This window comes from Chitinophagaceae bacterium, assembly GCA_016713085.1.
Lineage (GTDB): Bacteria > Bacteroidota > Bacteroidia > Chitinophagales > Chitinophagaceae > Lacibacter.
In genome coordinates, this window is record JADJPV010000001.1 from 115344 (window position 1) to 173014 (window position 57671).

Annotated in this window: 53 protein-coding genes and 5 pseudogenes (2 of these 58 cut by a window edge); 19 read left to right on the forward strand and 39 right to left on the reverse strand. The window is 39.0% G+C overall.

Features of this window, described 5'->3' with window-relative positions; genetic code table 11:
• A protein-coding gene (locus IPK31_00570; protein ID MBK8086586.1) for a PKD domain-containing protein crosses the window boundary here: on the forward strand, positions 1-1391 show its 3' portion. Its footprint begins 3004 nt before the window's first position; 1391 of the gene's 4395 nt are visible here — the last part of the coding sequence; the start codon falls outside the window, past its left edge; the stop codon is at positions 1389-1391.
• A gap of 50 nt (positions 1392-1441) precedes the next feature.
• Here IPK31_00570 and IPK31_00575 read toward each other — a convergent pair whose 3' ends face one another.
• Positions 1442-2506 carry a branched-chain amino acid aminotransferase gene (locus IPK31_00575; GenBank protein MBK8086587.1) on the reverse strand — a complete coding sequence of 355 codons (1065 nt, stop codon included), beginning with the start codon at positions 2504-2506 and terminating at the stop codon, positions 1442-1444.
• A 12-nt stretch (positions 2507-2518) separates the two neighbouring features.
• Between IPK31_00575 and IPK31_00580 the strand changes: the two genes are divergently transcribed.
• The 5 genes and pseudogenes from IPK31_00580 to IPK31_00600 all read left to right on the forward strand — a co-directional run bounded on the left by IPK31_00580 (position 2519) and on the right by IPK31_00600 (position 5707).
• Entirely contained in the window at positions 2519-3067 is a 549-nt protein-coding gene (locus IPK31_00580) for a hypothetical protein (protein MBK8086588.1), read from the forward strand.
• Between the two features lie 7 nt (positions 3068-3074).
• Entirely contained in the window at positions 3075-3653 is a 579-nt protein-coding gene (gene rdgB, locus IPK31_00585; GenBank protein ID MBK8086589.1) for an RdgB/HAM1 family non-canonical purine NTP pyrophosphatase, read from the forward strand.
• Between the two features lie 78 nt (positions 3654-3731).
• The gene (locus IPK31_00590; protein ID MBK8086590.1) at positions 3732-4202 is read left to right on the forward strand and encodes an RNA polymerase sigma factor; all 471 of its coding nucleotides are present in this window, start codon (positions 3732-3734) and stop codon (positions 4200-4202) included.
• 4 nt (positions 4203-4206) lie between these two features.
• The gene (locus tag IPK31_00595) at positions 4207-5214 is read left to right on the forward strand and encodes a hypothetical protein (protein MBK8086591.1); all 1008 of its coding nucleotides are present in this window, start codon (positions 4207-4209) and stop codon (positions 5212-5214) included.
• A 60-nt stretch (positions 5215-5274) separates the two neighbouring features.
• Positions 5275-5707: pseudogene (locus tag IPK31_00600) on the forward strand (thioesterase family protein).
• Positions 5708-5709: 2 nt separating this feature from the next.
• Here IPK31_00600 and IPK31_00605 read toward each other — a convergent pair.
• From IPK31_00605 to IPK31_00625, 5 genes and pseudogenes are all read right to left on the reverse strand, one after another.
• Positions 5710-6606 carry a hypothetical protein gene (locus IPK31_00605; protein MBK8086592.1) on the reverse strand — a complete coding sequence of 299 codons (897 nt, stop codon included), beginning with the start codon at positions 6604-6606 and terminating at the stop codon, positions 5710-5712.
• Between the two features lie 75 nt (positions 6607-6681).
• Positions 6682-7506 (reverse strand): tetratricopeptide repeat protein, encoded by an 825-nt coding sequence (locus IPK31_00610; protein MBK8086593.1) that lies wholly within the window; start codon positions 7504-7506, stop codon positions 6682-6684.
• A 60-nt stretch (positions 7507-7566) separates the two neighbouring features.
• Positions 7567-8296, reverse strand: a pseudogene (locus tag IPK31_00615) (shikimate dehydrogenase).
• Complete coding sequence (locus tag IPK31_00620; GenBank protein MBK8086594.1) at positions 8293-9066, reverse strand: phosphosulfolactate synthase; 774 nt, start codon at positions 9064-9066, stop codon at positions 8293-8295. Before IPK31_00620 ends, IPK31_00615 begins: the two are co-directional and overlap by 4 nt.
• Positions 9067-9168: 102 nt before the next feature.
• Complete coding sequence (locus tag IPK31_00625) at positions 9169-10590, reverse strand: tetratricopeptide repeat protein (protein MBK8086595.1); 1422 nt, start codon at positions 10588-10590, stop codon at positions 9169-9171.
• Between the two features lie 218 nt (positions 10591-10808).
• Between IPK31_00625 and IPK31_00630 the strand changes: the two genes are divergently transcribed.
• Positions 10809-11090, forward strand: a complete 282-nt coding sequence (locus tag IPK31_00630; protein ID MBK8086596.1) for a hypothetical protein — start codon at positions 10809-10811, stop codon at positions 11088-11090.
• 37 nt (positions 11091-11127) lie between these two features.
• Here the strand turns inward: IPK31_00630 and IPK31_00635 are convergent, their stop codons facing one another.
• The 3 genes and pseudogenes from IPK31_00635 to yidC form a co-directional block, all read right to left on the reverse strand.
• The gene (locus IPK31_00635; protein MBK8086597.1) at positions 11128-11382 is read right to left on the reverse strand and encodes a hypothetical protein; all 255 of its coding nucleotides are present in this window, start codon (positions 11380-11382) and stop codon (positions 11128-11130) included.
• 22 nt (positions 11383-11404) lie between these two features.
• On the reverse strand, positions 11405-11797 hold the full coding sequence (locus IPK31_00640; protein MBK8086598.1) for a hypothetical protein: 393 nt from the start codon (positions 11795-11797) through the stop codon (positions 11405-11407).
• A 115-nt stretch (positions 11798-11912) separates the two neighbouring features.
• Positions 11913-13776: pseudogene (yidC, locus tag IPK31_00645) on the reverse strand (membrane protein insertase YidC).
• A gap of 254 nt (positions 13777-14030) precedes the next feature.
• Between yidC and IPK31_00650 the strand changes: the two are divergent.
• On the forward strand, positions 14031-15227 hold the full coding sequence (locus IPK31_00650) for a DUF4407 domain-containing protein (GenBank protein ID MBK8086599.1): 1197 nt from the start codon (positions 14031-14033) through the stop codon (positions 15225-15227).
• 133 nt (positions 15228-15360) lie between these two features.
• Here IPK31_00650 and IPK31_00655 read toward each other — a convergent pair whose 3' ends face one another.
• The 3 genes and pseudogenes from IPK31_00655 to IPK31_00665 form a co-directional block, all read right to left on the reverse strand.
• Positions 15361-15936 (reverse strand): hypothetical protein, encoded by a 576-nt coding sequence (locus IPK31_00655; GenBank protein MBK8086600.1) that lies wholly within the window; start codon positions 15934-15936, stop codon positions 15361-15363.
• A gap of 401 nt (positions 15937-16337) precedes the next feature.
• Positions 16338-17988: pseudogene (locus IPK31_00660) on the reverse strand (CTP synthase).
• Positions 17989-18157: 169 nt separating this feature from the next.
• Positions 18158-19270, reverse strand: a complete 1113-nt coding sequence (locus IPK31_00665) for a porin (GenBank protein ID MBK8086601.1) — start codon at positions 19268-19270, stop codon at positions 18158-18160.
• Between the two features lie 71 nt (positions 19271-19341).
• Between IPK31_00665 and IPK31_00670 the strand changes: the two genes are divergently transcribed.
• Both IPK31_00670 and IPK31_00675 read left to right on the forward strand, forming a co-directional pair.
• Positions 19342-19782: a hypothetical protein gene (locus IPK31_00670; protein MBK8086602.1), complete on the forward strand. Its 441-nt coding sequence runs from the start codon at positions 19342-19344 to the stop codon at positions 19780-19782.
• Positions 19783-19832: 50 nt separating this feature from the next.
• Positions 19833-20450 (forward strand): hypothetical protein, encoded by a 618-nt coding sequence (locus IPK31_00675; protein ID MBK8086603.1) that lies wholly within the window; start codon positions 19833-19835, stop codon positions 20448-20450.
• Positions 20451-20482: 32 nt separating this feature from the next.
• Here the strand turns inward: IPK31_00675 and proC are convergent, their stop codons facing one another.
• The 3 genes from proC to purL form a co-directional block, all read right to left on the reverse strand.
• Entirely contained in the window at positions 20483-21271 is a 789-nt protein-coding gene (gene proC, locus IPK31_00680) for a pyrroline-5-carboxylate reductase (GenBank protein ID MBK8086604.1), read from the reverse strand.
• 77 nt (positions 21272-21348) lie between these two features.
• A complete protein-coding gene (gene rfaD, locus IPK31_00685; GenBank protein MBK8086605.1) occupies positions 21349-22419 on the reverse strand; it encodes an ADP-glyceromanno-heptose 6-epimerase in 1071 nt (356 codons plus the stop codon).
• A gap of 54 nt (positions 22420-22473) precedes the next feature.
• Positions 22474-24708 carry a phosphoribosylformylglycinamidine synthase subunit PurL gene (purL, locus tag IPK31_00690; GenBank protein MBK8086606.1) on the reverse strand — a complete coding sequence of 745 codons (2235 nt, stop codon included), beginning with the start codon at positions 24706-24708 and terminating at the stop codon, positions 22474-22476.
• A gap of 174 nt (positions 24709-24882) precedes the next feature.
• Between purL and IPK31_00695 the strand changes: the two genes are divergently transcribed.
• Positions 24883-26133 (forward strand): hypothetical protein, encoded by a 1251-nt coding sequence (locus IPK31_00695; protein MBK8086607.1) that lies wholly within the window; start codon positions 24883-24885, stop codon positions 26131-26133.
• Positions 26134-26297: 164 nt separating this feature from the next.
• Positions 26298-28490 (forward strand): annotated as a pseudogene (locus IPK31_00700) (glutamine synthetase III).
• A gap of 107 nt (positions 28491-28597) precedes the next feature.
• Here the strand turns inward: IPK31_00700 and IPK31_00705 are convergent.
• The 5 genes from IPK31_00705 to efp form a co-directional block, all read right to left on the reverse strand.
• Positions 28598-28987 carry a hypothetical protein gene (locus IPK31_00705; GenBank protein ID MBK8086608.1) on the reverse strand — a complete coding sequence of 130 codons (390 nt, stop codon included), beginning with the start codon at positions 28985-28987 and terminating at the stop codon, positions 28598-28600.
• Positions 28988-29097: 110 nt separating this feature from the next.
• The gene (accC, locus tag IPK31_00710; GenBank protein MBK8086609.1) at positions 29098-30435 is read right to left on the reverse strand and encodes an acetyl-CoA carboxylase biotin carboxylase subunit; all 1338 of its coding nucleotides are present in this window, start codon (positions 30433-30435) and stop codon (positions 29098-29100) included.
• Positions 30436-30493: 58 nt separating this feature from the next.
• Complete coding sequence (locus IPK31_00715) at positions 30494-30886, reverse strand: four helix bundle protein (protein MBK8086610.1); 393 nt, start codon at positions 30884-30886, stop codon at positions 30494-30496.
• Positions 30887-30962: 76 nt separating this feature from the next.
• Positions 30963-31436, reverse strand: a complete 474-nt coding sequence (gene accB / locus IPK31_00720) for an acetyl-CoA carboxylase biotin carboxyl carrier protein (protein ID MBK8086611.1) — start codon at positions 31434-31436, stop codon at positions 30963-30965.
• Between the two features lie 183 nt (positions 31437-31619).
• The gene (efp, locus tag IPK31_00725) at positions 31620-32186 is read right to left on the reverse strand and encodes an elongation factor P (protein MBK8086612.1); all 567 of its coding nucleotides are present in this window, start codon (positions 32184-32186) and stop codon (positions 31620-31622) included.
• Positions 32187-32432: 246 nt separating this feature from the next.
• Between efp and IPK31_00730 the strand changes: the two genes are divergently transcribed.
• On the forward strand, positions 32433-32936 hold the full coding sequence (locus IPK31_00730) for a redoxin domain-containing protein (protein ID MBK8086613.1): 504 nt from the start codon (positions 32433-32435) through the stop codon (positions 32934-32936).
• Between the two features lie 59 nt (positions 32937-32995).
• Here IPK31_00730 and IPK31_00735 read toward each other — a convergent pair whose 3' ends face one another.
• The 4 genes from IPK31_00735 to IPK31_00750 form a co-directional block, all read right to left on the reverse strand.
• Positions 32996-33673 carry a TonB-dependent receptor plug domain-containing protein gene (locus IPK31_00735; GenBank protein MBK8086614.1) on the reverse strand — a complete coding sequence of 226 codons (678 nt, stop codon included), beginning with the start codon at positions 33671-33673 and terminating at the stop codon, positions 32996-32998.
• Entirely contained in the window at positions 33625-35046 is a 1422-nt protein-coding gene (locus tag IPK31_00740) for a M56 family metallopeptidase (protein MBK8086615.1), read from the reverse strand. Before IPK31_00740 ends, IPK31_00735 begins: the two co-directional genes overlap by 49 nt.
• Positions 35047-35098: 52 nt before the next feature.
• Entirely contained in the window at positions 35099-35458 is a 360-nt protein-coding gene (locus IPK31_00745; GenBank protein MBK8086616.1) for a BlaI/MecI/CopY family transcriptional regulator, read from the reverse strand.
• A 140-nt stretch (positions 35459-35598) separates the two neighbouring features.
• Entirely contained in the window at positions 35599-36114 is a 516-nt protein-coding gene (locus tag IPK31_00750) for an SRPBCC family protein (GenBank protein ID MBK8086617.1), read from the reverse strand.
• Between the two features lie 109 nt (positions 36115-36223).
• Here IPK31_00750 and mdh point away from each other — a divergent pair, with 109 nt between their 5' ends.
• A complete protein-coding gene (mdh, locus tag IPK31_00755; GenBank protein ID MBK8086618.1) occupies positions 36224-37153 on the forward strand; it encodes a malate dehydrogenase in 930 nt (309 codons plus the stop codon).
• 253 nt (positions 37154-37406) lie between these two features.
• Positions 37407-37988 (forward strand): hypothetical protein, encoded by a 582-nt coding sequence (locus IPK31_00760; GenBank protein ID MBK8086619.1) that lies wholly within the window; start codon positions 37407-37409, stop codon positions 37986-37988.
• A gap of 10 nt (positions 37989-37998) precedes the next feature.
• Here IPK31_00760 and IPK31_00765 read toward each other — a convergent pair whose 3' ends face one another.
• The 4 genes from IPK31_00765 to IPK31_00780 form a co-directional block, all read right to left on the reverse strand.
• On the reverse strand, positions 37999-38994 hold the full coding sequence (locus IPK31_00765) for a glycosyltransferase family 9 protein (GenBank protein ID MBK8086620.1): 996 nt from the start codon (positions 38992-38994) through the stop codon (positions 37999-38001).
• A gap of 81 nt (positions 38995-39075) precedes the next feature.
• Positions 39076-40338 (reverse strand): MFS transporter, encoded by a 1263-nt coding sequence (locus IPK31_00770; GenBank protein MBK8086621.1) that lies wholly within the window; start codon positions 40336-40338, stop codon positions 39076-39078.
• A gap of 5 nt (positions 40339-40343) precedes the next feature.
• Positions 40344-41048, reverse strand: a complete 705-nt coding sequence (locus tag IPK31_00775; GenBank protein MBK8086622.1) for a VTT domain-containing protein — start codon at positions 41046-41048, stop codon at positions 40344-40346.
• Between the two features lie 305 nt (positions 41049-41353).
• Positions 41354-42841, reverse strand: coding sequence for a dicarboxylate/amino acid:cation symporter (locus IPK31_00780; GenBank protein ID MBK8086623.1), 1488 nt, complete (start codon positions 42839-42841; stop codon positions 41354-41356).
• A gap of 186 nt (positions 42842-43027) precedes the next feature.
• Between IPK31_00780 and IPK31_00785 the strand changes: the two genes are divergently transcribed.
• Both IPK31_00785 and IPK31_00790 read left to right on the forward strand, forming a co-directional pair.
• Positions 43028-44560 (forward strand): amino acid permease, encoded by a 1533-nt coding sequence (locus tag IPK31_00785; protein MBK8086624.1) that lies wholly within the window; start codon positions 43028-43030, stop codon positions 44558-44560.
• Between the two features lie 197 nt (positions 44561-44757).
• Positions 44758-45480, forward strand: coding sequence for a YebC/PmpR family DNA-binding transcriptional regulator (locus tag IPK31_00790; GenBank protein ID MBK8086625.1), 723 nt, complete (start codon positions 44758-44760; stop codon positions 45478-45480).
• Positions 45481-45879: 399 nt separating this feature from the next.
• On the opposite strand, the gene IPK31_00795 is transcribed toward IPK31_00790, so the two are convergent.
• From IPK31_00795 to IPK31_00830, 8 genes are all read right to left on the reverse strand, one after another.
• Positions 45880-46518 (reverse strand): hypothetical protein, encoded by a 639-nt coding sequence (locus IPK31_00795; GenBank protein ID MBK8086626.1) that lies wholly within the window; start codon positions 46516-46518, stop codon positions 45880-45882.
• The gene (locus IPK31_00800) at positions 46515-46793 is read right to left on the reverse strand and encodes a hypothetical protein (GenBank protein ID MBK8086627.1); all 279 of its coding nucleotides are present in this window, start codon (positions 46791-46793) and stop codon (positions 46515-46517) included. Before IPK31_00800 ends, IPK31_00795 begins: the two co-directional genes overlap by 4 nt.
• A gap of 9 nt (positions 46794-46802) precedes the next feature.
• Positions 46803-47903, reverse strand: coding sequence for a hypothetical protein (locus IPK31_00805; GenBank protein ID MBK8086628.1), 1101 nt, complete (start codon positions 47901-47903; stop codon positions 46803-46805).
• Positions 47904-47907: 4 nt separating this feature from the next.
• Positions 47908-49215, reverse strand: a complete 1308-nt coding sequence (locus IPK31_00810; protein ID MBK8086629.1) for an OmpA family protein — start codon at positions 49213-49215, stop codon at positions 47908-47910.
• 57 nt (positions 49216-49272) lie between these two features.
• On the reverse strand, positions 49273-49848 hold the full coding sequence (locus IPK31_00815; protein MBK8086630.1) for a hypothetical protein: 576 nt from the start codon (positions 49846-49848) through the stop codon (positions 49273-49275).
• A 149-nt stretch (positions 49849-49997) separates the two neighbouring features.
• The gene (locus IPK31_00820) at positions 49998-50639 is read right to left on the reverse strand and encodes a response regulator transcription factor (GenBank protein MBK8086631.1); all 642 of its coding nucleotides are present in this window, start codon (positions 50637-50639) and stop codon (positions 49998-50000) included.
• A 44-nt stretch (positions 50640-50683) separates the two neighbouring features.
• Positions 50684-51961, reverse strand: coding sequence for a hypothetical protein (locus tag IPK31_00825; protein MBK8086632.1), 1278 nt, complete (start codon positions 51959-51961; stop codon positions 50684-50686).
• A complete protein-coding gene (locus IPK31_00830; protein ID MBK8086633.1) occupies positions 51913-52902 on the reverse strand; it encodes a tetratricopeptide repeat protein in 990 nt (329 codons plus the stop codon). Before IPK31_00830 ends, IPK31_00825 begins: the two co-directional genes overlap by 49 nt.
• A 35-nt stretch (positions 52903-52937) precedes the next feature.
• On the opposite strand from IPK31_00830, the gene IPK31_00835 reads away from it, so the two are divergent.
• Positions 52938-53360: a thiol-disulfide oxidoreductase DCC family protein gene (locus tag IPK31_00835; protein ID MBK8086634.1), complete on the forward strand. Its 423-nt coding sequence runs from the start codon at positions 52938-52940 to the stop codon at positions 53358-53360.
• 99 nt (positions 53361-53459) lie between these two features.
• Entirely contained in the window at positions 53460-54329 is an 870-nt protein-coding gene (locus IPK31_00840) for a hypothetical protein (protein ID MBK8086635.1), read from the forward strand.
• On the opposite strand, the gene IPK31_00845 is transcribed toward IPK31_00840, so the two are convergent.
• The 3 genes from IPK31_00845 to IPK31_00855 all read right to left on the reverse strand — a co-directional run.
• Complete coding sequence (locus IPK31_00845; GenBank protein ID MBK8086636.1) at positions 54330-55127, reverse strand: PhzF family phenazine biosynthesis protein; 798 nt, start codon at positions 55125-55127, stop codon at positions 54330-54332.
• Between the two features lie 123 nt (positions 55128-55250).
• Positions 55251-55859, reverse strand: coding sequence for a trimeric intracellular cation channel family protein (locus IPK31_00850; GenBank protein ID MBK8086637.1), 609 nt, complete (start codon positions 55857-55859; stop codon positions 55251-55253).
• Between the two features lie 3 nt (positions 55860-55862).
• Positions 55863-57671 carry the 3' portion of a transketolase gene (locus IPK31_00855; GenBank protein MBK8086638.1) on the reverse strand. The gene runs 579 nt beyond the window's last position, so 1809 of the gene's 2388 nt are visible here — the last part of the coding sequence; its start codon lies off the right edge, out of view; it ends in the stop codon at positions 55863-55865.

A 57671-nucleotide genomic window follows, 5' to 3' on the forward strand; every position in this document is an offset into this window, starting at 1 on the left:
ACTTTGGTGATGGCACTATATCGAATTCAATTACAGCTCCATCGCATACTTATACCGCACCGGGTTTATACAATGTAAAACTAACTATTACAACATTTCATGGATGCATCGACAGCGTTACTAAAACTGCACTGATAAAAGTAGTTCCGTCGCCGCAGATCAATATTATTGGAGACACAAGTTTCTGTATGCCTGCAAGTGTACTGCTGCAGGGACAATTGTTAAACCCCGATACTTCTGTTGTGAGCTGGCGGTGGGACATTGACGGACAGATTTTCAATGCACAAAACCCGCCTCCAATTATCAGGTCAGTTGCTGATACCATCTTCACTCAACTTGTTGCGACCAATGGAACAGGCTGTACCGATACGGCGTATAAAACAATTGTGGTGCATCCATTGCCAACAGTGAATGCAGGAAACGATACAACCATCTGCTTAGGAACTTTTGCAACATTAAATCCAACCGGTGCCGCAACTTATGTATGGAGCCCACCAACCTATCTTAACTGTACCAATTGTACCAACCCGCAGGCAAGTGTGCAAGACGATATTCAGTACACAGTTACAGGCACATCGCAATATGGTTGTGTAAATACAGACAGTGTACTTGTAAAAGTAAAAAAGCCATTTACAATTCTTGTTGGCCCGAGTGACACAATTTGTATTGGCCAAAGCACTGTATTACATGTAAGCGGTGCAGAAAATTACAGATGGTCACCTGCAGGTTCATTGAACGATTCAACCAGTGCAAATCCTGTTGCCTCCCCGACAGTTACAACAACCTATACAGTTAACGGATACGACAGTTTAAACTGTTTCCAAACAACAGCAACAGTTACTGTTGTGGTATATCCTTACCCAGTTGTAAATGCAGGAAGAGACACAACTATTCGTGGTGGAAATCCAGTAAGGTTATTGCCGCAATTATCTGCTGATGTAACCAGTGTACTCTGGTCGCCAATAACAAATTTATCATGCACTACCTGTATTAATCCAATTGCAACTCCAATTAAAACTACTACCTACCGCATCATTGCCAGCAACCCCGGAGTTTGCAGCAGCTTTGATGATGTAAAAATAACAGTGCTCTGCGACCGCAACAGCATCTTCATTCCCAATGCATTTACACCAAACGGCGATAATGTGAATGATCGTTTTTATGTAATGGGCTATGGAATTCAAAATGTAAAATCAATGCGTGTGTATAACCGTTGGGGAAATTTGATTTTTGAAAAAACATATGTAGATGCCAACGATCCATTAAAGGGTTGGGATGGAACTATGAACGGCCAACCGGCACCTCCGGGCCTGTTTACATACACAACAGAAATTATTTGCGGTGATGGAGGGATTTTCCCTGTATCAGGAACGGTGATACTAATCAGGTAAAATAAAAAAGCGGTTCTGTAGAACCGCTTTTTTATTTTCTGATAACTCAATTAGATTTTATACATCCACTCATGCACATCAGCTTCTTTTCCTTCCCTGATGGCAGTGAGTCTGCGTTTTACTTCTGGTGAAATTGTCCATTTGTCTGTATCAAATAACATGGACAATTCTTTGTAACGTAATTCTTTGATCATAGAAATAGTTGCAGCAGTGCCTGTACCAAACACTTCTTTTAATTCACCGCTTTTATACGCTTCAACCACTTCATCAATACTGATATGCCTTTCCTCAACTTTCAATCCCATTTCCTGTAAAATTACCATTACACTGTTGCGTGTTACGCCGGCAAGAATGGTTCCTTCACCAAGATCAGGAGTAATGGCTGTGTTGCCAATAATTACAAATCCATTCATCATACCAAACTCCTGCAGGTATTTATGTTCAATCGCATCTGTCCACAATACCTGGTCGTATCCTTTTTTCTTTGCTTCATTTGTTGGGTACATAGATGACCCGTAGTTGCCCGCTGCTTTTGCATAACCAACACCGCCGGGTACTGCACGAACATAATGTTCTTCTACATAAATCTTCATTGGTACAGCATAGTATGGGCCAGTTGGACAAAGGATGATCATAAACTTATACTTATCGCTTGGTTTTACACCAATTACATCATCATTTGCAAACATGAAAGGGCGGATGTACAAAGAATGATCATGCTTAACAGGAATCCACTCTTTATCAAGTGCAATCAGCTGACGCATACCTTCAATAAAAATTTCTGCAGGAACCTGGGGCATCTGCATGCGTTCTGCAGAAATATTAAAGCGTTTGAAATTATCATACGGACGAAAGATAAATGCATTACCATTTTCATGGCGGAATGCTTTGATTCCTTCAAAAATGCTCTGGCCATAATGGATGGCAGCATTGGCAGGAGAAATGCTTATAGGTGCATAGGGTTTAATCTCAACATTTTTCCATTCACCATCTTCATAATCAGCAACCAGCATGTGATCAGTAAAGTTTTTTCCAAAAGGAACATTACCCAGATCAAGGCTGCCCAGTTTACTCGTTTCAGATTTTGTAACTAAAATATCCATAGCGGCGATCATAACTCGTTATTTTTGACAAAGAAACGAAAAAACAATCTAAGCTCAGCTCCATTGATCAATCGTATGGGATTTGAAACTATTCAACTTACCGGTCAGCAAATCGAAGAATTGTATTCTTCTCACCTCGTTATAACCGAAAAAACGGAGAACCCAAAGCCTGAAAAAACAGCAAAACCGGCGGGAACAGGAATTACAGGTAAGAATAAAAAGCAATTTGTGTGGGTGGTTAACGAGGCTGCCTATCCTTTTTTAAGCGATGAAGATTTCCAGTTTTTGAGCGAAGTGATAAGCGCTTGCAAAATGAATATGGATGATATTGCCCTGGTGAATATTGCCCAAAACAATCTGGACTTTGAACAGACAATTGCTGAGCTTCAGCCAAAAATCCTGATCGTTTCATTTTTGGATCGAAATTGGATTCTGGGAAATAAAGAAGCCTATACACTGCAGCAGGAAGAGACTTATCAGCTTTACATTACAGAAGAACTACAGGTTATCAGGAACGATAAAGTAAAAAAATCAAAACTCTGGCTGGCTTTAAAGCAAATGCTGGGCCTTTAATAGAACTATGAAAGAACTAATATTCGCAAGCGGCAATAAACATAAAGCTGAAGAAATTGAAGCAGCACTGCCGCCAAATTTTCTCATCATTATCATGAAAGAGGCAGGAATTACAGAAGATATTCCCGAGCCTTATCCTACATTGGAAGAAAATTCAAAGCATAAAGCAGAGTTTCTTTTCAACCGGCTGAAAAAGGATTGTTTTTCGGAAGATACCGGGCTGGAAGTGGAATCTTTGAACGGAGAACCAGGCGTTAAGAGTGCCCGCTATGCAGGTGAAGACAGGAGTTTTGAAAAGAACATTGAAAAGCTGCTGATCAACCTGCAAGGAAATACAAACAGAAAAGCCAGATTCAGAACAGTATTTACATTGATTCTGAATGGTGAACAATACCAGTTTGAAGGTTTATGTCCCGGTGTAATTACAGAAAAAAGCTCCGGAAGCGGTGGTTTTGGATATGACCCTGTATTTTTACCCGAAGGTGGGTTTAAAACTTTTGGCGAAATGAGCATGGAAGAAAAAAGCCAGTTCAGCCACAGGAAAAAAGCCCTCGACAAAATGATCCGGTTCCTTGAAAGCAGGTAAAACGATTTGTTGATGTAAAGCAACCAAATGACTACAGAAACCGACTTAATTAAGGGATGCATTGAAGGTGACAGGCGTATGCAGAAAGAATTGTACGACCGGTTCTCACCCAAAATGTATGCTGTTTGCCTCCGCTACATGGGAAATGCTGATGATGCCCAGGATATTCTACAGGAAGGATTTATTAAAATTTATAAAAATCTCGAACGGTTCAGAGGTGATGGTTCTTTTGAGGGATGGGTTCGGCGCATTTTTGTGAATACAGCTATTGAACAGATCCGAAAAAAGAAAATGGATGTTTCGCTTACTGAAAAAGAAGAAACCATCGAATACAAATCGGTTTCTGCTGTTGATACGATTAATGAAAAGGATTTGCTGAAAATAGTCAGTGGCTTATCGCCCGGTTATCGAAGTGTTTTTAATATGTATGTGGTGGAAGGATTCAGTCATAAAGAAATTGGCGAACTGCTTGGCATCAGCGAAGGAACCAGTAAATCGCAATTAGCCAGGGCCAGAATGATTTTACAGGACAGAATAAAGCGTATTTAAATTAATGAACGATAATCATCTTCAACAACTGCTTCTGCAAACAGAAGTTGCCCCGCCCCTACAGGCATGGGAGATGATTGCTGTTGCTTTAGATGAACTGGAAGAAGACAAACCTTTGCAGCAAAAAATTCTTTTAGCCGAAACAGAAGTACCTGCTTTTAACTGGAACATCATTGAACAGAAGTTAGATGATGTATATTATACAGAGCAGTTAGAATCAGCTACAGCTGAAGTTCCTCTTACTGCCTGGGAAAATATTACTACAAAGCTTGATGAAGAAGCTGATCAGCGAATAGCCGACAAACTCATTGCTGCAACAGAAACTCCACCTGCAACAGTTTGGAATGCCATTGAACAAAAGCTGAATGAAGAACAAACGGAGAAAATCATTCCTTTTACAAAAAAACTATCTCCTGCTTACCGTTTTGCAGCTGCAGCAATTATCACTGGAATACTGGCTTGGGGAGCATACAGGTTGTTGAATTCAAATGAACCTGTTGCTGAAATTGCAGCAGTGAGCCAGCCTGTTCTTACAGAAGAAAAAAAGATAGTTCCTCCTGCTGAAATAAAAACAGAAGAACCGGTTGAAACAATTATTCCTGTCAGCTCATCAAGGGCAACTGTTAAGAAAAGAATTAAAGAAGCTCTTACTGTAAATAACACACTTGCTTATTTAGAACCCGTGAATCATGATGCAGGCACTTCAATATCAGGTGATGCTCATCATAAAAATATCAGACCTGTTGCTGAAATCAACAGTTTTTCTGAAGGGCAATATCTCATTGTACTAAATGAAGAAGGAAACCTGATCAGGGTTTCAAAAAAACTCAGCAACCTGCAATGTGCAATAGATGGTTCAGGAAATCCGGTTGATGCTGCCGCAGCCCTGCAAAGCAAAAACTGTGATGAGCAGATCAAAATATGGCAGCAGAAAATTGCTGCGTCCACTGCAATTTCTCCTTCTGCAGGCTATATTGATCTTGCCGAACTTCTCATGGCAACTGAGAAATAAAACATCTTCCCCTCTTTCTTATTTCCCTTTGTAAATTGAGTGCATTCAATTCAATGTATTATGTCACGTATTAAAATTGAGCTGCCCGATTCTTTTTCTTTTACTGCTGTTATCCCAATCCGCATAACTGATATTAATTACGGAAATCATGTTGGGAACGATGCGGTGTTATCGATTATTCATGAAGCAAGAATGCAGTTTCTTTCAAAACATGGTTACACTGAATTAAATCTTGAAGATGTGGGATTAATTATGACAAATGTGGGAATTGAATTCAAAAAGGAAATGTTTTATGGTGATACAATTGAAATAAAAATTGCTGCGACCGATTTCACAGCTGTTGGATTTGATTTGTATTACCTGCTTGAAAAACAAAAGATACTAACAGGCTAACTGTTGCCATTGCCAAAACAGGCATGCTTTGTTATGATTATGCCCGTAAAAAATTACGGCTGTACCTGCAACAGTAAAAGAAAAACTGATGAGTAAGTAATGCTAATTAAAATCGGGCAGAATACTCCAGTATACAAACACAACCCTTCTTCTTTCATCATCTTCCCGGTAATCTTTTATTTTAGGATTGGGGAAGTCTTCACCCCTGCCCTGTGGCAGGTAATCTACTTTAAGGTTTTTGTATGTTTCAATGCCGGAAGTTTTTTGAGCTACAATTCTCTGCAGCACTTCTGTTACAGATTTTGATCTCAGTCTTGATAATTCCTTATTCAGTTGCGGACCGGATGCAGTTTCAACACCTATGCTTAAACGTAAAGTACTGTCTAATGGCGTTCCCTGGGCTATCTGCTGCCCATCTGCATAACCAAGTACAATGAAGGTACCATTCAGCTTCTTATTGGGAAACTGGGCTGCAAATGCCAGCATATCGTCAGCTACTTTTTTAAATGGATCGGAAGCAGATGGGTTAGCAACCATATCAATGATGAACTCTCCGGGACCAAATACACTGGCCGTATTTAACTGAGTAAATGTATTGGTTGAAAGCAGGTTATCAATGAGCGAAAGATTATCAAGATTTGTTTTCACTTCTTCTGTCATTCGCTGTACTCTTTGTGTAAGTGTATCAACAGAACGGTGCCGAATCCTTCTCGACAAAATGATGGAATCTTCCTGTATATGTTTCAGCAGGACCAGTTTTACTGAATCGCTGTAACGTTGTATAAATGTGTTCGACTGCTCGTCCAGCTGTTTATTTTCATACTTCACATTTCTTGCACTGTCAATTTTCTCAACAGTACGTAAAGCTTCTTTGCCGGAAAGAATATTCCGTTTCATTTCACTTTTCAAATCCTTAATCTTATTTGCTGTTGCACAGGAAAAAAGAAACAGGATGGAAATAACCAATGGAAAATGAACGATTGAAAACTGACTCTTCATGTTAATCTGTTTATGGCTTTTGTTGATGAACGGCATTGATTATATGACTTTCGATTTATAACAATCTTACCGTGATTACATATTCTTTATTTCATTTAACAGGCTTATTGCATATTCGCTCCCCAGCAGAACCAGCTCATTGTACTTTTTCACTGCATCGGGTTTATTCTTTTGCTTCACATAGCATAAACCAAGATAATAGACAGTTGTTTCAAATTTCGGCTTCAACTGATCAGCTCTTGTGAGCTGTTCAATTGCTTCAGTATAACGGCCAAGAGAGAAAAAAGTAAAGCCAATCTCTGAATAAGAGATGTAATTCTGCTTTTCAAATGAAATTGCTTTCTGTAAATAAGGTATTGCTTTATCAAACGAACCAAGATCATTGTAACACCAGCCGATCCAGTAATACACTTTTACAGCTGATGAATCATACTCAATCGATTTCAGATAATCGGCTAAAGCAGCATTGGTATTTTCCTTTGCATCTTTATATAAATCTGCTCTTGCAATATATACACGTGCAAAAGATGGATTAAGAATAATTACTTTATTATAATCGTCCATTGCTTCATTGGCTAATCCTGCTTGTGATTTTGCAAATCCATCTTCATAAATAATCCGGTAATCATTGGGCAATAATTGCCTGCACTTTGCCAGAACCGGAAGGGCCAGTTTGGATTGCTGTGTTTCATTATAACACCAGCCAAGTTCATACATTGCTTCAGCAAATGAAGGCTTCAGGTCAATGGCATTTTTGAGCAGATCAATCGCTTCATTGCATTTATTATCCTTTTTCAACAGTAATGCTTTTCTGTACAGTTCATCGGCCCGGTCGGTTTGTGCAAAAACGGGGACGGTATAACAGAAAACAAGTAGAAATATGATCAGTTTAGCCTGCATGTGATTTTGAGTTCCGGAAGTGAAAATAAGTCAAACCGAACCTATTTTTCAGCTAAAAAATTAACTGTTCCAGATTTTCCAGCTTTCTTCAGCCTGTATTTGAAGCATCTCCGATCCGTTGATGATTACAGCTCCGTATAATTCAGCCTGTTGAAGAAAAGCCGTTTTAGCAGGGTTATAAATCAGATCGTAACACAGATACTGACTGTTGAGATTTTTATACGGTAATGACGGCTTCTGGCTGATATTTGGTTGCATGCCAAGAGGGGTAGTATTTACAATAACCTGGTACTGCTGAATTAACTCATCTAACTAAGTCATAAGTGAGACGTCCTTCCTTTGCTTGCCTGGAAACAAAAGTATATTCAATACCTAATTTGCCGAAAACCCATGCCACAGCTTTTGATGCTCCGCCGGTACCAAGAATCAATGCTTTTCGATGATGAGGTTTCAGCAACGGCAGGATCGTTTGTTCGAACCCGGTAACATCTGTATTAAAACCGTATAAATGCCCATCCTGAACCCTGATGCAGTTACAGGCACCGATTTCCTTTACAGCGGCTGATACTTCGTTCAAAAATGGCAGAACAGCTTCTTTGTAAGGTATGGTAACGTTCATACAATTCAGATCAGGAACAGTTTTTAATAATGCAGGGAATTCATCAATTGACTTGATAGGATAAAGCTCATAGTTGCAGTCTGCTATGCCTTCATCAATAAATTTTTGGCTGAAATAATTTTTGGAAAAAGAATGGGATAACGGGTATCCTATCAAACCAAATTGCCTCATTGTTTCGTTTGTTTATCAAGGAACAGGTGAAAGGTATCTCCTCTCAATCCAATACGCATTGATTCAAGCGGAATTACTTCATTCGGTGCAATATTTCCAAGATTCACATTATGATCGATCAATTCAATAAAATACAATTGCTGTGCTTTTTGAGGCGCTTCCCATAAAATTTTTTCTGCCGGTATCTGTGTAAGAATTTCCTGCACCAGGCCTTCTCTTACTTCTCCAGTACCACGGTAAATACCAACATTGCCGGCTTCTCTTGCTTCTGCAATTACATAGCTTGAACCGGCTTCCAGTTCAGCTTTCATCAATTCAATCCATTTATATGGAGGGATGATATGTGCTGCGTCTTTACTTCCCACTTCGCTTAATACTGTAAAATGTTTTACCAGCTTTTCTATATAGCCGCATTTTTCAGCATGGGGAATTTCAATAGAGCCATCGCTTACTTCTACATGCTTCACACCATAATCTTTACAGATGCGGATATAATCTTCAAACTGGTTACGAATGAGAAAAGCTTCAAATAAAGTACCTCCAAAATAAACCGGAACATTATGCTGTGCATATACTTCCAGTTTTTCCCTGAGTACAGGTGTAACGAACGATGTTCCAAAACCAAGCTTTACAATATCAACATGCGGGCCGGCAACACTTATGAAATTTTTCACCTCCTCAACACTAAGACCTTTGTCCATTACCATTGTTAAACCATAACTGCGGGGCTGCTTTGTTCTTTCGGGGATTTGTGTAAGAGTAAAGTTCATTTTATATTTATTTTAAACAGTCGCAAAAATAGGAAAGCAGGGGCAACCCGCAAGTATGATTTATATCACTTTACTCATGGCGGTTACAGGCTGACTGTTCAGTTAAATTGAGCGGGAACGTTTATAGCGTGCAATTAAATCAACAACCTGCGGATGCTGCAATATTTTTGGCTGAAGCTCGATCAGTTTTTTGATCTGCTTTGGTGCTGCAGCCATGGCCTGTTCAAGTTGATTGATGGCCTGTTTTGTTTTACCTGTCGCAAAGAATATGGCAGCTCTGTAAAACATGAATACGGGCTTGCCGTTGGTTGCTTCATAAGCTTCACAGGCATATTCATCTGCATTGTCAAGCAAATCTGCTTTGAGCATGCATTCAAGCATAGCACTCCAGCCTTTTACATTTTTTGGGCGTGACTTGATGACATTGGCATAATGTTCAATGGCTGGTTTATACTGCCCCAATTCCACCAATGCCATTCCCATTGCCAGGTTATAATCGGGCTGCAAACGGTTTATCTTCAGCGCCTGCTGCAATTGCTTTACCGCACTTTCATATTGATGCTCGTTAATGTAGGTACAGGCTATTTTATAAAACAATTTCCCATCCTGGGGGTTCATATGCGATGCTTTTCTGTAATGGAACCTCGCCTGCGCATATTGACCCATCCTGTCGTAACAATAGCCTATGGCTTCGTGAATCACCTCCTCTGGCCTGCTCAGCTCAAGTACCTTCTCCAGCATTTCAATTGCATCCTTATACTTCCGTAAGCGGATATAAGCATCCCCTATGTTTCTGTAAGCATAATCGAACTTTTCATCGATGGCGATGCAATACATGTACGCATCAATTGATTTTTCATACAGCTTCAGCCCCTGGTAAGCTGCGCCGAGATTAAACCATGCCAACTCACTGTAAGGATAATCGTTGATAATATTCAGGTGCAGACGGATGGATTCCTCATTCCGGCCTGTAAAATCGGTCCAGAAGCAGATTTTATATAAAGCCTCTTCGTTCGTAGGATCTTCTTCCAGAATCAGTTTCAGGCAATCAAACACTTTTTCAAATTCCTCGTAATCATCGTACACATCGGCCAGTTCAAACAGCAGCTCCAGCCGCTCATCGCCTGAAAAAAGCTCAAGTGCTTCCTGCAAGAGTTCAACCGCTTTTTCCTGCTGATCGAGGGCCAGATAGGCATCTGTTTTAAGAATAAAGAGGTTAATATCGTTACTGTCGAGCAACTCAGCCTGCTCCAGAATTTCCAAAGCTGGCTTATATTGACGGGTGGCGAGGAGAATATCAGCCTTTTTAATGAGTAAAGCTGATGAATAGGGGTAAATCTCAATTCCAAGCTCTGCGGCCTGCATAGCCTGAACCATATCTTCCTTATCATCAAAATAATCGATAAGTTTTTCAAAGGCTTCTTCTTCGAGGAATGACTGCGAACGTCCGTTTTTTAAGTTTTCAAACAAACGAAGTAATTCTCTGATTTCTTCTCTGTCTTGACGGAAAGGATTTTGCTTCATTTAATTGTGGGTTATCCTAAGTTAACCCGTTTTAAAGAAAAAATACAATAGCTGTGTAACATTTAGTTATCAACAGACGTTAATATATATGTAAAAATATGACGGACGGCTGGTCATTATCACAATTATATTCCTAAATTTGTCACAACATGCAGACCAAGACTTCAAATAATTTCAAAGTTTTGAGAAACAGTTTACTCTTAGTAAGTTGTTTTGCAATGTTCTATTCCGCCTCTTCTGCTACATTTTCTTCAGGCGGAGATAAGAAAAAGGATAGTAAATCAGTTATCACTAAGCTGAATCTCAAAAACAACCCGCTGAGTTTTAATAACGGCTACCGTTTCAGAAGCGGATTAAGTTTTTCAAACAGCAGTTCAAACAAACTTGTACTAAGTGGCAATACAGTACGTTATCAAAAAGGAAATAATATTTACGTTTTACCGGTGAAACAGAAAGTTGTCTTCAGTAAATTTAAAACTCCACAGAAAGAAATTAAATAAAATGAAAACCCTCCAAATGGAGGGTTTCTTATTTTGATTAGTTTTTTGCTCTTGACTTCTTTACTTCTTCATAAGTCATTTCCCTGTAACCGCTTTTCGGTACATCGTATAAAGCAGCTGCAACAGGATCGAAGCTGATCTGATCGGCTATATAAGTTACTTTCATTTTACCCAATTCTGATTCATACTCTAATGGGAAACCGGGAAGGTTCTTAAACTGTATACCGTAATCCTTGTTCTGAAATGAGAGTTCCGCAGTGTAATACACTTTAAAGGTTGAACCATCTTTCATTTTTGCAATCGCCAGTTTACAATTATATCCAAGGATCTTCTTTTGTATCAGGCAACAATTCAAACTGAATACCCATATACTTGCTGTTACGATCCTCATAATTCTCTTTCGTCATCTTAATGAGAATTTTCTGATCACCATATTCATTCATCACCACCGCATTTCCCGCTCTTGAATCATGCAGGGTAACTGTTTTACCTAATATGCTCGTAAGCTCAGTACGGGTGTTTACTCCTTTGAACCAGATCTTTTGAGTAGCTCCATCCAGCAGATCAGCAGCTTTTGCTTCATTGTTTCCCGTATTCACTGCAATATTGTAAGACACTACTCCTTCGTTGTAAGCCTGCTGTGCATTCAACTGACTTATTGAAATGGTAAGTGCTGTCATTAATCCTATCGTTCTGATCGTTTTCATTTTTTTGTAGTTATTCTATACAGGCTAAAGATATAAAAATAGTGTGCCAAGTTGCATATTGAATTCACAAAAAAACCCGACGCTTCGGTCGGGGTTGATATAGATTTTGTTAAGATTACTTTTTGCCTGGTCCTTTCTTCTGCATATCCTGCAGTTTCTGGTTGCTTTGCTGCACCTGTTCCAGCTTTTCCTGCCATTTCGATTTGGTGACAGGCTTCTTTTTATTCTCCTGCATTTTTGCATGAATCTTTGCATCATCAATGATGAACTTCTGAATTACCAGCTGCAAAAGAAGTGTTACTACGTTTGAAACAGTGTAATACCAGGTTAAGGCTGATGGAAGGCTGTTAAAGATAAACAGCATCATTACCGGGAAGAAATAGATCATGTACTTCATCACAGGATTATCCTGCGTTGGAGTCATCTGCATATTATACGCAGAAATTAAGAAACTGGTGATAGTTGCAGTGATGGTAAACAAACTCACATGATCGCCAAAAAAGGGGAATCTTGAAAGGAAGATGTGCAATTGAATCATAGGCCGACAGATCCTTTGCCCATAAAAAGCTTTCACCACGTAATTCAATATTGGCGTTAAAGAAACTGTACAATGCAAAGAAGATGGGAATCTGCAATACTGCCGGGATACAACCACCTAACGGATTAACACCTGCCTGCTTAAACAGTTTCATCTGATCCATGCTCATTGCCTGCTGATCGCCGCCATGTTTTTTCTTCAGCTCTTCTATTTCAGGTTTCAGCACTTTCATTTTTGCACCGCTGAGATAACTTGAATAAGTAAGCGGGGAAATAATAAGACGGATAAAGAATGTAAGCAGGAGAATTACAATACCGATGCTGGCAACATACTTATGAATAAAATCAAACACAGGCATTACCACATAACGGTTGATATATTTTACAAAAGCAAAAATGCCATAGCCGAGTTGCACATGACTTTCAAGCTTGTTGCCATTTGCTTTCAGAATATGAAAATCATTTGGGCCAAAGTATAATTGCAGAGGAATTTTAGCTTCAGAAACTCCTGCATTATTAAAGCGGAGAACACTTTTCACATCCATTACTTTCTGCAATGAATCTTCTTCTTCAGCAGGTACCGTCCAGTTTGATTCAACAAAAGAAAAACTTGTTCCTGCAATTAAAGTGGTATTGAAGAATTGTTGCTTCATACCCAGCCATTTCGTTTTATCACCTAATTTTTTGCTGTCGCCTTTACCTGCAGCACCTGCAGCTGTAAAATCATAACTGCCATCTTCCAGGTAAGCAATATTGCTTTGCCCCTTCTCGTATTTTAAATCTTTCTCCTGTTGATGAGTAGTGATATCCCAGTTGATATTCAAAATCCCCTGGGTTAATAATTTATCTGCGCCGATCATTTTAATGTTCCAGCCAATCAAGTAATCATTATTCTTAATGTTGAACTCATGCACAACCGACCGACCGGATGAATCAGCTATTGTGAAATTAATCGTTTGCCCATCAGCAGTTTTTACAACCTGACCTGCTGTAAAATTCAATTGTGAAGTAAGTGCCGATTGATTGCCGGTCATAATGGAATAAATCAGTTTGTGATCCTTCCCACCCAGCACAACCTGTTTTCCGTCATAGCGCTTGTAATTTTTCAGCTCAATTGATTTAGGATAGCCACCTTTGCTGGTAAAGCTTACTTTCATTACCTCGTTTTCAACAACAGTCATTTGCTCAGCACCTGTTGCTGCACTCTGGAAACCTCCGGCTGCCTATGCCTGATTTGCTGCTTCTCTTTTTACAGCTTCCTCTTTCAGTGCGGTTGTATCAACTAATTTCTTCTTGGCTGCTTCCACTTTTGCAATTGAATCAGCAGTTCTTTGTTTCTCTTTTTCCAAATCCCCCGCCTGGCGCTGGGTAAAATAGATATAACCAAACAGCAGAGCCATCATCGCCACAAAACCAATAATCGTATTCCGGTCGAAGTTCATGTTTTAAAAATTGAGCGGCAAAGGTAGGTATTCGCAGCAAACAGTGGCTAGCCGATGGTCATTCGTATTGCACATTTAATTTACTGCTCACTACAGACTTACGGCTATTGGCTATCGGCTCCTTACTACCGGCTTAAGACTTATTTACCAATTCCTTTACAATAATTACTTTTACAGCTTCGTTTTCATTTCGCTGTTTTAACCACGTTCGCTGTTCCGGCCTTAACCAAGCCAAATTTTTAAACCATTTACACATGAATCAACAGGCTACGCCCATGTATGCCAGGGAAGCGTATACTCCTTCGCAAACAGACGAACTGCTTTGGTGGCTGGCAACAGCCGAAAAAGAACTGATTAAAGACTGCGTGGTTGACAGGAACCGTTACCGCATTGTCGGCATGACGGTTTTAGCCACCTGGTTATTTGCCACCCTTGCATGGACCTATTTCTTTTCAACCGTTATTGACAATGTGTTTCTGTTTGTGGGCAGTGGGATTTTTATGGGCTTTGTGATCTTAACCATCGACAGGGCTTTGATCAAAGGTATCAACCAATTCAACAAACGAAAATTCACCCCTCTCCTGTTTCGTGGATTGCTGGCATTAACCATCGGTACGTTTATGGCGCAACCTGCTATTCTTTACATGTTTGATAAGGAAATAAAAATGCAGGTATCGCTGGATAATGAAAAACGAAAACTTACCAAGCGAACAGAGCTGGATATTCTTTATAAAAACCGGAAGGACGAATTGCTGAAAGAAAAAGCAACCATTCAAAAAGATCTTGCGGCAAAGTATGCAGATGTTTCAACTGCACGTGAAAAATTTATTGCTGAAACTGATGGTAGCGGCGGAAGCGGTAAAGTTGGCATCAAAGACATTGCACTGGCAAAACGAAATGAATACCAGAAACTGGATGAAGAATACAAAGGATTACAAAATCAGAACAAAGATCGCATCACAGCAATTGATGAAGAACTGGGGCAAATGGAAAATACCATTAAAAAACAGGAAGCTGATTTCCTCAACTATCTCAACAATGGTTTCTTAACAAGGATTGAAGCATTGAACAACCTGCTGAAAGATAATGGCGCTTTACAGTTCCGTTATTATCTCATCTTAATTATCCTGATGCTGATTGAACTGATGCCGGTAATTGCAAAAACAATTTTACCGGTTGGTGTGTACGATGAAAAAGTAAAGCAGCGTGAATCGCTTGAAAAGATCATGGCTGAAGAAAGTGCCGACTATGAAAAAGAAATGAAACGGCTTTACAACAAATTAGCGATGCAGCAGGATACTGAAACGATGGAAGAATTTTTCAGGATGCAGAAAGATGAACAGAAAGCCAAGCTTACTCATTTTGGAAAAGAATGGAAACGCAATGATGAAAATGTACAGGGCTTCTGGGAAAAGATCAAGCAGCAGATGATTGGGAGACCTGAGAATTAAATACAGTTTGCAGTTGATAGTTTGTAGTTTCCCGACAATACGAGTTGTTGAATTTTATCAACCAACTTTCACTTTCAAGTAACTACAAACCACAAGTGTTTCATAAAACTGTTTTTGATTTTTTGTTAAAATATTATCTTGTAAACTTTACATCAAACCTTCCTTCGGTTATTTTTATGGTATCATTATTTGAATTGACTGCGTTAAACCAAAACGTACCACTGGCTATCTGATTATTTAAATCAAAGCGTTTAAAATGAATACTACCTTGTATTGAACTATTAGTATAATAGCCTGTGTTTTGAGTTCCGCAAGGCACATTAATTATAAAATACTGGCCATTTCCATTACCTCTTTTTTCCAAAGTCAAAGGGTAACTAAATCCTTCCTGAACAATCATACTATCTAATCTGATACCGACACTTTTCACTTCACAGTTATTACCCTTTCGTCCTGCATTTAAACCAAAAAAATATCCGTCAGAAGTGCCATTATAGATATATTGATAAACGCAATTAAGCGAACCGCCACTTAACTGCAATCCTCCCGGAATAAATGTTTGCCCATTAATTAAACAACCAAACGTATTAGCTCCAGTTTGCGTTTCAGGCGGCAGTTTATCCAGTTCAGAGAGTTTGTTTTTTTTACAGCCACTGCCTAAGGTTGTGGCAATAATGAACAGCCAGACAAAAAGTAAAAGATGTTTCATATATAAAAAATAACGATAGCCAAGTTGAACAATTATTTTAATTCTAATAATGACAGCAATCAGGCTTGTGCATATTTGCAGGTATAATTAACAAAAATTAAAGGCGTATTGTTGAAAGCAGGCTGTTGGCTGATGCTGTAATTCACGAAAAATGTGATCCAGCTCCGCCCTTACCGGATCAGTTTGGACAAATACTTTGCAGGTCAGTAATACAGCGATTGCTAATATTCTGAAGATGTGTTTCATGTTTTTAGGCTTTTAAAGAAAGTTAAAAGGAAAATTAATTCCCGTAGAAAACCTATGAGAGTTGTGAAATACTTTCAAAAATGTTTGACTGATAAATAAAAAGTGAAGACTGATCGGTCTCCACTTTTATTTTTTACTTCTGCCTTTTTACTTACTTAAATCATTTCACTTTCCAGCAACGGGTTCTTAACCGAATGCTGTTTCTCGGAATACTCCTTAGCTGCTTTAATAAAATGCACAAACAATGGAGCCGGGCTTTCAACTGTACTCTTCAACTCAGGATGATACTGTACTCCTATAAAGAATGGATGCTTTGAATTTTCAATGATCTCCACCAATCCTGTTTCCAGGGTTTTTACCGCTTGGAATCATTCCGGCCTGCTCAAATGATTCAAGGTATTTATTGTTAAATTCATAACGGTGACGGTGACGTTCATTTATATGCAGACTATCGTAAATCGTCTGTGCCAGAGTACCTTCTTTAATATCGCAGGGATAAGAACCCAAACGCATGGTTCCTCCTTTGGTGGTAATCTGCTTCTGTTCTTCCATCATGTCAATCACCGCATCAGGAGTTTCAGGATTCATTTCAACAGAATGTGCATTTGCTAATCCCAGTACATTTCTGGCAAATTCAACACAGGCCATCTGCATACCCAAACAAATGCCAAAGAAAGGCATCCCGTTTTCTCTTGCATATTTAATGGCAGTAATTTTTCCTTCAATACCACGGTTACCAAAACCCGGAGCAACCAGTAAACCATCCAGTCCGGAAAGTTTTTCAGATACATTCTGATCAGTAATAAACTCACTGTGTACATTCACCACATTCACTTTGCATTCATTCATCGCACCACCATGAATAAAACTTTCGAGGATAGATTTATAGGCATCCTGCAATTCAATATACTTTCCAATCAGGCCAATATTTACCTGGCTCTTGGGATATTTTAATTTATCTAAGAACTTCTTCCAGTTTTCTAAATCCGGCTCAGGGAAACCGGTAATATTCAGTTTTTTCAAACAGATAACATCCAGTTTTTCTTTGAGCATGAACAGCGGCACTTCATAAATCGTATTTGCATCACTTGCTTCAATTACCGCTTCCTGTTTTACATTACAGAACAATGCAATCTTTCTGCGGATCTCTGTACTTAAAGGACGTTCGGTACGGCAAACAATAATATCGGGGTGTACACCTTCCTGGCTCAGTAAACGAACACTGTGCTGGGTTGGTTTTGTTTTTAATTCTTTGGCTGCTTTTAAATAAGGGATCAGCGTTAAATGAACAACCAGGCAATCTTCTTCAGGCAATTCCCACTGAATCTGTCTTACAGCTTCAATAAACGGTAATGATTCAATATCACCAACGGTTCCGCCGATTTCAGTAATCACAATATCATATCTCGTGTCTTTGCCCAGCAATAACATACGGCGTTTAATCTCGTCCGTAATGTGCGGTACAACCTGCACGGTTTTACCGAGATAAGCACCTTCTCTTTCTTTATTGATAACGGTTTGATAAATACGGCCGGTAGTAACGTTATTGGCCTGTGTGGTATGAATATTTAAAAAACGTTCGTAGTGACCAAGATCCAAATCAGTTTCAGCACCATCATCTGTTACAAAACATTCACCATGTTCATAAGGATTTAAGGTACCGGGATCAACGTTAATATAGGGATCGAATTTCTGAATGGTTACTTTAAAACCACGGGCCTGTAACAATTTTGCCAGTGAGGCTGCAATAATACCTTTACCCAACGATGACGTAACGCCACCGGTTACAAAAATGAACTTGGCCATAAAAATTAATTTTCAGTTTAAGCGGACCTGCCTGATGTAAAATGGAAATAAAAAACTGTGGAGGTCATGCAAACCTACGTGGAATTTTTTATTTGAAAAAACCCATCTGCACTGCTGTGGAAAATATGCGGAAAGAATAAACTGCAGGAACAGGTGATGTTAAGCTTTTTCAGTTAGGTTCTGCCCCTTTTCTGCTGAATTGAAGATTATAAGATGCAATAAAAAAGGCACTGAACTGCTTTGTTACCGGTTGATCCCCTTTAAAAAACAAGGCATAAGGCGATTGCAAATAATTTGCTTCTGCACGGAGCAGAAGGTTTTTTACCGGCTGCCAGTCGAGGTTAACTGATGCATGATTCACATCAAACTTGTAATCACTGTTACCCGGTAATGAAAAAAGCAGGTTGTTTTTGTCTATCATTCGTTCATAGCGCAGCGTTGCACTCCATTTATCCGGTTTTATCCGGTAACAGAATTGCCCTATCAGGTCATTCCACATATCTGTTTGGCTGCTGTTGGATAAGTTTTCCTGCATACCAATATCCCATCCAAGAGTTAGAGCAGCCCTATCTGTGATTGAGCAGGTTGTATATAGATTTGAATAAATACGTGTGAGATTTCTGCCGGCATAAACTTTACCGATAAAGCTGCTGCTGTTGAATGTCCATTTGGATGAAGGAGAAAACATGATTTGCATTCCCCAATGTGAACCCAGCTGGTTGGTTGGAACACTAATGGTTTGCCATCCGGTTAATGTAAGCATAGCTAAGTACCATCGCTCATTTGGACGGGCACTGATCCGTATACCGGTTTCATAATATGGTGAATTATCGGCTACGATGCTTCTTGTGGCAACCCAATTATCTTTCCCAACTGCAGACTCAAAACCGATATGTGAAGGAAGCACACCTGCATCAATCCATGCATTGTACTCATTTGAAAGTTTGTACCCTGCGCTGGCTTCATAAATATACCGTGCCCATTTTTCTTCTTTTGCAAGATTGGCTTTTGCATAATCACCAGCCATTAACCCAAGATTGGTGCGAAAGCGGCCGGATAAGTAATGGATCTTTGCAAGAGCAAGATTGATTCCTGCATTATTCGCCTTTGTATAGTTATAAAAGAAAGCAGGCCTTGTTTTGTCAGTTGGGTGATTGGGAACAGATGAGGCATAAGCTTCGGCAAACAGCTGAACAGAAATTGAGTCATTTCTGCTTTCCTGAGAATAAGCCGTTAAAAGGATACAGCTTATGAAAAGATGAAATAGGAGTACCGGTTTCATTTCAGTTTAAAATTACGAAAGAGATGCTGACATTGTTGTTTTAATTAATTTTACTAAGTGAAATAACTTATATGAAACTCGTTACCCTGACTATCTTCTTCCTCGCTATTACATTATTTGCATTCTCCCAGAAAAAAAAACAGTTATTTAATCCCGGCAAATTTGATATAAAAGAAATTGAATTAAACCCGGGTAAAAGCAAGGAGTACATTTCGCTCCCTTTCAAAAACATTTATGTATTTGACAGAAGAAATGACACATCGATAGCCGGCTTTGCTAATCTAAACAGTAAACCTGCCATCATTACATTTAAAAACGGAGCCAGGAATGCAATAGAATTCTACGCTAAAGAAATTACGCATTTGACGGATACTTCGCAGATAGAACTAATCCTGATAATCAGGAAGCTCTGGTTCAGCAACGCAATTGAAAATGATATACTTTACGAACCAAGCAAAAAAATGAAAAAAAATATTTACCGGGCATTTATGCAAGATTCGAATTTTATGTAAAGCATGACTATCAGTTTACTGCGGTTTTGCGTTATGATACAATTGCCAAAATGAAGAGCCTGAATGAATCTCATGAATCTGAAATGATAGAGTCAGTTATTAAAGAATCACTGGAAAAGTTGTCTTTGCTTAATCTGGCACAACGAATGAATTCAGGTTTAAAAAGAACATGGAATGAAATTGATTCTTTTTCACAGCAACAGCAACTTCTGCCTATTCTTGTTTCAGATGAATACAATAAAGGAATTTATCTCACATTCCAGGAATTTAAAACCAACAAACCTTCAATCAAAGAATACGAAATTCAAAAAAGGGAACTTGGGAATATATTAATTGTAAAAAACGATAAAAACGAAGAAGTCCCAATCAGGAAAATCTGGGGGTTTTGTGACGGAACAAATTTTTTCATTCAATCAAAAAATAATTACTTTCAGCTTGTTCGAAATGAAAATGCCTTTTTTACGATTGCCCCAAGGGATTACTCCGTAAAAATTGAAATTGACGAGGGTAAACTAATGGCAGCAACAGCTTTAGTAATTCTATTTCCAACTTACCCATTTTCACCCCCTTCGGGCCCTTCTTTGCAGCCATGGTTTTTACGGGAAAATAAGTTTGCACTTAAGTTAAAGCCTCTTCAGTTAGACTTAGATACAGGAAAACTTTATTAACACTTTTCTGCTTTTTGATTGACGGAAGCAATTTATATACTTTCAAAACTTGTCTTAATCCCCTTAATCAGCGAAGAACTGAAACCGCTGTGTTCCATTTCATTTAAACCGGCAATGGTACAACCTTTAGGTGTGGTTACTTTATCAATCTCCTGTTCAGGGTGAGTTCCTTTCTGAAGAAGCAATTCTGCTGCACCATTCACTGTTTGTGATGCAATAAGCGTTGCTGTTTTTGCATCAAAGCCAATTTCAATTCCTCCCTGGATGCTTGCACGGATATACCTGAGTGCAAAGGCAATACCACAGGCTCCCAGTACAGTTGATGCATCCATCAGCTTTTCTTCAATAACAACTACCTTACCCAGCTGGTTGAAAATGTCAGTAATATAATCAACCTGTTCTCCAGTTGCATTATTGGAACAGATGCAGGTCATACTTTCCTGTATGGCAATTGCTGTATTCGGCATGGCACGTACAACAGGCATTTGTTTTTCCACCCATTTCTGCATATTGGCAATCAGTACACCTGTTACCACACTCACCAGTACATGCCTGTTTGCATCCAGTTCATCCTTAATTCCTTTAATCACCTCTTCAATCTGGAATGGCTTTACAGCCAGCAATACAAGATCAGCAAAACGAACCGCTTCATTATTATCACTTGTTACAAGCACACCTTTTTCTTCAAGATGTGCAATTGTTTTGATATTCCTTTTGGTAACAATGATATGACCGGGCAATACGAATTCACTCTTGATCAATCCTTCTGCAATGGCTACGCCAAGGTTTCCTCCGCCGATGATGGCAATTTTTTTGTTCATAACTGATTGTTTGCTGAATTAAAGTTAAAGAGAGTAAAGGAATTAGCAGTAATTAACCCCGTCAGCGGTTATTGTTATTAATAATATTTATGCCCGCTGAGATAATTTTTCACATAATCACCTACACCATCTTCCAGTGAACTGAATGCATTACTGTAACCAGCCTCTTTGAGTTTGGTCATATCAGCTTCTGTAAAATACTGGTATTTATCCCTGATATCTTCGGGCATATCAATAAATTCAATCTTTGTTTCCAGGCCCAGTGCATGAAATGTTGCTGCTACGAGGTCGTGAAAGCTTCTTGCTTTACCTGTGCCTAAATTATAAATGGCAGATGATAGTTTCGAAGCCTCTGACTCACGACTCACTACTGACGACTTTCGACTGACTTCCTCCATCATCCATCCAATCACATTTACCACATCTTTTACATACACAAAATCCCGCAGCTGTTCACCATCTTTAAATCCTTCTTTATGCGAACGGAATAATTTCACTAATCCATTTTGCTGAATCTGGTTGAAGGAATGAAAAATGACACTGGCCATTCTTCCTTTATGATATTCATTCGGACCATACACATTGAAGAATTTCAAGCCTGCCCAGAATGGCGGATGATCTTCCTGGTGCAGTACCCATTTATCAAATTCGTTTTTAGAAATACCGTAAGGATTCAGTGGCTTCAGATCAAAACACAACGCATGATCATCTTTATAACCCAAAGCACCATCACCATAGGTTGCAGCTGATGAAGCATAGACCAACGGCACATTGTTGATTGTACAATAGTTCCAGATCTTCTGAGAATATTCTACGTTGAGATGCTGATGAATGGCATAATTAAATTCAGTAGTATCTGTTCTTGCACCCAGATGAATCACAAAATCAACAATGGGTTTATTTTGCGAGAGCCAGTTAAACAGCTCTTCTCTTTCTACTTTAACTGTGAATTGTTTGCTTTCTAAATTGGGCGCTTTATCATCACGGTTAAATTCATCAACAAGAATCAAATTGGTATAACCTAATTCATTTAAATATTGAACCATGCAGCTGCCGATGAATCCTGCAGCACCGGTAACAATAACAAAGCCCCCTCCGCCCCCTAAAGGGGGAACTTGTAACTCTCCGCTATTTTGAGTTTTATTCATTACAGAGATAGAAAAAGTTATACTGTTTCAAAAGCCCCTTTAGGGGTTTGGGGTTTATAAGGAAATAAGCGCATGCTCACTTTCATGACCTGCCAGTAAGTTTTCAATTGCTGTATCATATTTTTCCTGCCAGTCAGAAACTGTTCCCCACTCCATACCATCTACTTCAATACTTCTGTTGGTTACAAATCCAATTTCAGCATATGGGTGATTACCAAGTACCTGTTTAAATGCAGCAACCTGTTCATTCTTCACAGTTACAACTACACGGCTTTGTCCTTCGCCAAACCAATAGGCATCTTTACGGATATTGCTGTCGGCAGCCACCACATCAAAACCTAAACTATTATTGAACGACGCTTCAAGTAAAGTGGTAAACAATCCGCCTTCACTGATATCATGTGCAGATACAATTAATTTCTTAGTGATGAGTTCAGCAATCTTCTGTTGTAAAACAAATTCCTCTTCCAGATCAAAATGAGGAATCGGGCTGAACTCTACTCCATGAACTTTATGTAAATATTCACTTGAATTAATATCATTGGTTGACTGACCAATCAAAAAGATCAGATCACCTTCTGTTTTAAAATCAAGCGTCATTTTATCATTGATGTTTTCCAGCAATCCCACCATACCAATCGTTGGAGTTGGATAAACCGCACCATCAGGACTCTGATTATAGAAACTTACATTACCACCTGTAACCGGAGTTTCAAATTTAATACAGGCTTCACCCATTCCTTTAATGGCATGAACGAATTGATAATACACCTGCGGATCGTAAGGATTACCAAAGTTTAAACAGTTGGTAACGCCCAATGGTAAACCACCACTGCATACAATATTTCTTGCGGCTTCACTTACAGCAATCATTGCTCCTTTGTAAGGATCAGCAAATACATAACGGCTGTTACAATCTGTTGTAACGGCTAATCCTTTTGTTGTTCCTTTTACATGTACTACGGCCGCATCAGTTGGTGCATTGGTACTTGTATTGCCTGTGCCCACCATACTGTCGTACTGATGATACACAGTTCTTTTGCTGGCAATGTTTGGTATTTGTATTATTTGCTCAGCAACTGCTTTTAAATCGGCAGGTACTTCAATTTTATCTGCATCAAATGCTTTGATCTTTTCAAAATAAGCAGGCTCTGCATATTCTCTGGTGTATTGTGGTGCGCCACCGCCCAATACCAATTCATACGCCGGTAATTCTGCTTCCAGTTCACCATGCATATAAAAACGCAACATTCCATCGCCGGTTACTTCACCAATATCAGAGCATGGTAGATCCCATTTTTCAAAAACATCCAGCACTAATTGTTCTTTTCCTTTTTCAACTACCATCAGCATACGTTCCTGGCTTTCGCTCAGTAACAGTTCCCATGTTTTCATGTTTTGCTGACGTGTAGGAACTTTATCCAGATCAATCCGCATACCTACTTCACCTTTTGCACTCATCTCTGCAGTTGAACAAATGATTCCGGCTGCACCCATATCCTGCATACCAACAACCGCACCTGTTTGAATCACTTCTAAACAGGCTTCCAGTAATTTCTTTTCCTGGAACGGATCGCCTACCTGTACAGCAGGTAAATCTTCAGCACTGTCAGCAGTAATATCAGCACTGGCAAAACTTACACCACCAATACCATCTTTACCGGTGGCGCTGCCAACAAAGAACACAGGGTTACCAATGCCTGCAGCAGTTGCAGAAACTGTTTCACCTGCTTTTACTATACCCACACTCATGGCATTCACGAGTGGATTTGTATGATAACAATTCTCGAAATAAATTTCACCACCAACTGTTGGTACACCAAAACAGTTGCCGTAATGACCAATACCATGTACAATTCCACCCAGCAGGTGCTGCGTTTTGGCTTCTTTCAGATTACCAAAGCGAAGTGAATTGAGAGATGCAATGGGTCTTGCACCCATTGTAAATATATCACGGTGAATACCACCCACACCTGTTGCGGCGCCCTGGAAAGGTTCAATTGCTGAAGGGTGATTATGACTTTCAATTTTAAACACCACACCCAAATCATCGCCAATATCCATCAACCCGGCGTTCTCATCTCCTGCTTTTACTAACATCCGTCCGCCATCACGGGGCAATGTTTTCAGCCACTTGATGGAGTTCTTATAACTGCAATGTTCACTCCACATTCCACTGAAGGCGCAGAGTTCATTGAAGTTGGGTGTACGTCCGAGTTTCTGTTTAATAAGTTCAAATTCTTCTTCTGTAAGACGAAGCTGCTGTGCGGTTTTAACTGTTATATCCATGATTTATAAGAAAGCGCAAAAGTACAAATGACAAATGAAACCCGCATGAAAAGAATGAGGCTACATATCCACCACTTGTTATAAAGATTCTGTTCAGATTCACCCAACTGGAAAAAACAATCAGGAGAATGGTTGATTCTATGGAAAGAAATAATTTAATTTGCTGAATATCACATGACCTATCTCCTGTTTGCTATATACCTCTTATTCTTTTGCTGGTTAATTACCAGGATTCCCTTTTTCCAGAAATCGGGTTTAAATTCCAAATGGCTTACCGGTTTATTTTTGTTGAAAGTTGCTGCAGGCGTGGCATACGGATGGTTTTTCACCACTATTCCCAACTATGAGAACTCAGCAGATACCTGGAAATTCTTTTTCCAGGGAAAGCAGGACACCCAACTCTTATTGAATCACCCTCAGCTATACTTCAGCAGCATAGTTGATAATCCATACGGAAAAGAGTACAGGCATCTATTTTCAAGCGTAAATTCTTACTGGAACGATTTGAAGCATATATATATGGTGAAGATTGTTTCACTGTTTAATTTGTTTTCCGGTTCCCGTTATTACGTCAATGTTATTTTTTATTCTTTCATTACATTCTTTGGCCCCATTGCAGTGGTAAGAGTAATGAATGATGTATTTCCCAACAGGTTAAAATTGATTACCTGCAGTACATTTCTGTTTCCTTCTTTCCTGTTCTGGTCATCGGGTATTCATAAGGATGGGCTGGTATTTACGTTGTTATCACTGGCGGTATTTATCATGTATTTTGCTCTGAAGGAAAAAAGATTTGGTTTGAAAAATGCTTTCTATATTTTCTTACTGATCGCTCTTATTTTTCCTGTGCGAAATCATGTTGTACTGGCAGCTGTACCGGGTTTCTTTGCATGGTGGCTGGCTGAAAAATATTTCAAACGGAAATGGGTTGCTTTTTTGCTTGTTACAATAATATGCAGCAGTGTTTTCTTTGGCGCAAAATTCATTCATCCCAAACTTGATCTTCCCATCTCCATTGTTTTAAGGAATAACGATTTCATCAAGTTAGGCGGCAATTCATTCTTACCGCAACGAAAGCTGGAACCAACGTTTATTGGTTTTATCAAAAATGCACCACAGGCATTGAATCATGCATTGGTTCGTCCTTATGTAACAGAGTTTGTGAACCCACTTTATTTAATGAGTGCATTAGAAATTCTTTTCATATGGTTGCTTGTATCCATCTGGTTCTTCCGTTATACAGACAATCCATATAAACATTCAGTTGTTCAGTTTTTATTCCTTGTTTCAATCGTATTGCTTTTACTTACCGGTTATATTGTTCCTCAATTAGGGGCAATTGTTCGTTACCGTGCTATTTTCTTTCCCTTTATCCTGGTTCCGATTATTGCTACCATCGACTGGAAGAAAAACGTATTAAAATAAAATACATGTTTTTGTTTTTACGCTAACGGTTGTTCAAAACCGTTATTCAAAGGCAAACTTTTCCACAAATTTTGCATTTGCAATCGTTTTCACAGTAATTTTTAAAGGATGTCACCAAATTTTTGGACTTTTTTTCGTTCATTTGCTCCTTAAACAATTCTTACATGCAATCCTTACGATTTAAAGCAATTGACAATTTAAAGAACCAGCAATCTCCTGATGTTGCCGGCCCGACAAAAATTACAGCCATTTTTGGTGAAAATGTTTTCACATTAAAAATTTGCCCGTGAATTTTTAAGTGATGAAGCATATAAAAGCCTGTTAGCTTCCGTTAAAGGAGGTAAAAGAATTGATCGCAGCATGGCAAGCCAGATTGCCAGTGGTGTTCGTCAGTGGGCTGAATCAAAAGGTGTAACACATTACACACACTGGTTTCAACCATTAACAGGAACTACTGCAGAAAAGCATGATTCTTTCTTTACATTAAAAAGTGATGGTACTGCTATTGAAGAATTTGATGGCGCAGCGTTGATCCAGCAGGAACCTGATGCATCTTCTTTTCCAAGTGGTGGTTTGCGTGCAACTTTCGAAGCCCGTGGTTATACTGCATGGGATCCTTCTTCTCCTGCATTCATCATGGAAATTGGAAATGGTAAAACACTTTGCATTCCCACTGTATTTGTTTCTTATACCGGTGAACTTCTCGATTATAAAGGACCTGTTTTAAAGCACTGGAAGCAGTAAACAAAGCAGCACTTGATGTTTGTCACTACTTCGATAAAAACGTAACCAAAGTAACTCCTACTCTCGGTTGGGAACAGGAATACTTTGTTGTTGATGAAGCATTATTTAATGCCCGTCCTGACTTAGTATTAAGCGGACGTACAGTATTTGGTCATGCTCCTGCAAAAGGTCAGCAGTTAGAAGATCATTATTTCGGATCTATTCCTGAAAGAGTGTACGCTTTCATGCGTGACTTTGAAAATGAAGGATATAAATTAGGTATTCCTTTACGCACACGTCATAATGAAGTAGCGCCTGCCCAGTTTGAGTGTGCGCCTATTTTTGAAGAAGTTGCCGTAGCAATTGATCATAACTCATTATTGATGGATGTGATGGATCGTGTAGCACGCCGTCATAAATTAAGAGTACTGTTACACGAAAAACCATTTGCCGGCAGTAACGGCAGTGGCAAGCATAATAACTGGAGTTTGGCTACCGATACAGGTGTTAATCTTTTAGCTCCCGGTAAAACACCAAAGACCAATCTCATGTTCCTTACATTCTTTACGAATGTGGTACGTGCAGTTGATCAGTACGCTGATATTTTAAGAGCGTCTATTGCAAGTGCAGGTAACGATCACCGTTTGGGTGCTAACGAAGCTCCTCCTGCAATCATTTCTGTTTTCGTTGGTAAATATCTTTTTGAAGTACTGGAAGCAGTTGAAAAAAGAGTAACTGATAAGTTCGACGAACAGGATGAAGCGATCTTAAAATTAGATTTACACAAGAGCATTCCTGAACTGTTACTTGATAATACCGACCGTAACCGTACTTCGCCATTTGCATTTACAGGAAACAAATTTGAGTTCCGTGCAGTTGGTTCAAGTGCAAACTGTTCAAATGCAATGACTGTATTAAATGCAATCATGGCTGAAACACTTGTTCAGTTTAAAACTGAAGTGGATGGTTTAATTGAGAAAGGTGATAAGAAAGAAATCGCCATCATGCATGTGTTACAGCGTTATGTTGCAGAAAGCAAAAAAGTATTGTTTGAAGGTGATGGTTACAGTGAAGCATGGGCAAAAGAAGCTGAAAAGCGTGGATTGCCGAATGTGAAAACAACTCCATTGGCTCTTGATGCAATGATTACCAAAAAATCAAAAGAGTTATTCGAAAATACAGGCGTATTTACACATGCTGAACTGGAAGCACGTCATGAAATTGAACTCGAAAACTACATTAAGAAAGTACAGATCGAAGGACGTATCATGGGTGAACTTTGTACAAGTCATATCTTACCTGCAGCAATCAGGTATCAGAATATTCTTATCAGCAACATTAAAGGTTTGATTGATATTGGTATTGATACTTCATCTTATGCCAATCAAAAACAGATTTTGGAAAAAATCTCAATTCATATCAATAAAGTAAGTGACCTGGTTGAACAAATGATTGAAGCACGTAAAAAGGCTAACAACATTGCTGATTCAAGATCAAAAGCGATTGCTTACTGCGATGATGTGAAAGGCAAATTCTTCGATGAGATCCGCTATCATGTTGATAAGCTTGAACTCCTTGTTGATGATGCAAGCTGGTACCTACCTAAATACAGAGAATTACTGTTCTTACGTTAATAAAACGTTCTGATTTACTGCAAAGCCTCATACTCTTTGTATGAGGCTTTTTTTATTTAAAGCAAGTCATATTTTCAGGGCAAGTCTTTCTTCAGTGAAGGAAATTCTTACTTGCTTATTAGAAAATACTTTTCAACTCCTTGTACCTTATTAAATTTTGCCTTTTGATAATATATTAGAACATCCTTCCGATCTACATCACTGAAAACTTTCAAGTCAATGGTATCTTCAAAAATATAATACGAATCAAGATAAGCTTCAAAAACATCTAAATTAGCCGGTTTATAATTAATCGAGTCAGCAGCAAACTTTGCCCATTTAATAATCTCAGTTGGTTTATAATCTAAGCAAAGAATTTTCATCTTACTATACGAATTCAAATCTCCCTCTTTAATTCCCTTCGCTAAGGTTTGGTAATCCCCAATATTATTTATTGATTTGGAGTTATTGCATCCCATTAATAATACAAAACCAATAACTATCAATTTATTTTTCATCTTTTACCTATGGATTGTATTGCTTTCTGTAAAACTATGGAAGTTGAATTACAAACCTATCAAAAAAAAAGCCGCTCAATGAGCGGCTTCCAGATATACTTTAGAATTTATCACTTCATTGTAAACGATTCCAAAAATTTCGTGGTGAAATTTCCTTTACGGAAACTTTCATCCTTCATCAGTTGCTGGTGGAACGGAATAGTTGTCTTCACACCTTCAATAATATATTCACTTAATGCACGGCTCATTGTATTGATTGCTTCTTCTCTTGTTCTTGCAACAGAAATAATTTTTGCAATCATTGAATCGTAGTAAGGAGGAATCACATAACCTGCATATACATGTGAGTCAATACGTATACCATGACCGCCGGGTTGATGAAGCGTTGTAATCTTACCAGGCGATGGACGGAAATCATTATAAGGATCTTCTGCATTAATGCGGCATTCAATCGCATGCATCTGCGGTTCATAATTTTCGCCGCTGATCTTCTCTCCTGCTGCAATTAATATCTGTTCTTTGATCAAATCAAAGTTGGTAACCTCTTCGGTTACGCAATGCTCTACCTGGATACGTGTATTCATTTCCATGAAATAGAAATTGCGGTGTTTGTCAACCAAAAATTCAATGGTGCCCACACTTTCATATCCAATAGCAGAAGCAGCTTTAATTGCAGCATCTCCCATTGCTTTGCGTAAATCAGCAGTCATGAACGGTGAAGGTGATTCCTCAACCAGTTTTTGATGACGGCGCTGAATAGAACAGTCTCTTTCACTTAAATGACAAACCGTTCCAAAGCGATCACCTGCTATCTGTATTTCAATATGGCGTGGCTCTTCCACAAATTTCTCCATGTAAATACCATCATTCTTAAACGAAGCACCTGCTTCATTCTTCGCCATATCGTAATTGCGTTCCAGTTCTTCTTCATTCCAAACAACACGCATTCCTTTTCCACCGCCACCTGCAGTTGCTTTTAAAATTACAGGGTAGCCAATTTCTTTTGCAGTTGCTTTGGCATCATCCACGCTTTCCAGTAAACCTTTTCCACCGGGCACTACAGGTACACCTGCATTGATCATGGTTTCTTTGGCTGTAATTTTATCACCCATTGCACGGATCTGATCCGGAGTCGGGCCAATAAACTTAATTCCATTCTGTCCGCATATTTCAGCAAAGCGTGCATTTTCTGCTAAGAAACCGTAGCCGGGATGAATAGCATCGGCATTGGTTATTTCAGCAGCAGCAATTATATTGGGAACATTGAGATAAGATTCAGCACTGGCAGGTTTACCAATACAAACAGCTTCGTCTGCAAATTTCACATGCATACTCTCTCTGTCGGCAGTTGAATAAACAGCTACTGTTTTAATACCCATTTCACGACAGGTTCGAATAATGCGTAAAGCAATTTCACCTCTGTTGGCAATCAATATCTTTTTAAACATGGGATGAAGAATTAGTTAATGTGCGGATGTGCTAATATGCTAATTAATACAACAGCGATTAAAAAATAAAAAAACTCAAAATATAACTAAAAGGATGTTTTCGTTTAGCAGTACCCAGTATCTTATTCAATACTTTCTGTATTTCAGTTAGCTTCAATTCCAAATTTGACGTCTCAGGATAACCATTCCCATAATTGCAAAGAATCAACCAATACTGCGTCTCATCGGCTTCTTTTGCTGCAATTTTTATTTTATGTATAAAGTCAGCCTTACTTTCTGCATTCTGAGCTTCCATACAATTTGCTCCTATAGATGTTCCGGATCTCAAAAGCTGTTTACTGAGTGTGTATTTCTTTATTTCATCCAGTGTATCACAATAATCAAGAATGAACTTTGCAAACTCAATTGTTAACTTCAATATTGGGTTACTCTCGATGAACTCTTTTTGCATAACAGAAAAATGATAAGTAACAGAGTATTGTCTTTACATCAGCTAATCAGCAAATTAACCAATTAGCTAATTGAACTTAACTCGGATCTACCAGATATAAAGGCTGATCGTATTCTACAGGCGACTGATCTTCCACAAGGATTTTAACGATCTTTCCTTTTACTTCACTTTCAATTTCATTGAACAGCTTCATTGCTTCAATAATACAAACTACTTTTCCGGGAGTTACCTCATCACCTACTTCAACAAACAAAGGTTTATCCGGAGATGGTTTGCGGTAGAACGTACCAATCATCGGGCTCTTAATGGTAATATATTTACTTGTATCGTCGGCTTGTTTGGGAGCAGGTGTTGCTGCTGAAGGAGAGGGTGCCGGTTGCAGAGCCGATGCCGGGGCAGAAGCCTGAACCTGGCCTGTATAAACTGTTTGCTGAATTACTTCTTCTTTCTGTTTTATAGTAACCTTGAAATCCTTTTCTTCGATGGTGAGTTCACTGAGGTTGGATTTGTTGACCATTTTAATCAACTCCTGAATTTGTTTGAAATCCATGTTCGTGAGGTTTTTAAATTGAACAATATTAACGGGCGGCTAAGGTAGGGAATTACAATCCAGAATTCCCGATTTTCTTAAAAAATCAGTCGAAATCAAGGCGTTTTTGCTCGAAAACAAGGCATTTTGAATGAAAAAAGGGGCATTTTGATGAAAATGCCCCTTTTTGATATTTTAAAAAAATTACTCTTTTACTCTTTCTACATAATCCCCTGTTTTTGTGTTGATGCGGATTAATTCGCCTTCATTCACAAATAAAGGAACCATAACAGTTGCGCCAGTTTCAATGGTAGCAGCTTTTAATGTACGGGTAGCGGTATCGCCTTTCATGCCCGGCTCGCTGTAGGTAACCAGCATTACAATTTTATCGGGCAATTCAACCGTCATTGGCAAATCAGTTTCTGTATTGATAAGGATAGAAACTTCACCGCCATCCTTTAAAAACTGTGGTGCATCAATCAGGTTTTCCTGCACAACAATCTGCTCAAAAGTTTCATTATTCATGAAATTATACCCTGTATCGTCTTTGTATAAAAACTGAAACTCCTTACGTTCTACACGAATGGGGTAAATGGTTTCACCACTGTTCCAGGTTGCCTCAACTGAACGGTTATTATCAACACCTTTGAGCTTTGCCCACACTTTCGCTGCTGCACGTGCCGTTTTGTTTTCGCCAAACTCTACAATTTTGTATAAGCTGCCGTCAACCTTAATAATCATACCCCTTGTGATGTCAGATGTATTTGCCATAAAACCTGTTGAAATTTTAATTTGAGGCTGCAAATATAAGGTAACTGACTCTGATGGCAAATTGAAGCAGGACATTTATGGAACCGGCTCCGGGTCTTTGTTACGGCAATTGTTGTGTCACTCACTTGTACGCCAAAGCTTTCCCCAACAGGGCACTTTAAGAATCTGTTTCAATGGAATTAAATTTCAGCCTTATTGAATCAGTTTTTGGCTTTTCATTTCAGTGTTTGATTGTAAATTGCCGGCATGAAGAAATATGTCCTTTTTCTTTCGCTCTGTATTGCAGCTGCACCTGTTCTGGCCTTATCGACAGTTGATTCGATTCCTGCGCATCTGCAGAACCTGTTACTGCCCGATTTTAAAATACTTCTACCCGATGGTAAGACCAATTTTTATACAGACAATCTTTCAAAAAATAAGCATACGATTATTATCAATTTCAGTCCCGAATGTGAGCATTGCCAAATTCAGATAGAAGAGCTGATTAAACATATTGATCAGTTTAAAGGAACCCAGATTGTGATGGCAACTTCTCTTCCCTTTGAGAAGATGAAACAGTTTTATGATGAATTGCAGGTTGCAAAATATCCCAACATCATTATGGGCCAGGATGTGTTGTTTTTCTTTTCAAAGTATTACAAGAACCATTACTTACCTGGAATAGCTGTTTATAATAAAAAAAGAGCTCTTCTTAATTTTTACGACGGTGGCGCAAAAACAGAAGAGCTGATTAAACTGGTAACTGATTAGTTTCTTTTGTTATTTGTCAGGTTCAACATTTACTTTATCATAAATCTGAAGATTGCTTTTTACTGTTTACTTTTTGTTTTGATGATAATCACACCATTTTTTCCTTTTTCACCGTAAGCTTTTGTTGCATCATTCCCTTTTAACACATTTATACTTTCAATACTTTCAGGATTAATTTTTCCTACATCTGCATAGCTGGTTTCTTTTCCATCAACGAAGTATAAAATATTTTCAGCGTTTACACCATCGCCAAACCCAATACTAAGTTTTGCGTTTTTAGTTGAAGTACCTTCAGAAGTCGTTATTGTTTGTGAATAGCCTTCCACAGAAACAGGTGCAAGTGCAGATTTTGTCCTATACCCAACTACGGTTACTTCTTTTTTCCCTTCAACTGGAGAAGTTGCAACAGTTAGTTTTGATTCAACTGATACCGGTGCTACATGAGCAGTTGTTGTAACAGGCGACAATGTGTTTACTTCAGAAACCACAGCTACATTTGAGTTTACACCTGTAACTGAAACAGTAGGAACTACTGTACCAGTAAGCTTACTGAACGGAGAAACAGTTGTTACAATTGAAACAGGAGCAACTACTGAAACTGTTGATGGTGCAGTTGGCGGTGGTGGCGGTGGAATTCCACCATACTTATTCTTATAAAATGTTTCCTTCTTATTCCAGTCGGTAAGCGTTAACGCTTCAATAATTTTTTCTTTTTGTCTTTTACAATAACAACACATTCGCCATTATTATCTGCAATTGTGAGATAATAGCCTTTTTCATTTGGAGTAAGCTGTTCCTTTGCCGGACTGATAACTGCCAGTGTTTCTACCGTAGGAGGTGGTGGCGGAGGAGTGGTAATTGTAGTGCCGTACTTTTTCTCCAGTGTTTCTTTTTGCTTAGGATCATTCAGATCATAGGTTTCAACTGTGCCATTTTTTAACCTGATCCGGATAATCTCTTTACCATTTTCCTTCATTATATCAACAGTTTGAATGTCTTTATTAGCAGCTGTTGTTCCCTGAGCCGGAGGTGGAGGTGGCTGAAGTATTTTACCATATTTTTTCTCAAAGGCGTTCTTTTGATCTGCATCATTCAGGTTATAATTTTCAACAGTCCCATCTTTCATCACAATCCTTACATTATTCTTTCCATTACTTTTTGTTACATCAACAGAACTGATATTATCTGCCGGAACAGTATCAGTTAATATAGCTGTTGGTTGCAAAAACTCCTGCTTCCGTTCCTGCAGTTTCACTTCCCTGAATGCAAGTAATAACACCGCTATCAACGGCAGCACAAATAAGAATCGGATTATCTGCACCCGTGCAGATTTCATTTTGTTCATCATGGCAATACGATTTTTTAAAGATGAGAAATTAAATTTTGGTGTAATGCTGAACTGGCTGTTACCAACTACTTTCAGCAGCAGGTACTGGTATTGTTTTTTATCAAGCCCATCTTCCAGTACTTTATGATCAGCAATAAATTCAAGGTTTTGACGGATGGCTTTACGCAGCAACCAGGCAATGGGATTAAACCATAATACAATACATAAAAGTTCAGCCAGCAATATATCAAGACTGTGCTTTTGCTTTACATGCACAAACTCATGGCGGATAATTTCCTTCAGTTCGACTTCTGTATGCAGCTCTTTATTGATATAAATAGCATCATGAAAAGAAAAGGGAACAATTGATTCATTGATATGGTACAGCTTCACTTCACCGCTATTGAGCAGGGTGGCTTTTGCTTTAATCCGCTTCAATGATATCAACTGCAGCAATACACGAATACCCATGATTAAAACACCACCGGTGAATATTGCAAGCATGATTGTTCCTGCATTCCAGAAAGCTTCCTGTTGTTGTACAAGCTGAATCTGCTGTAAAGACGGAATGATCTGAACAAAATTGTTTTGCTGTAATTCATGTCTGAACAGGAAATCAGTAATGTTCATGAATGGTATAAAAAAGCACAACAGACTGTACCCCGCCAGGTACCACCTGTTCCAGTTATAAAAAGTTAAACGGCGCAAAACCAGCTGATAAAATAAAAACACAACTGCAAGTGCAATGGAAACTTTTAAAAGATAGTCTATAATAAAAGGCATGCTGATTTGATAATTTGGTGATTTGTTAATTTGGAAATGACTGCATTTTCAATCACTTCTTCCCTTCAATCATCTCCACTATTTCTTTCAATTCTTCAGGCGATAATTTCTTTTGCTCCACAAAAAAATTCACCAGCTCCTTATAAGAGTTTTCGAAATACTCCTTTACAAAGCCATTCATGAATTTCTTTTTGTACTCTTCTTCAGTGATGGCCGGCTTATATAAATAGGCATTACCCACCAGCCTGCTGGAAAGAAATCCCTTCTTTTCAAGATTCTTAACGGTTGATGCAAGTGTTGTGTAAGGAATATCTATATCCAGGTTATCTAAAAAGGCTTTTACATTGCCTTCACCATTTCGCCAAACAGCCTGCATCGCTTCTTCTTCCTGTTGTGTGAGCTTCTCTAACATGTCTACGAATTTTTCGTAAATCTACGAAAATATCGTAATAGTCCAAATTTATTTTAATTTTTGTTTGTTAGCAGATTGTTATTGTGGCAAAGGAAAACCCCGGCGATAGGACGGGGCAGTAAATTATGCTTGGGAAAAAATCATTTCTCACATACTTCTTTCAGGCTTTGCAAACCCTCTTCAAACTGTTTATTGAGTTGCTTGTTCAGGTAAGGCCCCATCAGCCGGGCCATAGGAAAAGGCAGATCGCCTGTATTGCGCCAAACCGTTCGGGTACCATCTGTTGTTTCTGTAAAATCCCATGCGTCCATTGCCTGGGCTTTCCATGGCTTTATAAATTGCAGATCAAAATTCACAGCCTTGCCGGGTGCAGTTGAGCGAATTGTTAAATGCCCTTCGCCCACTTTTTTTCCATTCCAGTGATACTTATGTCCGATATGCCCAGGTTCACCACTGATGGTTGACAGAGCATCGGGATCCTGCTTTTGCCAGGGATTCCATTCTTTGTAATAATTAAGGTTGGCCACTTTATTATAAATTTCAGCAGCAGGGCGCTGAATAATGACTGTTTTTTCTATGAGATACTTACCCGGCAATATTGCTGCAACCAGCAATACAAAGGCAATGATGCCGAGAATGACATAAAGAATGATCATGGTTGTTGGTTTTGCTGATAAAGATAATGAATCGATCTTTTGTGATTGTGCCTCCCGTCCAATACCTTTGCGCTTCGAAAAATTTTATTCACTTAATAAATCTTTTTTCATGAAAGTAACTGTTGTAGGTGCCGGTGCCGTAGGAGCAACCTGTGCTGAGAATATTGCCCGTAAAGAATTGTGTTCTGAAGTGGTTTTACTTGATATCAAGGAAGGTGTTGCAGAAGGTAAAGCACAGGATATGATGCAGACTGCTACACTTCTCGGTTTTGATACCAAGATCACCGGCAGCACAAATGACTATTCAAAAACAGCCGGCAGTGATGTGGTTGTAATTACTTCAGGCTTACCAAGAAAGCCGGGAATGACCCGTGAAGAACTGATTGGTGTGAATGCAGGCATTGTAAAAAATGTATGCGAACAGGTTCTTACATTTTCACCTGATGCGATTATTGTTATTGTAAGTAACCCGATGGATACAATGACATACCATGCGCTTAAGTCTACAGGCTTACCCAAAAACAGGATCATTGGTATGGGTGGTACACTCGACAGCAGCCGTTTCAAATACCAGATCAGCCAGCATCTGCATTGCAGCCCTTCAGATTTGAGTGGTGTTGTAATTGGTGGTCATGGCGATACTACTATGATTCCGCTGATCCGTCACGCTTCATGGAACAGTGTTCCTGTAACTGATTTCTTAACCCAGGAGCAACAGGATAAAATTGTAAAAGATACCATGGTTGGTGGTGCTACACTTACCGGTCTTTTAGGTACATCTGCATGGTATGCACCGGGTGCTGCAGTTGCCAAATTAGTTGAATCAATTTTGAGAGATGAAAAGAAACTCCGCACCTGCAGCGTAATGCTTGAAGGTGAATACAATCAAAAAGATATTTGCCTTGGCGTTCCGGTAGTTATCGGTAAAACAGGATGGGAAAAAATCGTCGATCTCAAGCTTTCTGAAGATGAGCAGGCTACCTTTAACAAAAGCGCAGATGCTGTTAGAGGCATGAATGATGTATTGAAGACTTTATAATACAAAACCTGATAAATGAAAGCCGTTTCAGTTTTGAAACGGCTTTTTTATTACTGCTGCATTGAAATTTACAGCAGCTATTGCAGTTTGCGATAAAAATTGATATTTTTACCCTTGTTCTGTAATTACATTATCTTTAATATCCCACATAAGATAAACCTCATTTGTAAGACAAAATCCTCCAGGGTAGTCTGCTAAAGAACCACCAATTCCTCTGAAGCCTAAACTCAGTTTTTATTATTAAAGCTTTATTATGTATTTGAAAAAATCTTTTTCTATTGGAGTGCTGTTTTTTGGATTCAGTTTTTTTGCTGTTACTGCAATGGCACAGGAGCCTGCAACCCTGCATAATCCAAAAGTTGACTTAAGCCTCAGCCCGGTTCATAACAGGAATATCAGCCCGGAGCATAATCCAGGCATCAATCCAAAAACAAACTGGAACATCAATCCTTCATATAATAAGGCAATTAATCCTGCTGAAAACAAAAGGATCAATCCCAAAACAAACCCTGAACTCAACCCTTTGAGCAATCAGTTATTGAACCCAATGATGTATAAGAACCTCAATCCAAAAAATGCTTCCTGGAGAGGTTTGTATTTATATGATGAGAAAGACAACCTGATTGGCTATATCACAAAACCAATGAAAGATGTGTTAATCTGTTTTGATATTAAGGGCGAATGGACCTGCTACTATATACTCACTCCCGAAGGAACGTATAATCATTTTGAAAAAAGCGGTGAGTGTACGGGTAACTATCTCTGTTCTGATTCAAATACCGGTTATAATGTATTTGACAAAGAGGGAAACTGGACAGGAGCTCATGTGAAATAATATTTCATTATTATCTTAATTGTTTTGCCCATTGCTGCGCCAGCGCAGCAATTTTATTTACATCCTGTTGTTCCATGCATTTAAAATGTTTTTTGGGGCATTTATCATGACCAATTTTTGAACAGGGTCTGCAACCCAGATCAGTAATTTCAAATTGCGAAGCAGGAACAGGGTTGTTCCCATAATAAGGAGTCATCCCAAATACAGGTACTGTATTTCCCCACACACTGATGATTGGTTTTTTGAAAGCAGCAGCTATGTGCATCAGTCCAGTATCATGTGTAACAATGAGTTTAGCTTTGCGAACAAGATCAGCACTTTCATTAATTGAAAACTTACCACAGGCATTGTATATTTTAATGTTGTCAACAGTTGCAATTTCATCTCCAATTGCCCTGTCTTCAGATCCACCAAGTAATACAATGGGATGATCGAGCACCGTACACAGTTCTTTTAATTTATGTACAGGTAATTTTTTTGTTGCATGTGCCGCACCAATCACAATGCCGACATAACCCAGTGAATGAGCCTGTGGCAAATCCTTTTGCTGAATCTCTTCTTCTTTCGGAATAAAATAATCCAGACCCTTTCCGTCGTTTGTTACTGAAAAAGATTTTACAGTTTCAAGATAACGGTCAACAATATGAATTGCAGGCATGCGGTTGATCTTAAGATTTGTAAGTAACCACTTTTGAATATTCAGTTTATTGAAGGAGAAGGCTTTTACTTTCAGTTCTTTTTTAATCTTCAGTGTACGCAGGTTATGATGCAGATCAATGATGTAATCATAGTTCTCTTCTTTCAGTTCATGCATCAGCAGATCAAGATTATCCTGCAGATAATAAAACTTATTAATATATGGATTAGATGCAATGACTTTATGAAAACTGAACTTGGTGAGATAATGAATTTCAGCATCAGGAACCTGCTGCTTCAAACAACGGATAACGGGTGTTGTGAGTACAATATCACCAATAGATGAAAAACGGATGATGAGAAATTTCATAGTATAAAGTTCATGGTTGATAGATCATGGTTCATGGCTGTGTTCTCTATCAACTATCAACCATGAACTACTTACTGTATCTTAAGGAAGCATCTCCTCACCTTCTACATAATTCAGATCTTTATGAAAAGTTTCTTCTGTAAAGTAAGCTGCAACCAGCGTAATTGCAATAACAACAACTCCTGTAACAATTCCGCTTTTTGTTAAGCCCCAGCCCCATGATTTCTGAAACAGGTTGAGGAACATTAAATTAATCAGTGGTAATGCACCACGTACCATATTGGGAATTGTTGTTGCAGCAGTTGCACGCAGGTTAGTTCCAAACTGTTCGGCGCCCATAGTTACAAAGATGGCCCAGAAGCCTGTACTGAAACCAAGCAATGCACAAATAGCATACATGGCAAAATCAGAATTATTCAAAGGGGAAAAGAATAGTGCTACAGAAATAATCGTCAATGCATAGAAAAGATACAATGCCTTTTTCCTGCTTTTGAAATACTGGCTTACAAAACCAATCAGAATATCACCGATTGCAATGGCTGCATACGCAAACATAATAGCCCTGCCGCTTTCAACCTGTGTATCACCATAAAAATCTTTGGCAAAACGGTTACTGAGATTTACTAAAATTCCAATTACATACCAGGTAGGTAAGCCAATCAATATGGCAAGAATATATTTTCTGAAACGTGTTGCATTATTAAAGAACATAAACACATTGCCACGGCTTACTTTCGTTTGCTTTACTTCTTTAAACATACCGCTTTCAGCAACACTTACACGGAGCAGCAGCAGCATAATTCCTAACCCGCCACCAATTTTATAACACAAACGCCAGTCATGATCTGTAACCTGGAAAATAAAATAAGCGAATACAGCTCCGAACAATCCAATACCTGCAACAAGTGAAGTACCGATTCCTCTTTTGTTTTTGGGAAGCAATTCACTTACCAATGTAATACCTGCACCTAACTCACCTGCAAGCCCAATACCTGCTACAAATCTTGCATACGCATACTGATCAACCGTAGTAACATAACCTGTAACAAAATTGGCAACAGAATATAAAAGGATTGAACCAAACAATACACTCAGCCTTCCTTTCTTGTCACCGATTGTTCCCCATAAAATTCCACCGATCAATAAACCCACCATCTGCCAGTTAATAATCTTAGTGCTGGCTGCAATCATAGCAAGTGAATTGTCTTTACTGATACCAATACCAACAAGACTTGGTTCTCTTACAATGGTGAACAGCAGCAGATCATAAATATCTACAAAGTAGCCAAGTGCTGCTACAATTACTGCCAGTGAAAAAACAGAAGTTGAATTACGGGAAAGCATTACGATTATGATTCAGATTTGCTTTTTGGCTTTTGAGCTCTTTTGCCAAATAAAAATTTCCAGAGTACCGGAGCAGTTGTAACCGCAATGATAATGATTACAATCAACTCAAGTTTGTCTTTTAATTCAACGCCAAACTGGTTCTTTACCCATATCTGTAAAAAGTGACCTGCAACAATCATAGTGATCACCCATGCAACACAACCAACGATATTGTAAAACATGAATTTTTTCCTATCCATTTCAACGATACCTGCAATGATGGGTGCAAATGTGCGGATGAAAGGAAGAAACCTGGCAAATACAATTGCTCCACCACCATGCTTCTCATAAAAATCATGTGCTTCATGCAGGTAACGCTGTTTAAAAATGAAATTATCCTTCCAGCTGTACATAGCATGTCCAACTTTTTTACCTGTCCAGTAACCGGCAAGGTTACCAAGTATACCTGCACCGGAAATTAGAGCACAGAGGATCAGTAAATCAAACCACTCATTTTGCACGCCACCCAAACCAATCAGTTTCAGAAATTCATGTGCAAGATTACCACTGTAAATACCAGCAACAAATAACAAACTGTCGCCGGGAAAGAAGAAGCCAAACAGCAATCCTGTTTCAGCAAAAACAATAAACAGTAACAGCCATAACCCACCATACTTAATATAAAACATTGGTGTAAGCAGATCTTTCCAAGTAAAATTTTTATTCATGGAAACAGTTACACCTTCCGTTAAATCTGAAACAGCTACTTTTGTTTCTTTATAGTCAACTGCAGTAAATGAAACAGAATCAGTTCCTGGAAATTCAATACTTGCAAATCCGTCCTTTCCGGCTTCATATTCTTTTCCGTTTACTGAAAATTCATCAACAGGCGCTTCATACTGATTAAACACTTTTACTTTTACCTGCTGTTGTGCATTCACACTTCCCCAATAAAATACACTGACCAAAAAAACTACTAATCTGAATTTCATTCTTATAAGTTTATACACTTTCCTGATTTCTTTAAAATAATTTATACTGCTGCCGGCTCATGCCCATCGCCCAACTCGCCTTCCCATTTGCTTACAACTGATGTTGCCAGTGCATTACCAACCACATTGGTCATACTTCTGAACATATCGCAAAAATGATCAATGGGCAGAATCAATGCAACGCCTTCCGGTGGAATTTTAAACATGGCGCAGGTTGCAAGCACAACAACTAATGATGCTCTCGGCACACCTGCAATTCCTTTACTGGTTAGCATCAGCACCAGTAACATTACCAATTGTGTTGCCAGATCAAGATGCACACCATAGGCCTGTGCAATTGCCAGACTTGCAAAAGTCATATACATCATACTGCCATCAAGATTAAACGAATAACCAAGCGGCAATACAAAGGCAACAATTTTATCCTTGCAACCAAATCGTTCAAGCTCCTCAGTGAGTTTTGGAAATACTGCTTCGCTGCTGGTTGTACTGAAGGCAATTAATAATGGTCCCCAGATTCTTCTTAATAACACTTTCATTCTTGAACCAAGAATCATAAATCCAACCCCAATCAATACGGCCCACAAAATGGCAATACCCAAAAGGAAATAACCAAAGTAGATGAGATAAAACTGAAAGATGCCCAATCCTTTTGCAGCTACAACAGCAGCCAGTGCGCCAAACACACCAACGGGTGCAAAATTCATTACATAGTTGACCATTTTTAAAATGATATGCGATGCAACGTCCAGCGCCTTGATTAACGGCTTTGTATAATCGCCTATTGCAGCAGCTGCAACACCAAAGAAAATGGAGAACACAACGATCTGCAGAATTTCATTGGTGGCCAATGCCTCAAACAAACTCTTGGGAATAATATGCTCCACAAAATTCTGTAAGGAGAATGAAGAGGTTTTTGTCATCAGGTCTTTTACACCTTCGGTATCTGCCTGCGACAAATCAATATAAGTTCCGGGCTTAAACACATTCACCAGTAACATGCCCAATAAAAGTGAAGCAAGTGATGCAGTAATGAACCAGAGTAAAGCTTTACCGCCTACCCTGCCTACTGCTTTTAAATCGCCCAGTTTAGCAATACCAACAACCAGGGTTGTAAATACAAGCGGGGCAATGATCATTTGCACCAGGCGGATAAAAATATTACTGAGAAGTTTGATTATATCTGAAAATGACTTTATTGCTGTATGTACAACCGTGCCATTTCTTGGTTGTGAAGTTATTGTTGATACTCTTCCCTTAACTTCTCCTTTAAGAATGGCTGCTGGTACTTTCCCTGTAATAGATTTGTTTGCTTCGACTATCCAAATATCAGATTGGCCTAAACTATCTTTAATTTTATTGACCTTGGATGTATCTTTTATGACTAAGACTTCCTGTATAATCGTTCTTTCTCCAACATTTAAGACTATACTATCTTTTCCTAAAAAATCCTTTTGAGGAATGTAGTTAATTTTATTCCCAGTTCCATAAACATGAACAATATACCCGACAATGATACCCAGTACCATTGACAGAAGGATGTAAATAGTTAAACGATTCCCCTTACCCATGCAGTAATTTTTATGAGTCGCAATATACAGCTTTCGGGTTTGAAAGAAAGGCTGCAAAACCGTTAATAAATCTTTTGAGCGTTTTTTAGAATAAATCTCTATTTTTCAGGTTCGTAAAATATTTAAAACCACAACCACACAAGTATGAGTTTATTTGTAAAAAAACCTTTGGCCCAGCTTCTTGCACAGGCAGAAGACAGTGAGAAAGGATTAAAACGGACACTGGGGGCAGGTAACTTAATTGCATTAGGTATTGGAGCGATTATAGGTGCAGGCTTATTTGTAAGAACTGCTGCTGCCGGGCAGGCTGCCGGACCGGGTGTTACGCTTTCATTTATTGTAGCTGCCGTAGGTTGTGCTTTTGCAGGTTTATGTTATGCAGAATTTGCAGCCATGATCCCCATTGCAGGAAGTGCATATGCTTACAGTTATACAACCATGGGTGAACTCATCGCATGGATCATTGGCTGGGCATTAATTATGGAATATGCGTTAGGCGCTGCTACAGTATCTATTGCATGGAGTGAATATTTAAACAAGTTGCTGGGAGGAGCTGTTCCCTATGAATGGTGCCACTCGCCTTTTGAAAGCTTTACTGATTCTACAGGCATTCATCATTCGGGTATTATGAATGCCCCCGCATTGGTGATTTTATTACTTCTTACTCTATTATTAATTAAAGGAACACAGGAGTCAGCAATGGTAAATATGGTGATCGTGTTTATTAAAGTAGCTATTGTAATCTTATTCATTGTAATTGGCTGGCAGTTCATTAAACCCGAAAATCATATTCCTTATTTAATTCCTGCTGATACTGACCCAGTGAAAGACAGTGCCGGTAAAATCATTGCCGACTACAGTGGGTGGAACAAACATGGTTTTGGCGGTGTGCTTGGTGGTGCAGCGATTGTGTTTTTTGCCTTCATTGGTTTTGATGCGGTTAGTACTGCAGCACAGGAAGCAAAAAATCCAAAAAGAGATATGCCGATCGGTATTCTCGGTTCATTGGTTGTTTGTACTGTTCTGTATATTTTATTTGGACATGTATTAACCGGTGTTGCCAACTGGAAAGATTTTGTTGATCCTGAAAAAGGAAGAGAAGCTTCAGTTGCTTATGCCATTTCTACTTATATGATCGGGTATGGCTGGCTGGCAAAAGCTGTTACAATTGCCATCCTTGCAGGTTTCTCCTCTGTAATCCTTGTAATGCTGATGGGACAGAGCCGTATTTTCTATACTATGAGTAATGATGGTTTGATACCGAAAGCATTTGGTGAACTTCATCCGAAATTCAAAACTCCGTACAAGGCCAACTGGATATTATTCGTTTTTGTTGGATTGTTTGCTGCGTTTGTTCCGGGACATGTTGCCGGTGATTTAACTTCCTTCGGTACACTGTTCGCCTTTGTACTTGTGAGCGCAGGTGTTTGGATGCTGAGAATAAAAGAACCAAACATTCACCGTCCGTTCAGGGCACCGCTGGTTCCCGTGGTTTCAACATTAGGTGTGTTGATTTGTACGGCTATGATTGTTGGGCTTGATGCACAGACCTTAAAAGTTGCCTTTGCCTGGATGGCAGTTGGCTTAATTGTTTACTTCGTGTATAGCCGTCATCACAGTAAATTGAGGAATCCTTCTGAAATATTACCACATGCCTCCGATTTTGAGAAGCACTAACTAATAATTGAATCTTTTTGAGATAAACCGTCCTGTATTCTGCAGGACGGTTTTTTGTTTACTGCCATCTCCCTAAATTTGCGGTCGCAAAGTCCGGCTTTCTGATGAACAGAATTGCCACAATACAAGAGTGCGACGCAACGATTGAAGCATCATTTGATGCAGCTGGTTACAAAAAATCATTAAAATAGTATACAATGGGAAGGATTTTTGAAGTTAGAAAGAGTACCATGTTTGCCCGCTGGGATAAGATGGCAAAGAACTTTACCCGTATTGGTAAAGAAATTGTGATAGCTGTAAAAACAGGCGGCTCAGATCCCAACTCCAATGCTGCTCTTCGCCGTTGCTTTCAGAATGCCAGAAGTGTGGGCATGCCGAAAGACCGTGTGGAAGCTGCCATTAAAAGGGCAATGGGCAAAGAACTCATTAACTACGACGAAATACTCTATGAAGGATATGCACCGCATGGTGTTGCCATCCTGGTTGAAACTGCAACTGATAATCATGTACGCACTGTAGCGAATGTAAAAAGTCATTTTACAAAAGGACATGGTTCAATGGGTAACAGCGGCAGTGTAAGTTTCCAGTTTAAAAAATTAGGTGTGTTTAAACTAAAACCGGAAGGATTGAATGCTGAAGATCTTGAACTGGAGCTGATAGATTTTGGTTTGGAAGAACTGGGCGAAAGCACCGGTGAAAATGGGGAAGATGTTTTAGTGATCCGTTGTGCATTTACTGATTTTGGAAATATGCAGAAAGCACTGGAAGATAAAGGCATTACTCCCATCAGTGCAGAACTGGAATGGCTTCCTTCCACAACTGTTCCTGTAACCGATGAGCAGGCAGAAGATGTAAGTAAATTAATTGAACGCCTTGAACAGGATGAAGATGTGCAGAAGGTGTTTCATAATATGGGATAATTGTAAACTTGAAAATTATAATGAAAAGGCTGATGGTGAATCAGCCTTTTTTTATGATCATCAATCGCAACCCACTATTCCCTGCATAAACAGTTTTGCTTTTTCTGCATACAACTTTCCGGGTTGACCACGCAGGCTGCTGTTGAGTGCTTGAAAACGTGCTTTAGTAGATTGCTGTGCAGCAAGCTGCCTGTTTAAGCACTGAATTTTTTTCCTGCCTCGAGTCGCTTGGTTTTTCAGCCTGCTGTTGCTCTGCCCTGCACAATTTTAATTCTGTTTCGTAAATCATTGTTTGAATCATATCATCGTAGTTCATTAAATCTGTCTGTGCCTGCTGCGTATTTACATTTTGCATGGCATTGCCCTGCTCTGATCTTTGTAGGTTTTCTTCCTGCCGGTTTAATGCTTCCTTTTGATAACTGGTGAGGATAACTTTCTTTGATGCACATGCAGGATATTTTTCAGGCTTTGCTTCATCTCTTGCAATTTTTCCCGTTCTCTTGCAATAGACTCTGTCAGTTTGGTTCTTCTTTCATCTTCAAATATTTTAAATGGTGCAGGATCAAAACAAATGTCCACATCTTCAATCTCCAGTATTTTTGAATCCATACTGCCGCCAATCATTTGCATAATAATAAACAGGCCTTTGTCTGATTGCTGATACCCCACTGCAAAATTGCCGAGGTATTTTTTAGGTTCCATCATTAAGGCTTCAGGAAAATTTTTCCCAAAAAGAAACCATTGCTGGGAGCTTCCATCTGCTTTATACAATTGCGCTTTTATTTTTCCATCGCAATAATCTCTTCGTTCAGTTTTCTTATGCAGTAATACGTTTGTTGTTGCAGCACTGAACTGATACTGATATTCCACGCTGTTGGAAGTTTGCACCCAGTGCTCAATCGTATTTTTCTTTTTTGTATTTCGATAATTAAACACATTGCCTTTTAAACCAATTACACCAAAAACAAAATCAGGCAGATCGGGTTTAATATCACATACACCTGTGCTGCCGGGTTTAAACGAATTGTAACCAATCAATCCTGTTTTTGTATTAATAAAAACACAAACCTCACCCGGGCCACGGGGAGTAATGGTTTTACTTTTATTTTTTTATCGAAGCAGAGTTTCTGTCCTGTAGGTGTAATTGTTACCGGCATTGACCTTCCTTCCAGCACATCAGCATTAAGAACAGATCGCAGGTAAGGACCGTGTGGCGATGTGGCCCATGAGGTATCTCTTCGTGCAGTATCTCTTTGTGCTGCTGCAATACCAGCAAGAAGAATACAGGTTATTAAAAACAAATATCTTTTCATTATTATGCTTTAATAGTAAATAATTAGCGCTCCGTTTGCACCATAACCACTTTTAATTTTTTGAAATCCATGCAAATCGGAAATAATGCAGCCACCCCCACCCCCTCCTCCTGGGTAACCTCCATTACCCGGGTGTATTTTCTTATAGTCAAATGTTTCATAAAATGAACCCTTACCCCCACCAGTTGACATATATGGAGCCGCTCCTCCTTTCCCGCCGTAATAGTGATAGTCTCCTAAAAGTGCCATCGCCCCGCTCCTATCAGGTTGCTTTATTGTTAAACCATATGACTTTTCACCATCTTCACCTTTAACTGCAAATATATTCTCACTAAACACACCACTATTCATTAATAGCTTTCCACCTTCGCCGTTAAATCTATTAACTCCCTGTGTTTCCAATCCATTACGCCCGCTGGTGAGTGTGATTGTGCCTGTATTCACCCCTGTAAGATTAACCGATATCGGATAATTAGAGCCTCCCCTAGGTATTCTGATTTTAAAAATATCACCAGCCTGCACTTTCAGAATTATTAATACATATGCACCGCCGCCCCCGCCCCCCCCTTGCGCATTATAAGCGTTCCCTTCCCATCCATCGCCACCTGCACTCCAGCCTTCAATCTTAATACTTGTAACTCCGCTTGGGACAGTCCAAATATATTCTTTAAATGGCACTGAATTTATATTAGCTGCATCATATGTGCCCATGTATTGAAACACTTTCATATTGCACATGCAGCAGTTACCTGGCGCATTGGCATTTGCTGTTGAATTATTGATGGGTTGTGTTTGATTACTAACAGTGTTGTTAACAGTACCGTTTACCGGGGGTGTATTTTTTTGTTGACTTTGTTTCTGCTTTTCATAGGTTTTCCCATCAATTTCAAACCGTACATTATAATTGGGATTATTAAACAGGTTTTCATACAACAAACGAACCTTTGCTGTATCACTTGCCTTTTGCACTTTATAAATAATTGTTTTTCCTTCCTGCCGAACGACACCTGCCTGTTTCAGCGATTCAAGCATTTGTTCTTCTCTTGAAGGAACTTGGGCATGCAGACAAAAGGATACGCTCAAAGCAACAATTGAAATAATAAACTTCATGTACTTATTGTTTTACAAATTCAACCCTTCTGTTCTTTGCTTTTCCATCTGCTGTTTTGTTATCAGCAACCGGCACCCCGGCTCCTTTACCATCGGTTGTAATTCTTGATTCATCAATGCCGAAATTATTGATGAGATAACCTGCAACAGCTTCTGCCCTGCGTTTTGATAAAGTAAGATTATCGGCAGACTTACCATCACTATCTGTGTGGCCGATGATTTTTATTTTCAGTGTGGGATTATTTTTTAATGCTTCGCCGATCTGGTTGATGATTGGGAATGATTCCCGTTTGATAATATCCTTATTTACATCAAACAGAATTTCATTGGTGGAAGCCTTTCCTTTTTCCAGCAAATCTTTTACAATTAAGCTCCTGGCATCAGTTGTACCTGAAGCAATACGGATATTACTGATGAACACGCCTACTTCAGAAGCAGGTATTACTGTTACATTGCTGAAATAAAAATTCCGTTTCATTTTATCATTCAATGCAACCGGCAGATCAATCAGTTTTGTCTGGTCGAAATAAACCCTTACTCTTGTTTTATTTACGGCAATACTGATGTGCAGAATCTTATTGGTATAGGAGCCGATTGGAAAATCATTTTTGGTTCCTGCCGGATCTTTAAATCCGTACTCGATCAGTTTTTCATCATCAGAATTATAATGCCAGATGGCTGTATAAAACCTTTCTGCATAAGGCAGGTATTCCTTTAGTATATTATTCACCGCCGTGAGACCAAAATGAATCAATGGAGTTTTTTGTCCTCCATCAGCTTTCAGAAACAGATCAAACTCTATTGTAAAATTTTCAGGAAGAACTTTTTTTAGCATAGGGTGTACAACAGAACCATGCTGAATATCCAGCCATTTTGTTTCACTTCCTTCAAATGTTACTACCTGCCCGCTGCCATTTGTGTTCCATCCCGCAGGAAAATCACCCAACGCATCTTTTTCAAAATTGTCGGAAAAGATGATGGTACTGCCTGGAATAAAATCTGAGAAAGTCTTGACGCCAGATGGCTTTGCTGTATCTCCAGTTATTCCGTTCTCCTTTTTGCCAGTTTCAGCAACGCCACTCTTTTTGTTTTTACTGCTGTCAGCAGCACTGCCCTTCCCCTTCTTTTTAACTACCTTATTACCGGCTTTATCAACTTCTTCTTCAACTTTATTCAAACCTTTATCAATTGACTGATCAATTTTTGTGTCTACTTTCTGTTTGGCTTTTTGTTTTACCCTTTCAGTTATTGTTTGGCCTGCAACTGCAAGATGAAGAAAAAGAAAGCTGACAATGATTACGTACTTCTGCATGGCATAATATTTTTTGTGGTCAGATAGTTAAAAATTAATAAGGCATGGGCATAGCTTCTATCTCTTCCAGTTTAACGAATTAATGGCAGAACCCGGTTTTGTGATTCGGTTATTGGCTGAATTTGCATCGTTATTATTATCGTTTCCATCAATATAAATATCAGGATCGTACACAACCATTACAGTATAATTTGGAGGAAATTCATCTGAAGTTCTCCAGTTTCTGGTAAATGAAACCGATACTGATCCATTAACAGGAACATTCTGAAAATTGCGTGAAGCTACCAGCTTTGGAGAAAGACCAGGTACTTCTTCATACAACAAAACTGTTTGCTGATTAGCACCCGAAGTATAATTACCACGGCCAACATTTTTTACAACCCCTTCAATTTTAACAGTACCATTAAACCGGTCCTTTACAGAAACGATACTGAACTTAATTTCAGCAGCAGACAGATCTATATCTTTTTTCAACAGAGTGGCAGGCACAGTTACTCCTTTTGGCAATTGGTTGGGTTGAATTGATTTTTGAATTTTAGCTGGTACCTGAATCTGCGCCATCAGGGTTTCAGACCCGATGAATGTTACAAACGAAATGAACAACATTGAAAAAAACTGGTAATTCTTTTTCATACTTGATTGTTTAAGGTTAAAAAGAGTTCTTCTTATCAGCAGTAAAGTTCTTACACACTGAGCCTAATGTCAATTACACAATCGGGTAGTTGAGGAGTAAAATGCGCAGGGAGTATTGCAGAAGAAGGACAGGCAAACAGTTATACTGATTAATCAAGCCTGATAATTTTATGCTGAAGCGCTTTTGCAACTGCTTCTGTACCGCAGTTTACATGAAGTTTATGATAGATATTCTGCAGATGTTTTTTAACAGTATCAATTGAAATAGCTGTTTTATCTGCAATCATTTTATAAGAATTTCCTTTTACAAGCAGTTCAAGAATTTCTTTTTCCCTTGCAGTAAGATGAAATTCATCATTTACTTTATTGTTCTGCCTGAAATATTGAAAAACCCTCTGTGCTACAAACGGGCTCATGGCCGCACCACCCTGCATCAAATCTTCCAGCATCTGGATTAATTTAAGCGGAGCCGTATTTTTTAACAGGTATCCATCTGCGCCTGCACAAATACTTTCAAATATCCGGTTGTCATCATCAAACACTGTGTGCATCACCACTTTTACTTCGGGATAATTTTGTTTGATGCGTTTCACACCTTCAATGCCTCCAATGCCTGGCATATCAATATCCATAATCACCATTTCCGGATTACAATTCTTTAGATCATCAATTACATTATCACAATCTGAAAAAGAACCGGTTACTTTATAACCGGATGCTTCATCCAGCAGCATTTCCATTGATTGCCGCAGTCTTGTATTGTCTTCATATAAAACCAAAGCAGTGATCATTTTTACGAAAGTAATTGAGATAAATTATAAAATCCATTACACAATCAGGTAAGAGGGATACTGAGATTGATCTCGGTACCTTTTCCGGGTTCAGAAAAAACGCTAAAGCCTGCCTGCAGATCATTTGCCCGTTTCTGCATATTATGCAACCCGTTTCCACTGCTGGTTTTTGTTTTATCAAAACCTTTCCCATCATCTTTCACAGTTAATTTCAGCAATCCCTTTTCCATACTCACAGTTATCCATGCATGAGCGGCTCCGGAATACTTGCCCAGGTTATTGACCGCTTCTTTGAAGATGAGATAAAAGTTTCTCCGCTTTTCCATTGACAAACTCAGCTTCTCCACATCTTCATTGAAATTGATTTCGTAACTGATGTTCTTTCCATCCATCATATCAGCCGCATACCGTTTCATCCGCACAAAAAGATTTTGCAGTTCATCGTAGCGTGGATTGATATTCCAGACAATATCACTTAGGTTTTCACTGATGCGCTGAATATCATCTCCTGCTTTTTCAAGATATTCAGTTGACTTTGCCGGCTGCCCAATATTACGCTTCGCCAGTTCTGTTAAGATGTTGATATTACTTAAGGATGCGCCGATATCATCATGCAGGTTTTCACTGATGTTGTTCCGCATACTCAGTAATGCATTTTGCTGCTCCAGTTTTTTCTTCAGCTGAAACCGGTTAAAGAAAAGATAGGCAAGCAGGCTCAGCAGCAGCAACCCTGCCAGTAAAAAATTACGAAATGTTTTCTGCGAACTGATTTGTTTCTGTTGCAGTTGCTTTTCTTTTGAAACCAGCAGAAGTTGCTGCTCATTATTTTTTGTAAGAAGAATTTGTTTCTCCAGTTCATCTCCCTGCCGCTTCAATTGCTCTTCCTGCAGTTGTTGTGATTTTGACAGCAGATCAATTTCATTCTGTTTCTGCAATGCTTCCGCTTCATTTCCGGCAATGATTGCTTTTTGTTTTTCAATCTCAAGGGTTTTAATCCGCTGTTCAGTTGACAGACGGTTAATTTCAAAATCTTTCTTCTCTGTTTCGTACTGCGTTTGCAGGGAGGCAATCTTTGTATTGGTTTCTGTATTTAAAAGGCTGTCACGGTAAAGGATAAACTTCTTATAATAATCATAGGCTGCTTTATAATCTTTTTTACCATTATAGAAATCGGAAAGATAGCTGTACACACTCCGCAACACTCCTTTATTACCCAATGATTTTGCAAGAGTTTCTGATTTTCTGAAATACTCAACTGCACCAGCTGAATCCTTTAAAAGATTACTGTAAAAAGCAGCAGCGATGTACCTGTTGGCAACCACTCCCTGGTCGATCTTTTCGTATAATGCAATTGCCTTCTTTTCATATTCAAATGCTTCCTGAATTTTTTCTGCCTGTTCATCAGTAACGACATACTTACATAGGCCTGTGCAATTCTTGCCTGGATACCGCTTTGCTCAGCATATTTTAATCCGAGCTCCTGGTATTTTACAGCCTGCGGCATTGAATCGCTGAAGAGATACATTTGTGAAATATTATTACAGGACAAAGCCATACCGCCAAGATCAGCGGTTTTTTGCCGTAATTCAAATGCCTGTTTAGCATAGCGGATTGCTTCCGGCATTTTATTCAAATCAAAATAAGTTGCCGACAGATTACTTAATGACTGAGCCAACCCTATATTGTTATTGTTCTTCTCATGAAGCCGTATCGCTTTTAAATACCATTCTACCTGCTGATCATATAATCCCCTTTCTCCTGCCACGTATCCAAGATCATTATAAACAACAGCCGTGTATTCGTTTTTGTCTTTTTCAAACTTTAATAACAATGCCCTGTTAAATAGTTGCTCTGCCTCATTAAGTTTCTTGAATTCAAGAAAATACTGACCTAACTGATAGTATGAAAGAGCAATCAGGAAAGTATCTTTTAATGCAACTGCGTTTCTTAATGCAGCCGAGTCATATTTTCCAAGCAATTCCTGTTCACCTTTCCGGTAAAGAATGTCTGCAATTTTTAAGTTGGCATAGCTTTCACCTCTCAACAATTTTATTCGCCCGCTTTCTTCCAGTGCAAGCTTACCATAAAACAAAGCTGAATCAAGCTGTGATTTTTCTGCCAGCAAATCTGCTTTCTCCAGGTATTTGAAAATGCGGAGAGAATCCTCTTTACCGTATTTTTGCTGACCAATAACATTACTAATCATTGCAATAGCAACAAAAAGAGCAAAAAGCCTTTTTTTGTAATTGTGTAAGAGGCGCATATCAGGTTAAAAAAATACACTATTTTTTCTAAACTATGAAACAACCGGAAGACAATACCAGCCCACAACGAATTGTTCTGTTTGATGGAGTTTGTAATTTCTGCAACTTCTGGATACAGTTTGCCTTGAAGCGTGACCGTAAGGGTAAATTACTATTTACATCCTTACAGGGTGAAACAGCCAGAACAATTTTACCTCAGTTTGGAATAGATCCTGCTGTGTTGACTTCAGTTATTTTTATTGATGATGGAAAAGTTTACAAAGAATCTTCAGCAGCACTCAGGGTATGCCGCTATTTAGACGGGGGCTGGAAACTAATATACGTTCTGATTCTTATCCCTCCAGTTCTAAGGGATTACACTTATAAATGGATAGGTAAAAACCGCTACAAATGGTTTGGCAAACAGGAAACATGCATGCTTCCAACTCCCGAACAACGAAAAAGATTTTTAGACTGATTTTTAAACTTCAGGCAGCATTTATAGTCAGATGCTGATCAATTATAAATATATTTGCATATAATTCCGTTTGAATAGACCTAAATAAGCTATGAATCTATGATAAAAATCTATTGGCGAAAATTTAAATATATCTACCGCAACCTAAATTTTCTTTTTCTTCTTGATGGTCTCCTCGTCGCCACTATTTTCTTCTTCGCATCCGAATCAAAATATGAATCCCAACTGTTTGTTGCAATCAGCAATAATATAAAAGACAGTTTGCCGGCAAATTATTCCAAAGAGGCCTTTGCTTTAAAAGCCACTGAAACAACTTTCGATTTGGAAGAAAACAGGTATGTCGTTTTTGGTGAAAGGAAGATTGAAGGCCTCAAAGCAAATTATTTTCATCCAACAACAGTTGACCTGATGACAGGTAACGGAGCCTGTGCAAGCTATGCTGCTGTTCTTGCTAGAATATTAAAAGCCGATGGAATGAAAGTAAGAATTGGACAGATGAAAGTGAACGGACTATATGGCGGCCATATGTTTGTTGAAACGAAAACGGAAAGCGGATGGGTTGTACTGGATCCGATGTTCAATCAATCTTTTAAGAAACCTGATGGCAGTCTTGCTGGTTTCAAAGACCTGCAGCAGAACTGGGACTTCTATAAAACCCAGGTCCCTGGTAATTATAAACCAGAGTATAGTTACAGTGGTGTGAGGTATGCCAACTGGAATAAAATACCTGTTATAACACCTGCAATAAAATCAATACTTAATTTTTTTATTGGAAAAGAAAAAGCAGACCTGATTTCCGTAAGACCATACCTTTTACGAATTTACAATAAGCTGACATGGCTGACTGGTATTGTATTGCTCATTTCTCTGATACAAACTGCCAGAATTTACAAAAGAAGAAAAGTATACCGAACAAAATTGGGCAGACAGCTTGATACTGCAATGGAGATGAAAATATTTGCAGCCTGATCAGTTAACAGTTACTTCGCCTTTCATATAAAACACACATTCGCCTCCCATCATTACCCGTTCGGTACTCAGCTGTTCACAGTGAATATCGCCACCACGTTTACTTAACTGTTTGGCAAACATTTTTTTCTTATCTAGTTTTTCACTCCAGAAAGGAATGAGCTGTGAGTGAGCTGAACCTGTAACCGGATCTTCATCAATACCGGCAGTTGGTGCAAAGAAGCGGGAAACAAAATCTACCTTATCCCCTTTGGCTGTAAGGATTACCATTTCGCCGGTTTTCTTTAATGCCGTAAAATCGGGCTTTGCATTTACCACTTCTGCTTCTGTATTTACTTCAATTAATAAATCACGGTATTTGTAGGCACCAACAATTTCCTTCACACTTAATATCTCAGCCATATCCTGCGGATAATCTGCAATACGCTCAGGCTTCCAGGAAGGAAAATCCATTTCATACAGCTCATTATTCTTCACCACTTTTAATAAGCCGCTTTTTGAATGAAAGGTAACAGAAGGCTTGTTATAGCCAAGTATAGAATACAATGCAAACGCACTTGCTAATGTAGCATGCCCGCATAAATTAATTTCAAGTTCAGGTGTAAACCAGCGAATGTCATAATCAGCTCCCTCCTGTTTTGACGGAACAAAGAAAACAGTTTCAGCTAAATTATTTTCCATTGCCAGCTGCTGCATCAGTTCATCATCAATCCACTTTTCTAATGGAACAACTGCTGCCGGATTTCCTTTGAATATAGTTGAAGTGAACGCATCAACCTGGTATAAATTTAATTTCATAATGTTTGTTTAAATAAGAAGCGAAACAAATACGCTGCAATCTAAAAAATCATTTTCTTTTCAGGCGAATATTTGTATCGATGGTTGAAGGAGTCATTCAATGGATAACCAATGCTCAGCTGATCAATACATTTTCGGGAGGGCCAGCTTATACCGCACTACAAGAATGCGGCTGATAAAAATAAATGCAATGCAAATGATATTGGCAATATCCGCTGCAAACGAAACTTTGAGTAAGATAAAATACAGTAACCCGCCGGCGATTGATACAGAAGCATAAATTTCTTTTCTGAAAACAAGAGGAACATTATTTAGAAGCACATCTCTGATGACTCCGCCAAAGGAACCAGTGATGGTTCCGAGTGCAATACAAATACCGGTGCTTAAATGCAATTGCAATCCCTTTTCTACACCAATGAGTGTAAAAAACCCAAGACCTAAAGCATCAAATAAAAATAAAGTGGTCGTTGCTTTTTTCAGAAATCGTCCAAAAATCATAGTGCCAATTGCAGCAGCAACAATTACTAACGTAGTAGTGCCGTCCTTTAACCATCCAACCGGCGTATCGCCAATGAGTAAATCCCTGAGTGTACCTCCGCCAATTGCTGTAACAAATGAGAGAATGATAACACCAAATGGATCCAGCTTTTTTTCCATGGCAGAAGATGCCCCTGATACTGCAAATGCAAACGTGCCGAGAATATCAATGATATGAAGCAGGTTTTCTCCCATGCATTACTCCCGCATCATTTCCAGTATTACTGCAATAATTTCTTCTGCATTTGGCTTGCTGAAATAATCGCCATCGCTTCCATAAGATGGGCGATGCTCTTTAGCAGTAATGGTTCTCGGGGCAACATCTAAATATTTATATCCTCCCTGTTCTTCCAGTACTTTGTTGAACATATAAGCAGCAGCCCCACCGGGAACATCTTCATCAACAAACACAATGCGGTTGGTTTTCTTTAGCGATTCAAGAATACTGTGATGAATATCAAATGGAAGCAGAGTCTGCACATCAATTATTTCGCAGCTTGTTCCCATCTGTTCCAAATGGCGGGCTGCATCTTCAATGATACGAAGCGTAGAACCGTAAGAAATAATTGTAAAATCTGTTCCTTTCCTGATTACTTCAGGAATGCCCATTGGCACTGTAAACGATGACAGATTAGAAGGAAGCTTTTCCTTCAGCCTGTAACCATTCAGGCATTCTATTACCAAACCGGGTTCATTACTCTGTAATAATGTATTGTACATTCCTGCTGCCTGCACCATATTACGTGGCACACAAACATAAAATCCACGCAGGCTGTTAATGATCATACCCATTGGAGATCCGCTGTGCCAGATACCTTCTAACCGATGCCCTCTTGAACGGACAATGATGGGTGCACTCTGAATACCGCCTGTACGGAAATGCAAAGTAGCAACATCATCCGTTAATGGCTGCAATCCATAAACGATATAATCAAGATACTGAATCTCAGCTATGGGTCTTAACCCACGCATAGCCAAACCAATTCCCTGGCCCATGATGGTTAACTCACGGATACCTGTATCAAAAATTCTTGTTTCACCATGCTTTGCCTGCAAACCTGCAAAGCCCTGGTTCACATCGCCAATAAAACCAAGATCTTCACCGAAAGCAACTACTTTAGGATTCGTTGCAAAGAGCTGATCAAAATAACGGTTAAGAATTTCATATCCATTCAGCAACGGGGCTTCTGCAGCAAAGGTTGCTTTTACTTCTGCAACTTTCATGGTGCTTGCAGCACCTTCATGGTACAAATGAGTGTTGAATAAAGATTTACTTTCTTTCATCAACTCATTATAATATTTTTTTGCATCAATATTATTCACATCAGCCGTTAATGCAATGGCTCTGTACAGCATACTCATGATATCTCTGCGGTTCGGCTCCCTGTTTGCTTCAAGCTCCTTTAATAATTTCTGTACAGCAGTTCCATTCGAAGAATTACTGATCAACGGGTTTATTATCACAGATACTTTTTCAACCTGCTCATGAATTGGTTGATAATATTCTGCCCATGCAGCATTTCTTTCAATGCTCACTGTTCGTTTTACATCAGATTCTATTTCACTCAATTCTTCATCATCCGCCAGTGAATTTTCAATAATCCATTCTTTCATTTTTTTAATACAATCCCATTCACGTTCCCACTGTAACCGGTCAGCCGTTTTGTAACGCTCATGACTGCCCGAAGTAGAGTGACCCTGTGGTTGTGTTACTTCTTCCACATGAAATAAGGCTGGTGTATGTGTTGTGCGGATTTTTTCAATACCTGCTTCAAATACTTCGCACATACCGGCATAATCCCATGCCTTTACTTTATAGATTTCAATTCCGGTTGCACCATCATCATTAATCTGGAAACCTTTCAGTGCCTCAGATATTGAATCTTTTGTTGTTTGATATTTCTTAGGAACGGAAATTCCGAAACCATCATCCCAAACAAAAATGGCCAGCGGTATCTGCTGCACTGCCGCCGCATTTACCGTTTCCCAGAAATGCCCTTCACTTGT

Bases quoted from the DNA above. Each gene is read 5' to 3' on its own strand.
- IPK31_00605 (MBK8086592.1), bottom strand. From the start codon at position 6,606: ATGAAGAGTCAGTTTTCAATCGTTCATTTTCCATTGGTTATTTCCATC.
- IPK31_00775 (MBK8086622.1), bottom strand. From the start codon at position 41,048: ATGAATAAAAATTTTACTTGGAAAGATCTGCTTACACCAATGTTTTAT.
- IPK31_00715 (MBK8086610.1), bottom strand. From the start codon at position 30,886: ATGCAAAAAGAGTTCATCGAGAGTAACCCAATATTGAAGTTAACAATT.
- purL (MBK8086606.1), bottom strand. From the start codon at position 24,708: ATGGATATAACAGTTAAAACCGCACAGCAGCTTCGTCTTACAGAAGAA.
- IPK31_00705 (MBK8086608.1), bottom strand. From the start codon at position 28,987: ATGAAAAATAAATTGATAGTTATTGGTTTTGTATTATTAATGGGATGC.
- IPK31_00665 (MBK8086601.1), bottom strand. From the start codon at position 19,270: ATGAAACCGGTACTCCTATTTCATCTTTTCATAAGCTGTATCCTTTTA.
- IPK31_00820 (MBK8086631.1), bottom strand. From the start codon at position 50,639: ATGATCACTGCTTTGGTTTTATATGAAGACAATACAAGACTGCGGCAA.
- IPK31_00625 (MBK8086595.1), bottom strand. From the start codon at position 10,590: ATGAAGCAAAATCCTTTCCGTCAAGACAGAGAAGAAATCAGAGAATTA.
- IPK31_00840 (MBK8086635.1), top strand. From the start codon at position 53,460: ATGATAAAAATCTATTGGCGAAAATTTAAATATATCTACCGCAACCTA.
- IPK31_00630 (MBK8086596.1), top strand. From the start codon at position 10,809: ATGTTCTATTCCGCCTCTTCTGCTACATTTTCTTCAGGCGGAGATAAG.
- IPK31_00800 (MBK8086627.1), bottom strand. From the start codon at position 46,793: ATGAAAAGATATTTGTTTTTAATAACCTGTATTCTTCTTGCTGGTATT.
- IPK31_00590 (MBK8086590.1), top strand. From the start codon at position 3,732: ATGCAGAAAGAATTGTACGACCGGTTCTCACCCAAAATGTATGCTGTT.
- IPK31_00835 (MBK8086634.1), top strand. From the start codon at position 52,938: ATGAAACAACCGGAAGACAATACCAGCCCACAACGAATTGTTCTGTTT.
- IPK31_00780 (MBK8086623.1), bottom strand. From the start codon at position 42,841: ATGGTACTGGGTATCATTGTCGGGTATATTGTTCATGTTTATGGAACT.
- IPK31_00785 (MBK8086624.1), top strand. From the start codon at position 43,028: ATGAGTTTATTTGTAAAAAAACCTTTGGCCCAGCTTCTTGCACAGGCA.
- IPK31_00695 (MBK8086607.1), top strand. From the start codon at position 24,883: ATGACCTATCTCCTGTTTGCTATATACCTCTTATTCTTTTGCTGGTTA.
- IPK31_00760 (MBK8086619.1), top strand. From the start codon at position 37,407: ATGTATTTGAAAAAATCTTTTTCTATTGGAGTGCTGTTTTTTGGATTC.
- IPK31_00730 (MBK8086613.1), top strand. From the start codon at position 32,433: ATGAAGAAATATGTCCTTTTTCTTTCGCTCTGTATTGCAGCTGCACCT.
- IPK31_00765 (MBK8086620.1), bottom strand. From the start codon at position 38,994: ATGAAATTTCTCATCATCCGTTTTTCATCTATTGGTGATATTGTACTC.
- proC (MBK8086604.1), bottom strand. From the start codon at position 21,271: ATGAACAAAAAAATTGCCATCATCGGCGGAGGAAACCTTGGCGTAGCC.
- IPK31_00670 (MBK8086602.1), top strand. From the start codon at position 19,342: ATGAAACTCGTTACCCTGACTATCTTCTTCCTCGCTATTACATTATTT.
- IPK31_00595 (MBK8086591.1), top strand. From the start codon at position 4,207: ATGAACGATAATCATCTTCAACAACTGCTTCTGCAAACAGAAGTTGCC.
- IPK31_00815 (MBK8086630.1), bottom strand. From the start codon at position 49,848: ATGAAAAAGAATTACCAGTTTTTTTCAATGTTGTTCATTTCGTTTGTA.
- IPK31_00805 (MBK8086628.1), bottom strand. From the start codon at position 47,903: ATGAAGTTTATTATTTCAATTGTTGCTTTGAGCGTATCCTTTTGTCTG.
- IPK31_00850 (MBK8086637.1), bottom strand. From the start codon at position 55,859: ATGGGAGAAAACCTGCTTCATATCATTGATATTCTCGGCACGTTTGCA.
- IPK31_00735 (MBK8086614.1), bottom strand. From the start codon at position 33,673: ATGTGTTGTTATTGTAAAAGACAAAAAGAAAAAATTATTGAAGCGTTA.
- IPK31_00675 (MBK8086603.1), top strand. From the start codon at position 19,833: ATGAAGAGCCTGAATGAATCTCATGAATCTGAAATGATAGAGTCAGTT.
- IPK31_00650 (MBK8086599.1), top strand. From the start codon at position 14,031: ATGAATCAACAGGCTACGCCCATGTATGCCAGGGAAGCGTATACTCCT.
- IPK31_00575 (MBK8086587.1), bottom strand. From the start codon at position 2,506: ATGATCGCCGCTATGGATATTTTAGTTACAAAATCTGAAACGAGTAAA.
- IPK31_00845 (MBK8086636.1), bottom strand. From the start codon at position 55,127: ATGAAATTAAATTTATACCAGGTTGATGCGTTCACTTCAACTATATTC.
- IPK31_00745 (MBK8086616.1), bottom strand. From the start codon at position 35,458: ATGTTAGAGAAGCTCACACAACAGGAAGAAGAAGCGATGCAGGCTGTT.
- IPK31_00635 (MBK8086597.1), bottom strand. From the start codon at position 11,382: ATGAAAGATGGTTCAACCTTTAAAGTGTATTACACTGCGGAACTCTCA.
- IPK31_00770 (MBK8086621.1), bottom strand. From the start codon at position 40,338: ATGCTTTCCCGTAATTCAACTTCTGTTTTTTCACTGGCAGTAATTGTA.
- IPK31_00640 (MBK8086598.1), bottom strand. From the start codon at position 11,797: ATGAAAACGATCAGAACGATAGGATTAATGACAGCACTTACCATTTCA.
- mdh (MBK8086618.1), top strand. From the start codon at position 36,224: ATGAAAGTAACTGTTGTAGGTGCCGGTGCCGTAGGAGCAACCTGTGCT.
- IPK31_00740 (MBK8086615.1), bottom strand. From the start codon at position 35,046: ATGCCTTTTATTATAGACTATCTTTTAAAAGTTTCCATTGCACTTGCA.
- IPK31_00750 (MBK8086617.1), bottom strand. From the start codon at position 36,114: ATGATCATTCTTTATGTCATTCTCGGCATCATTGCCTTTGTATTGCTG.
- accB (MBK8086611.1), bottom strand. From the start codon at position 31,436: ATGGATTTCAAACAAATTCAGGAGTTGATTAAAATGGTCAACAAATCC.
- IPK31_00790 (MBK8086625.1), top strand. From the start codon at position 44,758: ATGGGAAGGATTTTTGAAGTTAGAAAGAGTACCATGTTTGCCCGCTGG.
- rdgB (MBK8086589.1), top strand. From the start codon at position 3,075: ATGAAAGAACTAATATTCGCAAGCGGCAATAAACATAAAGCTGAAGAA.
- IPK31_00830 (MBK8086633.1), bottom strand. From the start codon at position 52,902: ATGCGCCTCTTACACAATTACAAAAAAAGGCTTTTTGCTCTTTTTGTT.
- IPK31_00810 (MBK8086629.1), bottom strand. From the start codon at position 49,215: ATGCAGAAGTACGTAATCATTGTCAGCTTTCTTTTTCTTCATCTTGCA.
- IPK31_00655 (MBK8086600.1), bottom strand. From the start codon at position 15,936: ATGAAACATCTTTTACTTTTTGTCTGGCTGTTCATTATTGCCACAACC.
- rfaD (MBK8086605.1), bottom strand. From the start codon at position 22,419: ATGAATAAAACTCAAAATAGCGGAGAGTTACAAGTTCCCCCTTTAGGG.
- IPK31_00610 (MBK8086593.1), bottom strand. From the start codon at position 7,506: ATGCAGGCTAAACTGATCATATTTCTACTTGTTTTCTGTTATACCGTC.
- accC (MBK8086609.1), bottom strand. From the start codon at position 30,435: ATGTTTAAAAAGATATTGATTGCCAACAGAGGTGAAATTGCTTTACGC.
- IPK31_00620 (MBK8086594.1), bottom strand. From the start codon at position 9,066: ATGAACTTTACTCTTACACAAATCCCCGAAAGAACAAAGCAGCCCCGC.
- efp (MBK8086612.1), bottom strand. From the start codon at position 32,186: ATGGCAAATACATCTGACATCACAAGGGGTATGATTATTAAGGTTGAC.